The following is a 57,671-nucleotide window of genomic DNA, read 5'->3' as shown; positions in this document are numbered from 1 at the left end:
CATGATCTCGGCGCGGCCGGTCACCGCGGCCAGCGGCAGACCGCCGGCGATGCCCTTCGCGGTGGTGATCAGGTCCGGGACGACGCCCTCGTCCTCGCACGCGAACCACTGACCGGTGCGGCAGAAACCGGTCTGGATCTCGTCCGCGACGAACACGATGCCGTTCGCCTTCGCGTACTCCACGATCGCCGGCAGGAAGCCCTTGGCCGGCTCGATGAAGCCGCCCTCGCCCTGGATCGGCTCGATGATGATCGCGGCGACGTTCTCGGCGCCGATCTGCTTGTTGATCATGTCGATCGCCTGCGCGGCGGCCTCGGCGGCACAGTTGTCCGCACCGGTCAGCCAGCGGTACGGGTAGGCCACCGGCACGCGGTAGATCTCCGGGGCGAACGGGCCGAAGCCCTGCTTGTACGGCATGTTCTTCGCCGTCAGGCCCATGGTGAGGTTGGTGCGGCCGTGGTAGCCGTGGTCGAAGACCACGACGGCGGTGCGCTTGGTGTAGGCGCGGGCGATCTTCACCGCGTTCTCGACCGCCTCGGCGCCCGAGTTGAACAGCGCGGTGCGCTTGTCGTGGTCGCCCGGGGTCAGCTCGTTCAGCTGCTCGGCGACGGCCACGTAGCCCTCGTAGGGGGTCACCATGAAACAGGTGTGCGTGAACGCGGCGAGCTGCTCGCTCGCCTTCGCCACCACGGCCTCGGCGCTGTTGCCGACGTTGGTCACGGCGATGCCGGAACCGAAGTCGATCAGCGAGTTGCCGTCCACGTCCTCCAGCACGCCGCCGTTGGCGCGGGACACGTACACCGGCAGGGTCGTGCCGACACCCGCCGCCACCGCGCCCAGCTTGCGGGCCTGCAGCTCCTGCGACTTCGGACCGGGGATCGCGGTGACCAGGCGGCGCTCCTGCGGGAGCGGCGTTGCGGCGCTCATGGGGTTCTCCAGACTTCTAGGCTCGGTGCTTCGCAGGCTACGGCCGCCCCCGGGGACCGGGCATGCGCCACTCGGTAGCACTGCGCCGTCCGACTTGTCCGGCACGGCCAGCGCGGGTGGCACGACTACCCGCAGGCCCCGCTCCACTACATTGAGCGCGGGCGTGTCGCCGGTACGGCGGCATGGGTATGGCGGCACCGACGGCGGTCGGGCCGGGCGGGCGAGGGAGCGGGGCCGTACACATGGCACAGGACGGGGCACACCACCACGGCGACCGCACCACCGCACCCCCACCCCCCATGCCCCACCAGCGCCCCGGCAGCCGCTCCACCACCACCCCCGCCTTCGACCTCCCTACCTGGGCCTCCGCCCCGCGCCCGTCCGCCGAACCGGGCATCTACCGGCTCGGCTACCGCCAGATCGACCCGGAACGGGCGGAGGCGGCGAGGGTGGCGGCCTGGCCGCTGCTGCTGCGGGCGGGGCTCAACGCGGTGGTGGGGTGGCTTGCTTTTCTCTACGGCACCCAACTGGTGCTTCGCCTGATCGTCATGACCGTGTGGGTGGAGCACCCCACCGAAACGGCTGTGACCGTGGTCGGTGTGTCCGTCAACGTTGTGGTGGCAGCAGCCGTCATCAAGGTCTTCGGCCGGATGGGCCGCTGGCCCGAGGTGTGGCGCCGGTACGCGGCCCCGTTGCTGTCGCGGGCGGTGACGCAGGAGGAGCGGGCCGAGGAGAGCCAGGTCGCCGTCGAGGGGGCGCGGCGGCTGGATCCGTGGGCGGGGCTGCGGGAAGGAGGGGCGGCTGCGGCCGCGGGGCGCCTGGAGGGCGAGGCGGTCGGCGACGTCGACTACGTGCGCATCCAGCAGGCCTGGGAGTCGGCGCAGGCCGATCCGGTGTTCGTCCCCGCGTTCGTGGAGCAGGTGGGTGCCCGTGGTGCCGCGGCGTTCGCCCATCCGTCGGAGGCGCGCGAGCTGCCCGGTCGTGCGGAGCGGCACGACCTGCTGCTCCGTCAGGTGTGCCTGGGAGTCACGCAGGACGTCCCGAAGAACCCGCCCTCCCACCGCGCGGCGGGGTTCGCGCTGGATCCGGCGGTGCTCGGCACCTCGTTGCTGGCGGTGGGCCCGGCCGGGACGGGGAAGACCGCGCGGCTGGCCCGGCCGGTGGCGGAGGCGTTGTGCCTGCAGGCGCTCGCCGGGACGGCGTGTGCGGTGGTCATCGGCGCGGCGGACGCGGACCTGGGCCCGGACGGCTGGTACGACGTGGTGATCGCGCCCGGTGACCCGTCGTCCGTCTACGGCCTCGACCTGTACGGCGCCGCGCAGGGTCCGGACGGGGCGGCGGCCCGGCTGGCCGAGGCGCTGCTGCCGGACGAGCTGACGGCGCGAGCCGAGAGCGCCCGGACGGCGCTCCAGCAGGTGGTGGGCCCGTTCCACGCCGCGTACCGCCGGTACCCGGGTGTTCGCGAGCTGCGGGCGCTGCTGGGCGGAGAGGCGGATGCCCTGGCCGCCCTGGTGAAGGCGCTCGGGGTGGCGGGTCGGCTGGCCGCGTACGAGCGGGACCTGGAGCACCGGGAGCGTCAGCGCGGCCGGGCTGACGATCCCGGTGCGCTGCTGGCGGACCGGTTGGCGCTGCTGGACCGCCCGGCCTTCGAGGGGGCCTTCGCGACGGACGGCACCGGGCGCCCGCCGTTCGCGATGCGGGTGCTCGACCATCCGCTCCGGGTGCGGGTGAAGCTGCCCGAGCGCAGCCACCCGGAGGCGGCGCGGATGCTGTCCCGGCTGGTGGTGGGCCAGTTCGTGCAGGCGGCGGGGGCGCGGGAGGACCGTTCGCTGTTCGCCGGTCTCGTCGTGGACGACGCCTCGGCTGCGCTGGACGCGGCGACCGTGCGCGGGGTGCAGCGGATGCGGGGTGCGAACGCGGGGGCGGTGTTGCTGCTGCGGACGCTCGTGGACCTGCCGGAGGCACTGCGCGCGCCGCTGTTCGGCGCGGTCGGCTGCCGGATGGCGTTCCCGGGGATCGCGCCTTGGGACGGCCGGCTGTTCTCGGAGGCCTGGGGGACGCACCTGGTGCAGGAGACGGCGGTGACCCACACCCCCGACACCTCCGGCGGGATGGTGCGGCGGGTCGGGCGGTTGGGGCGGAAGGCGTTGTCGGGGACGACGGCGCAGACGGAGTCGGTGACGACGCGGGATGTGGAGCGGTTGCGGTGGTCTCCGTCGGATCTGGCGCACGCGCTGCCGGCGGGGCACGCGGTGGTGTCGTTGACGGCGGTGTCGGGGGAGCAGGTTCCGCCGCTCCTGGTCGATCTCCGGGGCTGAGGCGGACGAGGGGTCGGAAGTCGCCTCCGAGGTGGATTCGGCAGTGCCGGTTGTCCGGAGCGTCCATAATGAAGGGGAGAGCCCCTCACCAGATCCGCTGCCCTCTCCTCGCCCGGCCGCAACGGCGCGGTCGGGTCGTTCCCCCGAAGGTGCCATGCCTCCCACACTCGCTTCCGTCGTCCGCAACAGTTCGCTCCACCTGACGGTCCTCGCCGGTGCGGACCACCTGGAGCGGCCGGTCCGCTGGGTGCACACCAGTGAGCTGGATGACCCGACGCCGTTCCTGGAGGGTGGCGAGCTGCTGCTCACCACCGGGATCAAGCTGGGCCGCACGGCCGCGCGGTTGCAGGCGTACGTGCACCGGCTGGCCGATGCCGGGGTGGTGGGGCTCGGGCTGGGGGTGGGGTTGTCGCACACGGAGGTGCCGCAGCCGCTGGTGGAGGCGGCGGCGCAGCGCGGGCTGCCGTTGTTGCGGGTGCCGGAGCCGACGCCGTTCATCGCGATCAGCAAGGTGGTGTCGGCGGCGCTGGCCGCGGAGCAGTACGAGGCGGTGACGACGAGCTTCGAGGCGCAGGAGGAGCTGACCCGGGCCGCGCTCGGCAAGGACGGGACGACGGCCGTGGTGCGCCGGCTGGCGGCGCGGCTGGGGGGCTGGGCGGCGCTGTACGACGGGTCGGGCGCGCTGTCGGTGGTGGCGCCGGACTGGGCGGCGCGCCGGGCGGGGCGGCTGGCGGCGGAGGTGGACCGACTGCGGCGGCGTCCGGCGCCGTCGAGTGCGGCGTTGCAGGGGCGGTCGCCGGGGATAGACACGGCGGACGAGGACTACGTGGTGGTCCAGTCGCTGGGCGCGGACCGGCGGGCCCGGGGTTTCCTGGCGGTGGGGACCGAGGACCGGATCACGCCGACCGAGCGGTACGTGCTGAACGCGGCGGTGGCGCTGCTGACCCTCACCCTGGAGCGCTCGCGCGAGCTGCGGCAGGCGGAGGAGCGGATGGGTGCGGCGCTGCTGCGGATGGTGCTGGCGGGCGAGGTGGCGACGGCCCGGCAGGTGGCGGTGGGGCTGTTCGGGGGGCTGCCGGAGGGGACGATACGGGTCCTGGTGGCCGGGGCCGGGCCGAACGCGGACGCCGGGGACGCGCTGGTCGAGCTGGGGGACCGGGCGGAGCAGGCGGGTTCCCGGGTGGGCGAGAAGCTGCTGGTGGCGCGGGAGGACGGGACGCACGGGCCGCGGCTGATGGTGCTGGCGCTGGACAACGGCGCGGTGCACCGGGCCTGCCTGGCGGTCGTCGAGGAGCACGAGGGGCTGTCGCTGGGCGTCTCGGCGCCGGCCGTGCTGGAGGAGGCGGGGACGGCGCACGCGCAGGCCGAGCGGGCGCTGGCGGTGGCGCTGCGCGGTGGCCGGCGGTCGGTGGACCACGAGGAGGTCGGTGCGGGGTCGCTGCTGCCGCTGCTGGGCGAGGACGCGGTGACGGCGTTCGCGGAGGGGCTGCTGCGGCCGCTGCGCGAGCACGACCGGACGGCCCGCGGTGACCTGGTGGCCTCGCTGCGGGCGTGGCTGTCCCGGCACGGGCAGTGGGACGCGGCGGCGGCCGACCTGGGCGTGCACCGGCACACCCTGCGGTACCGGATGCGCCGGGTCGAGGAACTGCTCGGGCGTTCGCTGGACGACACCGACGTCCGCATGGAGCTGTGGTTGGCGCTGCGCTCCGGCGAGGAGTAGTCGAGGAGCAATCGAGGACTGGGCGGGGAGCGGGCGCCGAGCCCGGGAGCGGCGGCCCGGCCCGCGTCGAACGTCTGGACGGTATGGAGTGGCCCCCGGGCCGAACGCTCCTCGGCGGCCAATCCGGTCGGCGCGTCCGCGCACCTACCCTCGGGTTCGGGCTCATGTTCGTGGGTCCGACGACGACGAGGAGAGGGCCGGTACCACGGTGACCACCACGTACGATTTCTGGCTCGCCGGCCGCCGGGCGAGCGGTGACGCCGACTTCGAGGTGCGCAACAGCTGGGACGGCCGCCTGGTCGGCCGGGTGAGCGTCCCAACCGAGGCCCAGGTCGACGAGGCGCTGGACGCCGCCGTCGCGGCCCTGCCGGTGTTCGCGGCCACCCCGGCGCACGTGCGCGCCGCCGCGCTGGACCACGTGGCCAAGCGGCTGGCCGAGCGCACCGAGGAGATCGCCCGGCTGATCACCGCCGAGAACGGCAAGCCGATCAAGTGGGCCCGCGGTGAGGTCGGCCGCGCCGTCTCCGTCTTCCGCTGGGCCGCGGAGGAGGCCCGCCGCACGAACGGCGAGACGATGCGGCTGGACACCGACCCGGGCGGCGTGGGCCGCTTCGCGGTGGTGCGCCGCTTCCCGCGGGGCGTGGTGCTCGGCATCGCCCCGTTCAACTTCCCGCTGAACCTGGTCGCCCACAAGGTGGCCCCGGCGATCGCGGTCGGCGCCCCGATCGTCCTGAAGCCGGCCCCGGCGACGCCGCTGTCGGCGATGGTGCTGGGCGAGATCCTGGCCGAGACCGACCTGCCGGCGGGTTCGTGGAGCATCCTGACGGTGCCCAACGACCGCATGCCCGCGCTGGTGCGGGACGACCGCCTGCCGGTGATCTCCTTCACGGGGTCGGACAAGGTCGGCTACCAGATCATGGACTCGGTGCCGCGCAAGCACTGCACCCTGGAGCTGGGCGGCAACGCCGCGGCCGTGGTGCTCGCCGACTGGTCCTCGGAGGCCGACCTGGACTGGGCGGCGACCCGGATCGCGATGTTCGCCAACTACCAGGGCGGCCAGTCCTGCATCTCGGTGCAGCGGGTGATCGCCGACGCTTCGGTGTACGACGCGCTGGTGGAGAAGGTCGTCGCCAAGGTGAACGCCCAGGTCACCGGCGACCCGAACGAGGACGCGACGGACGTCGGCCCGCTGGTGGACGAGAACGCCGCGAAGCGCGTGGAGTCCTGGGTGGACGACGCGGTCGCCAAGGGTGCCAAGGTGCTGGCCGGCGGGACGCGCGAGGGTGCGACCTACGCCCCGACCGTGCTGGCGGACCTGCCGGGCGACGCGATCCTGGCCAAGGCCGAGGTGTTCGGCCCGGTCATGTCGCTGCACCGGGTGGACGGCACCGACGAGGCGTTCGCCGCCGTCAACGACTCGCCGTTCGGCCTGCAGGCGGGCGTGTTCACGCACGACCTGCAGACCGCCTTCCGCGCCCACCGGGAGCTGGAGGTCGGCGGTGTGATCATCGGCGACGCGCCGTCCTACCGCGCCGACCAGATGCCGTACGGCGGCGTCAAGGACTCGGGCGTCGGCCGCGAGGGCGTCAAGTACGCGATGGACGACTACACCGTCGAGAAGGTCATGGTCCTGACGGGCCTCGACCTGTAGGCGGGGACGAAGCACGCAGGGCCCGGTTCACACCGAACCGGGCCCTCCGCGCGTCCGGGGCCGGTCAGCCGTCGTGTCCGGCCGCGACGGCGACGGCCTCGTCGATCGTGGCGTTCCCGGCGATCAGTTCGAGGGTCTGCCCGGCGGTGCCGGGTTCGCGCAGCAGGGCGGCGAGGACGGCGGCCACGTCGGCCCGGTCCACCGAGCCGCGCCCGGTGTCGGGGGCGAGCCGGACCAGGCCGGTGCCGGGGCCGTCGGTGAGCCGGCCGGGGCGCAGCACCGTCCAGTCGAGCGTGGTGCGGGCCCGGACGGCGTCGTCGGCGGCGCCCTTGGCGCGCAGGTAGGTCTCGAAGACGGCGTCGGCGGGGTGGTGGGCGTGGGCGTCGGCGCCCATGGAGGAGACCATGAGGTAGCGGCGGACGCCGGCGAGTTCGGCCGCGTCGGCGAGCAGGACGGCGGCGTCGCGGTCGACGGTGTTCTTGCGGTCGGCGCCGCTGCCCGGTCCGGCGCCGGCGGCGAAGACCACGGCGTCGGCGCCGTCGAGCAGGGCGGCGAGCTGCGGGGCGGTGGCGGCCTCCAGGTCGAGGACGAGCGGCTCGGCGCCGGCGGCCACGAGGTCCTGGGCCTGTTCGGGGCGGCGGATGATCCCGGCGGGGCGGTCGCCGCGGGCGGCGAGCAGCCGTTCGAGGGCGAGCGCGATCTGTCCGTGGCCCCCGGCGATGACGGTACGCATGGCTCCGACGGTAGTCGCGGCGCGCGCCCCCGTCGTGCGGAGCGCGCCGCGGGGCGGACGCCCCGGGGCGGGCACGGGGAGGGCGCCGGGCAGGACACAATGGGCGCATGACTTCGCTCGCCCACCCGCAGCTGCGCTTCACGCCCACCGTGCAGGACCCGTCCGGCCCCCGGGAGCTGGTGATCCTCGGTTCCACCGGGTCGATCGGCACCCAGGCCATCGACGTGGTGCTCCGCAACCCGGACCGGTTCCGGGTGGTCGCCCTGTCGGCGGCCGGCGGCAGGGTGGGGCTGCTCGCCGAGCAGGCGCTGGAGCTGGGCGTGCACACCGTGGCCGTCGCCGATCCGGCGGCCGAGCCGGCGCTGCGCGAGGCGCTGGCGGCGAAGGCGGCGGGCCGCGCGCTGCCGACCGTGCTGGTGGGGTCGGACGCGGCGACCGAGCTGGCCGCGATGGAGTGCCACTCGGTGCTGAACGGCATCACCGGGTCGATCGGGCTGCGCCCGACGCTGGCCGCGCTGAAGGCGGGCCGGGTGCTGGTGCTGGCGAACAAGGAGTCGCTGATCGTCGGCGGTCCGCTGGTGAAGGCGCTGGCGAAGCCGGGTCAGATCGTGCCGGTGGACTCCGAGCACGCGGCGCTGTTCCAGGCGCTGGCCGGCGGCACCCGGGCGGAGGTCCGCAAGCTGATGGTGACGGCGAGCGGCGGGCCGTTCCGCACCCGGACCCGGGAGCAGTTGGCCGGGGTGACCCCGCAGGACGCGCTGGCGCACCCGACCTGGGCGATGGGCCCGGTCGTGACGATCAACTCGGCCACCCTGGTCAACAAGGGCCTGGAGGTGATCGAGGCGCACCTGCTGTACGACGTGCCGTTCGAGCGGATCGAGGTCGTGGTCCATCCGCAGTCGGTGGTGCACTCGATGGTGGAGTTCACCGACGGTTCGACGCTGGCGCAGGCGAGCCCGCCGGACATGCGGATGCCGATCGCGCTGGGCCTGGGCTGGCCGGAGCGGGTGCCGGACGCCGCGCCGGGCTGCGACTGGACCAAGGCCGCGACCTGGGAGTTCTTCCCGCTGGACAACGACGCGTTCCCGGCGGTCGAGCTGGCCCGCGAGGTGGGTTCGCTGGGCGGCACGGTGCCGGCGGTGTTCAACGCGGCGAACGAGGAGTGCGTGGAGGCCTTCCTGAAGGGCCGGCTCGCCTTCACGGGAATCGTGGACACTGTTGCCAAGGTCGTGGCCGAGCACGGACAGCACGACGGCGGCTCGGCGGCGGCGGGAACTTCCCTGACCGTCGAGGACGTCCTGCACGCGGAGGACTGGGCCCGCGCCCGGGCCCGCGAGCTCGCGGCGGGCTGAGCGACCCGACCGAGCCGGGGCGATCGACGCAGCCCCGGCCGGTCGCGGCGGTTGAACCGTGGCTCTGGTCGCGGTAGGACGAGACGATGAGCGGAGCGGCATGACGGAGGAGTTGCGGTGGCAGCGGTTTTGACGGTGGTCGGCATCCTGGTCTTCGTGCTCGGGCTGCTGGTGTCGATCGCCTGGCACGAACTCGGCCACCTCTCCACGGCCAAGCTGTTCGGCATCCGGGTGCCGCAGTACATGGTCGGCTTCGGCCCGACCCTGTGGTCGCGCCGCAGGGGCGAGACCGAGTACGGCATCAAGGCGATCCCGTTCGGTGGGTACATCCGGATGATCGGGATGTTCCCGCCGGGCGACGACGGGCGGATCGCCAAGCGCAGCAGTTCGCCCTGGCGGAGCATGATCGAGGATGCCCGCGAGGCCTCCTACGAGGAGCTCCAGGAGGGTGACGAGAACCGGCTGTTCTACACCCGCAAGCCGTGGAAGCGCATCATCGTCATGTTCGCCGGGCCGTTCATGAACCTGATCCTGGCGTTCGGGCTCTTCCTGACGGTCATGATGGGCTTCGGCGTCTCCATGAACGTGCCGACGGTCAGCACCGTCGCGCAGTGCATCGTCAAGGCGGGCCAGCCCACCGACGCCTGCCCGGCGGGCGCCCCGCAGACCCCCGCCGCGACGGCCGGGCTGAAGGCCGGGGACCGGATCCTCTCCTTCGACGGGGACCGCATCCGCACCTACGACCAGCTCCAGGCGGACATCCGCAAGTCGGCCGGGCGGACCGTGCCGGTCGTGGTCGACCGGGGCGGGCAGCAGCTGACCCTCACCCCGACGATCGCGGTCAACGACGTCCAGAAGTACGACGCGAACGACATCCCGATCAAGGGGCAGACCGTCCAGGCCGGGTTCCTCGGGTTCACCCCGGCGAGTGGCGTCGTCCAGCTCGGTTTCGGGCAGTCGCTCGAACGGATGACGGACATGGCCGAGAACGGCGTGAAGTCCCTGGTCGCCCTGCCCGGCAAGATCCCCGGGCTGTGGAACGCCGTCGTCGGCGACGCCCCCCGCGACCCGGACTCCCCGATCGGCATGGTCGGCGCGGCCCGGGTGAGCGGCGAGGTGTTCTCGCTCGACATCCCCGGCACCCAGCGGATCGCGTTCTTCGTGAACCTGCTGGCCGGCATCAACCTGTCGCTGTTCCTGTTCAACATGCTGCCGCTGCTGCCGCTCGACGGCGGCCACGTCGCGGGGGCCGTCTGGGAGTCGGTGCGGCGCCGCTTCGCACAGCTGTTCAAGCGGCCCGACCCGGGCCCGTTCGACGTCGCCAAGCTGATGCCCCTGGCGTACGTGGTGGCCAGCGTCTTCATCGGATTCACGCTGCTGGTCCTGGTGGCCGACCTGGTGAACCCGGTCAAGATCAGCTAGTGCGTCCGGGGACGGCTGGTGTGCCCGGCTCCACCCCCGTGCCGTACCGTGGAGGCCGGGTGCGCGATCGTGGCGCGCCCGGCCCCGGCCGTTTCCTTCGGCCGGGCGGTCGACCACACCTCCACCCTGGGGAACCCTGCGCACATGACCGCGATCTCGCTCGGTATTCCGTCCCTGCCGCTCAAGCCGCTCGCCAAGCGCCGAGTATCCCGGCAGATCATGGTCGGCAACGTTCCGGTCGGCGGTGACGCCCCCGTCTCGGTGCAGTCGATGACCACCACCGTCACCTCGGACATCAACGCCACGCTGCAGCAGATCGCGCAGCTCACCGCCTCCGGCTGCCAGATCGTCCGGGTCGCCGTCCCCTCCCAGGACGACGCCGACGCGCTGCCGATCATCGCGAAGAAGTCGCAGATCCCGGTCATCGCCGACATCCACTTCCAGCCGAAGTACGTGTTCGCCGCGATCGACGCCGGCTGCGCCGCGGTGCGCGTCAACCCGGGCAACATCAAGGCCTTCGACGACAAGGTCGGCGAGATCGCCAAGGCCGCCAAGGACGCGGGCGTGCCGATCCGGATCGGTGTCAACGCCGGTTCGCTCGACAAGCGCCTGCTGGAGAAGTACGGCCGGGCCACCCCCGAGGCGCTGGTGGAGTCCGCGCTGTGGGAGTGCTCGCTGTTCGAGGAGCACGACTTCCGCGACATCAAGATCTCGGTCAAGCACAACGACCCGGTCGTGATGATCCAGGCCTACCGCCAGCTCGCGGCCGCCTGCGACTACCCGCTGCATCTGGGCGTCACCGAGGCCGGGCCGGCCTTCCAGGGCACCATCAAGTCCGCGGTCGCCTTCGGCGCGCTGCTCTCCGAGGGCATCGGCGACACCATCCGGGTCTCGCTGTCGGCCCCGCCGGCCGAGGAGATCAAGGTCGGCAACCAGATCCTGGAGTCGCTCGGCCTGCGCCAGCGCGGTCTGGAGATCGTCTCCTGCCCGTCCTGCGGCCGCGCCCAGGTGGACGTCTACAAGCTCGCCGAGGAGGTCACCGCCGGCCTGGAGGGCATGGAGGTGCCGCTGCGCGTCGCGGTCATGGGCTGCGTCGTGAACGGCCCGGGCGAGGCCCGCGAGGCCGACCTCGGGGTCGCCTCCGGCAACGGCAAGGGCCAGATCTTCGTCAAGGGCGAGGTCATCAAGACCGTCCCGGAGTCGAAGATCGTCGAGACCCTCATCGAGGAGGCGCTCAAGCTCGCCGAGCAGATGCAGGCCGAGGGCGTCGAGGCCGGGGCACCGACGGTCGTCGCCGGCGAGTGACCGGCGGGTGGTTCCCCCGCGGCCCGCGCGGTTCGTCCGCCCCGGGCCCGTGCGCAACGGTGTTCCGTCCTTCCGGAAGCGGGGCCGTCCGTTCGCGGACGGCCCCGCGGCCGTAGCCGGGTGGGGCCACGGAGTAGGGTGCGGCCAGAGTCGTCTCAGTGAGGTGCTGTCTCGATGCTCGATCGAGGTGTGATGCTCCCCAGCGCGTTCCAGGGCGCCCGCGCCCTGGCCACCACCCGCGTGCTGGAGCCGCCCGACCTCGCCGACGCCCTGGAGATCCTCCACCGGGACCCGGTCGCCAACGCCTTCGTCGCCACCCGCGTCGAGTCGGTCGGCCTCGATCCCTGGCGGCTCGGTGGCGAGATGTGGGGCTGGTACGACGAGGACGGCGTCCTCGACGCGCTCTGCTACGCCGGGGCCAACCTGGTGCTGGTCAACGCCGGTCCTTCGGCGGTCCAGGCCTTCGCGGAGCGGGCACGGCGCCAGGGGCGCCGGTGCTCCTCGATCGTCGGCCCGGCCGAACCGACGGCGGCCTTCTGGGCGCTCCTGGAACGGAGTTGGGGGCCGGCCCGGGACGTGCGCGCCCACCAGCCGCTGATGGCCACGACCGCGTCCTCGCTGGAGATCGCCCCCGATCCGCTGGTCCGGCGGGTGCGGCGCAACGAGGTCGAGGCGCTGATGCCGGCCTGCGTGGCGATGTTCACCGAGGAGGTCGGGGTGTCGCCGCTGGCCGGCGACGGGGGGTTGCTGTACCAGGCCCGGGTCGCCGAACTCGTGTCCACCGGGCGGTCGTTCGCGCGCTTCGGGGATGACGGCGAGGTGGTCTTCAAGGCCGAGATCGGCGCGGTGACCGAAGGGGCGTGCCAGGTCCAGGGGGTGTGGGTCGCGCCGGAGCACCGGGGGCGGGGGCTCTCGGAGACCGGGATGGCGGCGGTGCTGGACATCGCGCTGCGGGAGGTCGCGCCGGTGGTCTCGCTGTACGTCAACGACTTCAACGTGCGGGCCCGGGCCGCCTATCGGCGCGTGGGCTTCCGCGAGGTCGGGGCGTTCATGAGCGTGCTCTTCTGACGGGGGCGTCGTTGTCGGGGGGACTTCTCCGGGTGCTCGGCCGGGTCGGTGGGGCTGATCTGCGGCTCCGCCCGCGTCGGCGCGGCGCGGGTAGTAACGTCCGGGGCATGGATCAGCTGACCGGGGTGAGGATCGAGGCCATCGACCTCGCGGCCTGGGCGCCGCAGGCGCTCGATGTCCAGGCGGTGGCGTTCGGGCTGACGCCCGAGGAGGTCGCCGTCCGGTTGCACATCGTCGGTCGGCACGCCCAGCAGCCCGGTGTGATCGCCCTCGGTGCGATGAGCGGGGAGCGGCTCGTCGGCTTCGGGTACGGGATGCCCAACCGGCGCGAGCACTGGTGGAGCACCGTCATCGAGCCCTACCTGGTCTCCCGTGGTCACGGGGACTGGCTGGACGGGGTGTTCGCCATCACCGAGCTGCACGTGCTGCCCGAGTGGCAGGGCCGGGGCGTCGGTTCGCGGCTGATCCGGGGGCTGTGCGAGGGCTCGGGCCTCGACCGGAGCATCCTGTCCGCGATCGACGCCGAGACGCCGGCCCGGCGGCTGTACCGCTCCCTCGGCTACCAGGACCTCGCGCGGGCGGTGCGCTTCCCGGCCACGGACCGGCTGTACGCGGTGATGGGGGCCCCGCTGCCGCTGCGGCGGCCCGGTGCGGGCGCGGTTCAGAGCGCGCCGGCGAACTCCAGGTAGAGCTCGGCGTCCTCCCGGCGCTGCGCGGCGAGGGCGCGCAGGCCGAGGTCGACGGCGCGGTGGAGGGTCCAGCCGCGCAGGCGTTCCTGGTCCACCTCCAGGGCCTCGGAGAGCTGGTGGAGCCGCCTGCGGATGGCGCCGGGTGCACCGGCCGAGGCGATCACGGTGTCGGCGCGGTCCAGGACGAGGCGGGCCAGGTCGTAGGCGCGCTCCCCGGCGAGGGGGCGGGGGTCGATCGCCAGCCAGGGGGCGCGGTCGGCGGCGAGGACGTTGCCGTGGTGGAAGTCGCCGTGCAGCAGGAACGTCTCGGTGGCGGAGGCCGCGAGGGCGGTTCCGGTCTCCAGGGCCTCGGCGACGAGGGCGGCCGCCTCGGGCGGAGACGCGACGGCGGGCGCCCCGGCGGCGACGCGGTCGGCGAGGGTGGGGAAGGCGTGCTCCTCGGGCAGCGGCACCCACAGGCGGTGGAGGAGGCTGGTCGCCTCCAGCATGGCCTTGGGTTCGGCGAGCGACCGCAGGGGGATGTCGCCGTGCAGGCGCTCCAGGAGCAGGACCCCTTCGGCGGGGACGGAGTCCAGGAGGAGGACGGCCCCGCGCCCGGCCCATGCGGTCAGCGCGACGTGCTCGGCGGCCGTCTCAGGGGTGACCAGGCCGACCTTGAGCACGGCGGGGGAGAGGTCGTCACGGTGGACGTAGGCGACGAGGCTCAGGCTGCCGCCCGGATCGAGGACGCGCTCCAGGGTGAGGTCCCACCGGGCCAGGTGGGCCGCCACCCGCTCCGGGAGGCCCGCCAGCCAGGCCCCGGCCGCGTCGCCGCCGGGGCTCGCGGTGATGCTGCGCGTCAGCCATGCCGGCACGGTGATCTGTGCTGCTGCTCCCGACATGCCGGCCTTCCGGTTGGTGTTCCCCCGTGGTGCTACCCGTCCATTGTCGGGGATGGGGGCGAAAGCGCAGGTCAGTGTCGCGTGGCGGGTGCCGGGTTCAGGGGGTCGCGGACGGGGTCGGGGACGCGGTGGCCTGGTCGTCGATGCCCGGGAACGCGCGCTGGGGCGCGCCCCAGCGGCGGGCGTGCAGGGCGGCCTCGCGCAGCGCCTCGGCCGCGGCGGTGCGCTGCTGGGCGGGGACGGCGGCGACCAGGTCGGCGTAGACCGTGGTGAGCCGGGTCTCGATGTGGGCGGCGAGGCGGGTGGCCGCGGCGGCGTCGGTGACGGCGAACGGGAGCTGGTAGCCGGCGGCCGCCGCGCCGGGGGTCGCTCCCACGCCGGTCAGGAGGCGCTGCCACGCGTCCCGGCGGGCCTGGTGGTCGGCGTAGGCCGTTCGCGCGTCGGCGCGCTGCTGGTCGTCGGGGAGCTTGGCGCCGACCACGCCGTAGCCGTAGACGGCGGCGTGCTCGGCGTTCAGGGCTCCCTGGAGCGCGGTGATGGCCTCGGGGGTGAGCGCCGTGCTCGGGGTTATGGAGGGGCTCGGGGTCGTGGAGGGGCTCGGGGATGCGGAGGGGGCGGAGGCCGGGGCGGTGGTGTCGCCGAGCGCGGTGGCGTGCACGGCCGCGGACGCGGCGACGGAGGCCAGGAGCCGGGCGAGCTGCGGGGACGCGGCGCCCAGGTCGGCCAGGTGGGCCTGGGCGGTCCGGCGTTCGAGGGCGGCCAGCTCGGCGGTGGTGGTGACCGGGGACGGGGCGGCCGTCGGGGCCGGGGTGCCCCCCGGTGCGGTGGTGGAGGGTGCGGACGGTGTCGACGGTGCGAGGGTCTGTGCCAGTGCCGCCCGGTGCTCGGCCACCTCGGCGCGCAGGGGCTGGAGCTGGGCCGTCGGCAGGCCGTCGTAGGCCGCGAGCAGGGCGTCGGTGGCGGTCACGGCGCGCAGACGGAGGGGCTCGTCCGGGTCGGGCCGGCGGGCCTCGGCGGGCGCGCCCTGGTCGGGGCCGGTGGTGCAGGCGGCGGCGGTGAGGAGCAGCCCGAGGGCCAGGAAGGTCCGTCGGCTGGGCGGCTGCATGTGTCACTCCGGGGCGTGTACGGGAGGACGGCCTCCCCGCCTGCCCTCGTAGGCGTGAATGATTACAGAATCCCCACGATTTCGGCCCGGATCCGGGGCTGGAGGAGGCCCCGGGGCGGGTGTGACCTTGCTCGCAGTGGGTGGCGGACGCCCGGGGCGGTGTGGTCCGGAATCGGTGGTTCGCGGCATCACCGGCTAGGCTTTGGGCCGAGCTGCCGCGACCCGTCGGGACGCGGAGCGACCTTCTGACAACAGCAGACGCGGCCGAGGAGTCCACCCGGATGAGCACCACCACCAACGACCGGCTGCGCGCGTTGCTGGAGCCGCTGGCCGCACAGGCGGGTCTGGACCTGGAGGACGTCAGGGTCACCCAGGCCGGCAGCCGGCGCCAGGTGCAGATCGACGTCGACACCGACGACGGCGTGGACATGGACACCATCGCCGACTTCAGCCGCGTGGTGGGCGAGGCCCTGGACGGGTCGGACGTGATGGGCGACGGCGCGTACCTGCTGGAGGTCGGATCCCCCGGTGCCGAGCGTCCGCTGGTGCTGCCCCGGCACTGGCAGCGGGCCGAGGGCCGGCTGGCGAAGATCCACCTGACCGACGGCGGGGAGGTCGTCGCACGGGTGCTGGAGGCGGACGAGGACGGCGCGCTGGTCGAGGTGCAGCCGGTGAAGGGCCGCGGCCGTCCGAAGGAGCGCCGCCTGGAGTACTCCGAGGTGGCCCGGGCGCGCGTCCAGGTCGAGTTCAACCGCAAGGACGACGAGCTCCTCGACGAGGGGGACGACGGTGCGCAGTGACGGCCGCACGCACCGGACCATGATGAACGTGACGAAAGACGAGGAGGCGTAGCCGTGGACATCGACATGAGTGCCCTGCGCACGCTGGTCAACGAGAAGAACATCCCCTTCGACCTGCTGGTCGAGTCGATCGAGTCGGCCCTCCTCACCGCGTACCACCGCACCGAGGGCTCGCGCCGCCGGGCCCGGGTGCACCTGGACCGCAAGACCGGGCACGTCACCGTGTGGGCGACGGAGGACCCGGCGGAGCTGGACGAGGGCGTCGAGCCCAAGGAGTTCGACGACACCCCGAACGGCTTCGGCCGGATCGCGTCCAGCATCGGCATCCAGGTGATGATGCAGCGCCTGCGCGACGCCGCCGACGACCAGACCTTCGGCGAGTACGCGGGCAAGGAGGGCGACATCGTCACCGGTGTCGTCCAGCAGGGCAACGACCCGAAGAACGTGCTGGTCGACATCGGCAAGCTGGAGGCCATCCTGCCGCCGCAGGAGCAGGTCCCGGGCGAGGACTACCGGCACGGCACCCGGCTGAAGTGCTACGTCGTGGCGGTGCGCCGCGGTGTCCGCGGGGCGTCGGTGACGCTGTCGCGCACGCACCCGAGCCTGGTGAAGAAGCTGTTCGCGCTGGAGGTCCCGGAGATCGCGGACGGCAGCGTGGAGATCGCGGCGATCGCCCGCGAGGCCGGCCACCGCACCAAGATCGCGGTCTGGTCGCGCCGCGCCGGGCTGAACGCCAAGGGCGCCTGCATCGGCCCGATGGGCGCCCGTGTGCGTGCCGTGATGGGCGAGCTGCACGGCGAGAAGATCGACATCGTGGACTGGTCGGAGGACCCCCGCGAGATGGTCGCCGCCGCGCTGTCCCCCGCGCGGGTGACCAGCGTGGAGATCGTCGACGCCGCCCAGCGCTCCGCCCGGGTGATCGTGCCGGACTACCAGCTGTCGCTGGCGATCGGCAAGGAGGGCCAGAACGCCCGCCTCGCCGCCCGTCTGACCGGCTGGCGGATCGACATCCGACCGGACACCGAGGACGCCGGCCGGGAATCCGCGGAGCGGTAGTCAGTGTTGTAAGGTGCGTCCCCGCCGGTCCTCCGGGACTGACGGGGCGGCGCCATGTCCCTTCGGAGGGGTAGACTTGCCTTCGTCTGGCCGGACGCATGTCCGAGCACGCCCGGAACGCACCTGCGTGGGCTGCCGCAAGCGCGCGGCCAAGCACCAGCTGTTGCGTGTCACGGCGGTCGAGGGCGTCTGCGTCCCCGATCCCCGTGGCGCACTGCCGGGCCGGGGCGCACACCTGCACCCCGATCCGGCCTGCCTCGACCTCGCGGTCCGCCGCCGGGCGTTCCCCCGGGCCTTCCGGCTCCAGGGCGTGCTCGACACGGAGCGGCTCCGCGGGTTCATCGAGGAGCGGGCGGGCGGCAACCCGGAGTGATTCTCCCGGGCCCTCCGCCACAGAGAACCACCGCAACAAGCACGACGGGCGGGCAGCCGCGCGCCGTGCCACCAGTCAGGTACCTCGCGATGTGGAAGTAGGTCGAGATTGCGATGAGCACTCGATGAGTACGCGATGAGTACGCGATGGGTACGCCCATGAAGTAGCGACGGTCCGGCGGACGAGACACCCCGGACTCATAGACAGGAGTGAAGTGGCTAAGGTCCGGGTTTATGAACTCGCCAAGGAGCTTGGTTTGGAGAGCAAGGCCGTCATGGCCAAGCTCACCGAGCTCGGTGAGTTCGTCCGTTCGGCGTCCTCGACCATCGAGGCGCCGGTCGTGCGTAAGCTGACTGACGCGCTTGGTGTGGCCCCCACCGGTGGCGGCGCTGCCAAGCCGGGCCCGCGGAAGACCGCGGCGCCCTCCCCCTCCGGGGCCCCCAAGCCGGGTGCCCCGACCCCGGGACCGCGCCCCAGCGCGGCCCCTGGTCCCCGTCCCACCCCGGCCGCCGCGGCTCCCGCCGCCCCGGCCGCCCCCTCTGCCGCCCCGAAGCCGGGCTCGCCGACCCCGGGCCCGCGCCCGGCCGCGCGTCCCGCCGCTCCGGCGGCCCCGGCCGCTCCCGCGGCCGAGTTCTCCTCGCCGGCTCCGGCCGGTGGCGAGGCCGCGCGTCCGGCCGCCCAGGCCCCGCGTCCGGCGGCCCAGGCCTCCGGCGGCGCCCGTCCGGGCCCGCGTCCGGCCGGTCCGCGTCCGGGCAACAACCCGTTCACCTCGGGCAGCGCCACCGGCATGGCCCGCCCCGGTGACCGCCGTCCCGGCGCGCCGGGTGGCCGTGCGGGTGCCCCGGGTGCGCAGGGCGGCGACCGCCCGCGTCCCGGTGGTGACCGTCCGCGTCCGGCCGGTGCCCCCGGCGCCGGTGCTGCGCGTCCGGGTGGTGACCGTCCGCGTCCGGCCGGTGCTCCCGGCGCCGGTGCCCCCCGTCCGGGTGGTGACCGTCCGCGTCCGGCCGGTGCCCCCGGCGCCGGTGCGCCGCGTCCCGGTGGGGACCGTCCGCGTCCCGACGGCATGCCGCGTCCGGCCGCGCCGCGTCCCGGCGGGCCGACCCCGTCCGGCATGCCGCGTCCGAACCCGGGCATGATGCCCCAGCGTCCGGCTCCGGGCCCGCGTCCCGGCCCCGGTGGCCGTGGTCCGGGTGGCCCCGGCGGCGGTCGTCCGGGTGCGCCCGGCGGTGCCCGTCCCGGTTTCCAGGGCCGTCCGGCCGGTCCGGGCTCGCGTCCGGCCGGTGGCGGCGGCTTCGGCGGCCCGCGTCCCGGTGGCGGTGCCCCCGGTGGCGGTGGCGGCGGCTTCGGCGGCGCCCGTCCCGGTGGTTTCGGCGGTCGTCCCGGTGGCCCGGGTGCCCGTGGTGGCACGCAGGGTGCCTTCGGCCGTGGCCCCGGTGGCCGTCCGGCCCGTGGCCGCAAGTCGAAGCGGGCGAAGCGCCAGGAGTACGAGGCCATGCAGGCCCCGTCCGTCGGCGGTGTGATGCTGCCGCGCGGCAACGGCCAGACCGTTCGCCTGTCCAGCGGCGCCTCGCTGATGGACTTCGCGGAGAAGATCAACGCCAACCCGGCCGCGCTCGTCTCCGTCATGTTCAACCTCGGTGAGATGGTCACCGCGACCCAGTCGGTCTCCGACGCGACGCTGCAGGTGCTCGCCGACGAGATGGGCTTCCAGCTGGAGATCGTCAGCCGGGACGACGAGGACCGCGAGCTGCTGGAGTCGTTCGACATCGACTTCGGTGCGAACGAGGGCGACGAGGACCAGCTGGCCCCGCGCCCGCCGGTCGTCACCGTCATGGGTCACGTCGACCACGGTAAGACCCGCCTGCTGGACGCGATCCGCAAGTCCAACGTGGTGGCCGGCGAGGCCGGTGGCATCACCCAGCACATCGGTGCCTACCAGGTCGTCACCGAGGTGAACGGCGAGCAGCGCCCGATCACCTTCCTCGACACCCCGGGTCACGAGGCGTTCTCCGCCATGCGTGCCCGTGGTGCCAAGTCCACCGACATCGCGATCCTGGTGGTCGCGGCCAACGACGGTGTCATGCCGCAGACGGTCGAGGCGCTCAACCACGCCAAGGCCGCCGGTGTGCCGATCGTGGTCGCGGTCAACAAGATCGATGTCGAGGGCGCCGACCCGACCAAGGTCCGCGGTCAGCTGACCGAGTTCGGCCTGGTGGCCGAGGAGTACGGCGGCGACACCATGTTCGTCGACATCTCCGCCCGCCAGGGCCTGCACATCGACCAGCTGCTGGAGGCCGTGGTCCTGACCGCGGACGCCTCGCTGGACCTGCGGGCCAACCCCGAGCAGGACGCGCAGGGTATCGCCATCGAGGCGCACCTGGACAAGGGCCGCGGCGCCATGGCGACCGTGCTCGTCCAGCGCGGTACGCTCCGCGTCGGCGACTCGATCGTCGTGGGCGACGCCTACGGCCGCGTCCGCGCGATGCTGGACGAGAACGGCAACAGCCTCTCCGAGGCCGGCCCGTCCCGTCCGGTGCTGCTGCTCGGTCTGACCTCGGTGCCCCGCGCCGGCGACAGCTTCATCGTCGTCGACGAGGACCGCACCGCCCGTCAGATCGCCGAGAAGCGCTCGGCCCGCGACCGCAACGCCGCCTTCGCGCAGCGTCGGGTCCGGGTGTCCCTGGAGGACCTGGACAAGGCCATCGCCGCCGGCTCCATCGAGCAGCTCAACCTCATCATCAAGGGTGACGTCTCCGGTTCGGTCGAGGCCCTCGAGGACGCCCTCGTCAAGCTGGACGTGGGCGAGGAGGTCGAGCTCCGGGTCCTGCACCGCGGTGTGGGTGCCATCACCGAGTCCGACGTGGACCTGGCGATGGGCTCGGACGCCATCATCATCGGCTTCAACGTGCGCGCCGAAGGCCGTGCGCGCACTGCGGCCGAGAAGGAAGGCGTGGACGTCCGGTACTACTCGGTCATCTACCAGGCGATCGAGGAGATCGAGAACGCCCTCAAGGGCATGCTCAAGCCGGAGTACGAGGAGGTGCGCCTCGGCGCCGCGGAGATCCGCGAGGTCTTCCGCTCCTCCAAGTTCGGCAACATCGCCGGTGTCCTGGTGCGCGACGGCATCATCCGCCGCAACGCCAAGGCCCGCCTGCTGCGCGACGGCAAGGTCGTGGCGGAGAACCTCTCGATCGAGGGCCTGCGCCGCTTCAAGGACGACGCGACCGAGGTCCGCGAGGGCTTCGAGGCCGGTGTGACCCTGGGGTCGTTCAACGACATCAAGGTCGAGGACATCATCGAGACCTACGAGATGCGCGAGAAGCCGCGCGCGTAGTCGCTGGTCACCGGGGCCGGTCGACGGGTGGTATTTCCGTCGACCGGCCCCGGTCTCGCTGTGTAGGGTCCGGGTAGTCAACAGACACGGCGTCGGTCCGAGTCCGGTCCGTCCCCCCGAGGCCTTCCAGGTCGGCGAGACCTGTCATACATGTTCGTGGGAACACTCACCTTCGACCTGCTGCTGGGCGACGTCCACTCGCTCAAGGAGAAGCGTTCGATCGTGCGGCCCATCGTGGCCGAACTGCAGCGCAAGTACAGCGTGTGCGCTGCCGAGACCGGGAACCAGGATCTGCACCGCCGGGCCGAGATCGGTCTGGCGGTGGTGTCCGGCGATGCCGGGTACGTCACCGAGATCCTGGACAGCTGTGAGCGGTTGGTCGCCGGCCGCCCCGAGGTGCAGCTCCTCGCCGCGAGGAGGCGCTACCACAACGACGACGACGAATGACCCCTGTGGAGCGCGCCGGCGGAAGTCGCCGTTCTCACACAGATCAGGACCCGCAGCGCCCGCAAGGCCGGGCGCGGGCCGGTACTTTGGGGCGTGGGCCCCGACGGGCAGGCAGCTCGCCCGGGTACCGGGCCCATTGCACGAGGAGGCAACGTGACCGACACCGCAAGGGCGCGCAAGCTCGCCGACCGCATCCAGGTGGTCGTCGCCCAGACCCTGGAGCGGCGGATCAAGGACCCGAGGCTCGGGTTCGTGACCATCACCGACACCCGGGTGACCGGCGACCTGCGCGAGGCCACCGTCTTCTACACCGTCTTCGGTGACGAGACCGAGCGCGAGGCCACCGCGGCCGCGCTGGAGAGCGCCAAGGGCGTGCTCCGCTCGGAGGTCGGCAAGCAGACCGGGGTGCGCTTCACCCCGTCGCTGACCTTCGTCGCGGACGCGCTGCCGGAGAACGCCCGGAACATCGACGACCTGCTCGACCGGGCCCGCTCCTCCGACGCGGCCGTGCGCACGCAGGCCGCGGGCGCGGTCTACGCCGGCGACGCGGACCCCTACAAGGTCCCGGCGTCCGAGCGTGACGACGAGGACGAGTAGTCATGACGGGTGAGCCGGCGCAGGCCGGTTCGGCGGCCGGTTCGACCACGGGGGCGTCCTCCACCAGTGCGGTGGAGGGTGCCCTCGCGGTGCTTGCGGGGTCGGCGCTCCCGGGCTCCGCGCCCCAGGGCCCGGTGCTCCCCGGGCCGCGGGCCGAGGAGAGCGGCTTCGAGCTGGTCTGGCAGGCCGTGGTGGCCGAGATCGGGCGGGCCGGCACGATCGACGTGATCTGCCACATCTGCCCGGACGGCGACGCCCTGGGCTCCGCCCTGGCGGCGGGGTTGGCGCTGCGCGGGCTCGGTCACGAGGTGCGGGTCTCCTTCGGCGACGACCCCCAGGTGGTGCCCGAGTCGCTCGCCTTCCTGCCCGGCCAGGAGCTGATCGTGCCGGCCGCCGAGGTGCCGGACACCCCCGAGCTGGTGCTCTGTTTCGACGTGGCCGCCGAGAGCCGGCTCGGCCTGCTGCACGACAAGGCCTTCGCCGCGCCCGTGCTGGTGGTCCTGGACCACCACGCCTCCAACCCGGGCTTCGGCACGCACCAGTTGATCGACCCGACCGCGCCGGCCACCGCCGTGCTGGTCGACGAGCTGCTGCGGCGGCTCGGCGTCGAGCTGGACCAGGACCTGGCCACCTGCCTCTACACCGGGGTCGCCACCGACACCGGCTCGTTCAAGTACCGGGCCACCACGCCCGCCACCCACGAGCTCGCCGGGCGGCTGCTGGCCACCGGCATCCGGCACGACCTGATCTCCCGGCAGCTGTGGGACACCTCCTCCTTCGGCTACCTCAAGGTGCTCGCGGGCGCCCTCGACCGGGCGGTCTACGAGCCGGACGCCGCGGGCGGACTGGGACTGGTGTGGACCTGGGTGCCCTACCAGGACCTGGTGCTGTTCAGCGTCACGATCGAGGAGATCGAGGGGCTCATCGACATCCTGCGCCGCCCGGCCGAGGCCGAGGTGGCGCTGGTGCTCAAGCAGGACCCGGACGGGACGCTGCGCGGCTCCTCGCGCTCGAAAGGCGCCGTGGACGTCGCCGCGGCCTGCGCCGAACTCGGCGGCGGCGGGCACGTCTACGCGGCCGGGTTCAGCGCCCGGGCGGACGTGGCCGACGTGGTCGGGCGGTTCCGGGACGCACTGCGGCCGATGCGCTGACCGTCCTGCGTGTGATCATGCTGTGACCGTTGTTTTAGAGAAAGATCACGATGAAGCGCAAAGGCACCGGCCCGGACGGCCTGGTGATCGTCGACAAGCCGGAGGGCATCACCTCGCACGGGGTGGTCGCCAAGTTGCGGTGGCTGACCGGGACGCGGAAGGTCGGCCACGCCGGCACGCTCGACCCGATGGCCACCGGCGTGCTGGTGATCGGGGTCGAGCGGGCCACCCGGCTGCTCGGCCACCTGATGCTCACCGCCAAGACGTACGAGGCGACGATCCGCCTCGGTCAGACCACCGTCACCGACGACCGGGAGGGCGAGGTCACCTCCTCCACCCCGGCGGACGGGGTCGAGCGGGCGGCGATCGACACCGGGATCGCGGCGCTGACCGGCGAGATCATGCAGGTGCCGTCCAAGGTCAGCGCGATCAAGATCGACGGCAAGCGGTCGTACGCGCGCGTGCGCGAGGGCGAGGAGTTCGAGCTCGCGGCCCGGCCGACGACGATCCACTCCTTCACCGTGCACGCCCAGCGCGCGGCGGTCGCCGAGGACGGCACGCCGGTGATCGACCTGGACGTGACCGTCGAGTGCTCCTCCGGCACCTACATCCGGGCGCTGGCCCGGGACCTCGGCGCCGGGCTCGGCGTCGGCGGGCACCTGACCGCGCTGCGGCGCACCAAGGTGGGGCCGTACTCGGTGGAGTCGGCGCGGACCCTGGAGCAGTTGGAGGAGAAGCTGGAGGTGCTGCCGATCTCGGAGGCGGCGGCCGCCGCCTTCCCGCGCTGGGACCTCGACGCCCCGCAGGCCGAGAAGCTCTCGCACGGCGCCCGGCTCAAGGCGCCCGGGATGGGCGTGGACGGGCCGATCGCCGTGTTCGGGCCGGACGGCCGCTTCCTCGCGCTGGTCGAGGAGCAGGGCGGGCAGGCGAAGCCCGTGGCGGTGTTCGTCGGCTGACGTCCACCTCCCGAATTGAACCCCCGCTTTCCGGCGGGGGTTCATTCGTTCCTGGGGGCGCGCGAGGTGAACGCCGGTGGTGAGCGGCGCGCGGGCGGTCGGGCCGTCCCCGTGAGGGGCAGGTCTCCGGCGTCGGACGAGGGACGGTTTCACGGGGGAGGACAGGCGCATGCCGGGATTCCTGGACGGCGACACGGCGGGCGATCCGGGGCGGCACCTGCTGCGGATCCGCGACCTCAACGGGCGGCTGCACGGCTTAGGGTTCGTCGCCGACCCGCAGGGCACCGTGCTGACCTCCCACGAGTGCGTCGCGGGCCTGGACCGGGTGGTGCTGCACACCCCCGGCGGGCAGACCCGGGTGCTCGGCCCGGACAGCGTGCTGCCCCTGCCGGAGCACGGGCTGGCGCTGCTGCGCACCGACGCGGTCGGCGGGCTGCCGGTGCCGCCGCTGTCGGTCGCCGCCGCGGGGGCCGGGTGCGAGGTGCTGCTGCCCGCGCTGGCGGGCGAGGACGGACGCGTGGTGGGGCTGCGCTGCGGCGTGCTCGGGGTGACGGGCGCCGGGTACGCGGCGCCGGACCGCGTCCACCTGCTGCGCGGGGTGCTGCTGCTCGACGTCCCCGTCATCGGGGGCGTCGCCGTACCGGCCGGGGCGCCGGTGCTGGACGCCCGCAGCGGCGCGGTGATCGGGCTCGCCGCGCCCGCGCTGGGCGGGCCGTGGCACGGCGGCGCACTGCCGGCCGTGCCGGCCGCCGGCGGGGTGGCGCCCGCGCCGGAGCTGGCCGGGCTGACGGCGCGCAACGCGGCGGCGGTGCCCGCGTACGGGCCCGCGCTCAACCTCGCCGGGGTGCTGCGGCTGGCCGGCGTCCAGCTGGGTTCGGCCGGCGCCGGTCCCGGCCGGGTGGCCGGGCTCGCCGCCGACCGGGTGGACCGGCCGGACGGCCTCGCCGGGGACGCGCCGGCGGCCACCGTCACCGTCCTCGTCGGCGCGCCGGGCAGCGGCCGCAGCACCGAGCTCGCCGCCCTCGCGGTGCGCCGCTCCGACGGGTCCCGCCCGTTGCCCACCCTCTGGCTGCGCGGCGCGGACCTGCGGGCCGAGGACCGTTCGCTCGCCGAGCCGCTGGAGCGGGCCCTGGCCGCGGCGGCGGCCGACCTGGGCGTCGCCGCGCCCGCGCCGGAGCCCGTCGCGGCCCTGTGCGCGGCGGCGGGGCGGCCGCTGCTGGTCGTCCTGGACGGTCCGGAGGAGGCCCCCGTGGCGCCGGGCGCGGCCTGGCTGCGGGCGGCGGGGGAGTGGCTGACGGGCTGCGGGGCCCGGCTGCTGACGGCGTGCGGGGAGGAGAGCTGGGCGCCCCCGGCCGCGGGGGAGTGGAGCGAGCCGGGCGACGGCGAGGACCCCGGCGGCCACCGGCACCCCGACGAGCGGCAGGAGGAGGCCGCGAGCGGCGACCTGGCCAGCGCCCCGACCGTACGGGTGCGCCGCCCGGCGCCGCCCAGCCTCGCCGTGCAGCACCTCGGGCCGCTGCCGGCCGAGGCGGCCGAGCGCGTCCGGCGCCGGTACGGGCTGCCGCCGGCCCGGCCGGGCGCCGTCGACGCGCGGCACCCGCTGGCGGTGCGGCTGGCCGGCGAGCTGTGGGCACTGGAGCTGCTGGGGGAGCCCGCGGACCGGGGCGAGCTGTTCGGCGCGTACCTCGACCTGCGCTGCCTGCGGGTGGCGCAGCAACTGGCGCTGTGGCCGGCCGACGAGGCCCGCGCGCGTCGCCCGGGGGCGCACCGCAAGGGCGCGGTGCGCCCGTCCGGGCCGTCCGCCGGGCGGGTGCGACGGCTGGCGTCGGCGGTGGCCGGGCGGGTGCACGAGGCGGCCCGGCGGATGCTCGGCGCGGACCAGGGCGGGCTGGGCCGGGCCGGATTCGAGGAACTGTTCCCGGTCGCGGGCGGCTGGGCGGGGGCGGTGCTCGCGGAGGGCCTGTTCGTGCAGGCCGGGCCCGGGGTCCGGTTCGCGCACGGGGAGTTCGCGGACTGGCTGCAGGGACTGCACCTCGACCTGGACGCGGCGCTGCGGCTGCTGCTCGGGGAGGACGAGGGCGTCCGCCCGGCGGTCGGGGCGCGCGTGGTGGCCCGGCACCGGATCGGCCCGGTGGCGGCGGCGCTGCGCCGGGTGGGCGAGACGTGGGGCGCGCCGGCCCTCGACCCGTGGCTGCACCGGCTGTGGCGGGCGCTGGACCTGCGCCCGCCGGGTGGCGAACCCGCCTGGTGGGCGGGCCGGTTGCTCGCGGCGGGGCTGGTGGCCAGCCCGGACGTCGCCGAACACCGCGCGCTGCTGGAGCAGTTGGCCGGGCGGATCGCCGAACGCGCCGAGCAGGACGGCGGGTTCGACGCGCTCCCGGCGGACGGCCTGGGCCGGTTCGGTCCGGAGTTCTGGACCGGGCTCGGGCTGCCCCTCGAGGACGAACTCGCCCTGCTGCGGCGCCTGGTGGTCGCGGACGGCCGCGGGCAGCCGTTCCTCGCGGCGGTCGCCGGGCGGCTGCGCGCCAACCCGGCCGCCGTGATCCCGCTGCTCTGCGCGTGGTTCGACGACCGGCGCGGACTGCCGGGCGCCCCCGGGAGCACGGGCCGTCGCAGCGTGGCCGATCTCACCCACGACCTGCTCCACGCCCACCGCAGGCTCGCCCTGGACGACCTGGCCGACGCGCTGGCCGACGCCGCCCACCCCGGGGCGGACGCGCTGCTGACCGTGCTCGCCGCCGAGGAGCCGTCGGCGCTGTGCCGCGCGGTGGACCGCTGGAGCCACGACCGGCGGCCCGAGCGGCACGTCGCCGCCGCCGTGCACGCGCTGCGCGTCGCCCCGCACGCGTCCGGGGCCGGGCCCGAACTGCTGCGGTACACCGCGCTGAGCCTGCTCGCCCGCGAGGACGAACCCGCGCTGCACGGCGCCGCGCTGGCCCTGCTGGTCGGCGATCCGCGGTGCCGGGCCGAGCACCTCCCGGCCGCGCTGGAGCTCCACCGGGCGGGCACCGACGCGTTCCTGACCCCGCGGGCGCTGGCCCCGGCCCTGGAGAGCGACCCGGAGCCCGTCCTGGCCGCGCTCGCCGACCGGCTGGCCGGGCCGCACGCGCCGGTCGCCGCGACCCTGCGGGTGCTCGCCGACGCCGGTGCCCCGGTGGCCACCCGGCGGGGTGCCGAGCTGGTCGCCCGGCTGCTGCGGGAGCGGCCCGAGCTGGCCGGGCCGGTCGCCGCCGACTACCTGGGCCGCCGGCTGGAGCGCGCCGCCGTCGCCGGGCCGGCCGCCCGGCTGGAGCTGCGGCTGCTGCTGGGCGGGGCGCTGGCCGCGCGGGCGGCGGCCGTCCGGCGGCCGTTCGCCGAGGTGCTGTCGGCGCCGGTGGCCGATCCGGCCGCCGACGCGCTGCGCTGCGAGCTGCTCGACACCCTGCTCGCCGCCGAGAACGACCCGGCGGTGCTGACCGCCGCCGTCGAGCGGCTGGCGGACCACTGCGCGGCCGAGAAGCCGGCCCGCGCCCGTGCGGTGCTGGCCCGGACGGTCCCGGGGCTGCCGGCCGCGGACGACCTGCTGGTGCGCTGCGCCGGCCGGTCGGCGGCGTTCGCCCAGCTGCTGGCGCAGTGGCCGCGGGACGCCGCCCCGACCCCGCCGGACGGCCCCCGGCTGGCCCGGATGCGGGCCCTGGTGACGGCCGGGCGGGACCCTCAGTACGCCGCCGCGGAGGCCGAGCGCTCGCCGTTCGAACGTGTGGTGCGCTCAACCCGCATTCCGGTGCCTGAGCAGGGGCAGGCGCATGGCACGCTATAGGGGTTCGGGTTTGAGCGTTTGAGCGTACAGAAGGTACGCGCCGTACGGAACAAGGAGCGGTCAGGGTGCAGCGCTGGCGTGGCCTGGAGGAGATCCCCGGTGACTGGGGACGCAGCGTCGTCACCATCGGCTCGTTCGACGGGGTGCACCGCGGGCATCAGCTGATCATCGGACGGGCGGTCGAGCGGGCCCGCGAGCTCGGGGTCCCGTCCGTCGTCGTCACGTTCGACCCGCACCCGCGCGAGGTCATCCGCCCGGGCAGCCACCCCGCGCTGCTCGCCCCGCAGGCCCGGCGCGCCGAGCTGATCGAGGGCCTCGGCGTGGACGCCGTGCTGGTGCTGCCGTTCACCCCGGAGCTGTCGCAGGAGTCGCCGGAGACGTTCGTCCGGCAGGTGCTGGTGGACGCGCTGCACGCGCGCGTCGTCATCGAGGGCCCCAACTTCCGCTTCGGGCACCGGGCCGCCGGTGACGTGGCGCTGCTCACCGAGCTGGGCCGGGCGGCCGGGTTCGACGTCGAGGTGGTCGACCTCCAGGTGAGCGGCACGGCCGGCGCGGGCGAGCCGTTCTCGTCCACGCTGACCCGCCGTCTGGTCGAGACGGGCGACATGGCCGGGGCCGGCGAGGTGCTCGGCCGGCCGCACCGGGTCGAGGGCGTCGTGGTGCGCGGGGCGCAGCGCGGCCGCGAGCTCGGCTACCCGACCGCCAACGTGGAGACGGTGGCGCACAGCGCGATCCCGGCCGACGGCGTGTACGCGGGCTGGCTGACCGCCGATGGCGAGCGGATGCCGGCCGCGATCTCGGTGGGCACCAATCCGACCTTCGACGGCACCGCGCGCACCGTCGAGGCGTACGCCATCGACCGGGTCGGCCTGGACCTGTACGGGCTGCACGTGGCCGTCGACTTCCTGGCCTACCTGCGCGGGATGGAGAAGTTCGACTCGATCGAGGCGCTGCTCGACCGCATGGCCGACGACGTCAAGCAGGCCCGTGAGCTGACCGACGGCGTCTGAGTCGCGCCGCCCGGCCCGCGCGAAGGTCCTCGCCCGGGCGAGGGGCCGGCCTGCCGCGAAGCATCCGGCCTGTGCGAAGGGCCCGCCGACCTGTCGGCGGGCCCTTCGGCGTCACTGCGGGGGCTGCGGCGGGTAGCCGTAGCCGGGGGGCGGCTGGTACCCGTCCGGCTCGGCGGGCGGGGCCGGGTGCGGGGCGGCCGGCTGGGGCCACTGCGGCGCGGGCGGCTGGGCGCCGCCGGGGTGGGGCTGGGGGTAGCCGTACCCGGCGGGGGGCGGGGTCTGGCCCGGCTGCGGGTAGCCGTAGCTCCCCGGCGGCGGGCTCTGGCCGGGCTGCGGCGCCCACGGCGCGCCCGGCGCCGGCTGGGCGGCCGGGAACGGCTGGCCGGTGGCCTGGTAGGGCTGCGGCTGACCGGGCTGCTGCTGCGCGTACGGCTGCTGAGGCGCCTGCTGCTGGGTCTGTTGCTGCCAGCCGCCCTGCTGCTGGGCGGCCTGCTGGGCGCGGATGATGTCCTCGCCGACCAGGGTCGCGAGTTCGAAGTACGCCTCGCGGACCTTGGGACGCATCATGTCGAGGTCGACCTCGGCGCCGGCCGCCAGGCTCTCGTCGAACGGCACCACGATGACGCCGCGGCAGCGCGTGCGGAAGTGCGCCACGATGTCCTCGACCTTGATCAGCTTGGCGGTCTCGCGCACCCCGGAGACCACCGTGATGCTGCGCTGGACGAGGTCCGCGTAGCCGTGCGCGGAGAGCCAGTCGAGCGTGGTGGAGGCGCTGGAGGCGCCGTCCACGCTGGGGGTGGAGACGATGATCAGCTGGTCGGCCAGGTCGAGCACCCCGCGCATCGCGCTGTACAGCAGACCGGTGCCGGAGTCGGTCAGGATGATCGGGTACTGGCGGCCCAGCACGTCGATGACCTGGCGGTAGTCCGAGTCGTTGAAGGTGGTCGAGACGGCCGGGTCGACGTCGTTCGCCAGGATCTCCAGGCCCGAGTGCAGGTCCTGCGAGGTGAACTGACGGATGTCCATGTAGCTGCGCAGGTGCGGGATGGCCGTCACCAGGTCGCGGATGGTCGCGCCGGTCTGGCGCTTGACCCGGCGGCCGAGGGTGCCGGCGTCCGGGTTGGCGTCGATCGCGATCACCTTGTCCTGGCGCTCGCTGGCCAGCGTCGCGCCGAGCGCGGTGGTGGTCGTGGTCTTGCCGACGCCGCCCTTGAGGCTGATCACGGCGATCTTGTAGCAGCTCATCACCGGCGTGCGGATGATCTCCAGCTTGCGGCTCTTCTCGGCCGCCGCGGCCTTGCCGCCGAACTGGAACCGCGGCTGCTGGCGCTGCTGCTTGGGCTGGCTGCGCAGAAGGCGGTCCGAGGACAGCTCGACGGCGGCCGTGTAGCCGAGCGGGGCGCCGTGCGCGGCCTGCTGCGGGGCGCCGGCCTGCTGCGGCCAGGGCTGCCCGGGGCCGGGCTGGGCCGCCGGGGCGGGCTGCTGGTAGGCGGCGGGCTGCGGCCAGCCGCCCTGGCGCGGGTCGACCGGCGCGGTCGGCGGGGCGGGCTGCGGCTGCGCCGGCGCGGGCTGGGGCTGGGCGGGCTGCTGCGGCTGCGCTTGGGCCGCGGCCTGCTGGGCGGCCCACGCGGCGGCCTGCGGGTCCTGCGGGGCGGCGGGCGGCTGCGCGAACGACGGCGGCGGGGCCGGCGGGCCGGGCTGCACCGGCGGCACGGCGGCCTGCGGGTCCGCGTACGGCTGCTGCGCGGCCGGGCCCGGCTGCTGGTGCGGGACCGGGGCCGCCGGGGGCCAGCCCGGGTCGACGGCCGGCGGCTGCTGGTGCGGGACCGGGGCCGGCGGCGGGAACGCGGCGTGCGGGGCCTCGGCCGCGGCGGGCGCCGGCTCGGGCGCGGCCACCGGGACCGGGGCGGGTGCGGGCGGCTGCTCGGCGACGGGCGCGGGCGCGTGGGCAGGTGCGGGCGCGTTCGCCGGGGCGGAGCTCGCCGGGGCGGAGTTGGCCGGGGCGGAGAAGGAGAGCGGGGCCGGAGCCGGTGCCGGCGGCGGCACGACGGCCGGGGCCGGGGCGGAGGGCTGGGCCGGGCCAGGGGCCTCCGGAGCCGGGGCGCCCTGGGCCGCCGTCTCGGCCGGGGCCGCCGCGCCGTCCGTCCGCACGTACCAGGACGGGGGAGTGTAGTCGGGGGCGTCGGACCAGTCGTCGTCGTCCTCCGCCGCGTTGTGGCCGACGTAGACGCCGTCCCGATCGCTGCTCACTAGGGCTCCCTCGTGTTCGCCGCCGCTTGTTCAGCGGTGCCGTTGCCGCCTCAAGACTAGGCCGTACGGCCGACGTCGTTGTAGGCGGACTCCGATCCCGGCCGGTCGGCCGCACCGCTCAGGCGGCCGGATCCACCCGGCGCGGCACGCCCAGGAGCTGCAGCTCCGCCTGCCCGGGCACGGCCCGAACGTACTGACGGTGCATCCGGGTGGTCCAGAGCGTCAGGTCGTCGCCGAGGGCGGGCAGCGCGGCGACGTCCTCCGGCGGCAGCGCCAGCGTGCGCCGCAGGATCCCCGCCTCCTCCGGCTGGACCCGCTGCACTCCGACGAGGTCGGCGGCGCCGACCAGCCGGGTGGCCTCCGGGAGGAGCCAGGGCAGCACCGTCAGCGTGGTCTGCCAGGGCGCGGCGGACAGCCGGCTGCGCGGCGGGCGAGCGGTGAGGTCGCGCACCACCAGCACCGGCGAGCCGACGGACGCGCCCTGCGGGCCGAGCCGGCCGGCCTGGTGGACGGTCACGCAGGGCTGCCCGCCGCCCGCGGCCTGCGCGAGCGCGCTCCAGGCCCGGGGGCGGGCGGTCTCCACCGCGACGCGCGCGCCGGTCGAGGCGGCCCGCAGCGCGATCAGCTGGGCCGTCCACAGGCCGCCGACGAGCACCAGGTCGTGGGCGCCGGGCCGGAAGAGCCCCAGCACCGCGGGCCGGCCCTGGACGTCCACGCCGATCGGCACGCCGTCGTCGCCGACGGGCAGGGCCAGTGCGCCCAGGTCGGCGGCGGCCAGCACGTGCTTGTCCCGGCGGGGGCCGCGGAGGCCGAAGCCGGGCAGGATCCGCGGCCGGGGGCGGGACTGCGCCGTGGCGGGGCGCGGGCGGGCCGGGTGGGCGGTCATCAGGCGGTTCCTCCGAGCGGCAGGGTGGCCAGGACGCCGGGCGCCTGTTCCAGGTCGAGCCGGCTCAGGCCGAGGCCGGCCTCCCGGGCGCGGGACTCCACCTCGCGGCAGGTGGTGGCGAGCTCGCCCTCGTTGCGTCCGGTCACCCGCAGGTGTCCGGCGAGGGTGACGGAGCCGCCGCCGTGCCCGAGGGCGAGGCTGAGGGTGCCGGCCGGCGCGGGGGCGCCGGTGAGAAGGTCGACCAGCTCGGGCAGGGACGGCCCGCCGGGGTGACCGAAGCGGGGCCAGCGGGAGATCCAGTAGGTGCAGTGCCATCGGTCGTCGATCCGCCAGTGCCGGCGGCCCTCCCGGGTCCGGCGGGTGGCGCCGGTGCCGCCGCTGCCCCGGAGGCCGGCCGCCGCGAGCGGGTTGGCGCACGCGGCGGTGGCGAGGGCGGCGATCAGCTCGCGCTCGTCCAGCACCGTCGCGCGGAACCCGGCGCCTTCGAGCCGTCCGGCGAGCTGGTCGGTCACGCGTTGGAGCGCCCTGCGGGCGCCCTCCTCGCCGCCGCCGCGGGCCCGGACGGCGGCCGCGGCGCGCTCCGGGTCGAGCTTGAGGGCCACCCAGGTGAGCCGCAGCCCGGGGGTGGTGGATCCGCCGGGCAGCTCGCGGTGGGCGCGGGCGGCGAGCGACTCCTCGGGCAGGTGCGGGGCGGGGGCGGGCTGGGTGAACTGCACCACCTGGACGGACTCCAGGGTGATGTCGTCGACCTTCAGCGCCGAGCCGAGGACGTCCAGCGGCAGCGGCCGGTCGCCGCGCGCCGGGCGCAGTGGACGGTCCCTGGACTGGACCAGCAGCACCGAGCCGAGGAAGGTGCCGTCGCCGGCCATGCCGGTCTCGCGGCGCACCGTCCGTCCGCCGAAGTCGGCCTCGGTGGCGTGGGTGTACGTGCGCAGGGCCGGTTCGAGTTCCAGCACGGGGGCGAGCGTCGGGTCGGCGTCCGCCGGGGGCAGGGTCGAACTGGCGACTTTCAGGCGGGACGTGAGGGCCGATCGGGCCAGGAGGAGTTCCGGGAGGGTCCGGCCGCGCAGCGGGACGAGGCCGGCCAGGACCAGGGCGAGGCCGAGCGCGCCGAGCACGGCGGTGGCCGTGCGGCCGAGCGTCCAGCCGATCGCCGCGAGCGCCAGGGCGGCTTCGACCAGCACGAGGTGACGGATCGTCCGGCGGCCGCCGGGCAGTGCGGACGGCGGGTGGACGCGGACCGCGGCCGGCGGCCGCCCGCCCGGTGCCGTGCCGCGTCGTCCCGGAGCGGTCTGGCTTGGCATCCCCCGGCTGACCCCCACTGCTCGATCGTTGCTCGATCACTGCGCGATCGACCGGCCCGCTGGCTCGTTCACGGACCGTGCCCGTACGGTACTCATCGTCCGCTGCCGCATCGTAGAGGGTTCGAGCGCGTTCTCGCCCGCGACGGCGGACACGGGGGCAGGGCCGGTCGGACACGGGGAGACGACGAGGATGGCATCGCGGCGGGACGAGCTGAACGCGTACACCTTCGCCCGCAGGCGGATGGTGGGCGCCTTCCTGCTGCCGGGCGGCGTGGGCGGCGACGAGGACGCGCCGCGTCCGCTGCGGGCGGTCCTGCCGAGTCTGGTCGTCGGGGCGGTCGTGGTGGCCGGGTTCGGGGTGTGGGGCGTCTTCCGGCCGAGCGCCCCGCTGCACTGGGACGACGGGCAGAACGTCGTCCAGGGCAAGCGGTCGACCACCCGGTACGTGGTGCTGACGGACCCGGACGGGCGGACGAAGCGCCTGCACCAGGTGCTCAACATGTCCTCGGCCCGGCTGGTGCTGCCGGTCGGCGCGAAGGTGGTGGTCGTCGACGACGACGTGCTCGACCGCTACCCGAACCACGGTCCGACGATCGGCATCCCGTACGCCCCGGACAAGCTGCCCGGCAAGGAGAACGTGAGCCGGGCGATGAAGTGGTCGGTGTGCGACCGCCCGGGCTCGGACGCGAAGCAGGAGACCGTCGACCAGGCGCTGTTCGTGGCGGCGGGCGCGGACGCGGCGGCGCTGGGCGCCAAGGGCCGGGTGCTCGGACCGGACCAGTTGCTGTTGGTCCAGCAGGCGGCGGACCAGCAGGTCACCGCCGCGGCCGGGGCGGGGCCGGCGGACGCGGGGACCTACCTGGTCGACGCGCAGGGCCGCCGGCACCGGATCGGCTCCCCGCAGGCGGACGACCGCGAGCGGAAGTCGCTGATCACCGCGGTCTTCGGCCCGAACGCGGTGCCGCAGCCGGTCAAGCGCGAGTGGCTGGACACCCTGCTGCCGGGCAGCGCCGTCGTCTTCCCGCAGGTCGACGGGGCCACGGACACCCAGGGCGCCAACTCGACGGTGGCGCTGCAGAACCAGGCCGACCGCCGGATCGGCCGGCTGGTGCACTACCGGGACCGCAACTACGTCGTCGGCCGGGACCGGCTGTTCCTGGTGACGCCGTTCCAGGCCGAGCTGATCCGGCAGAACCCGGCCTACCAGATGCTCTACACGTACGACCCGGACAAGCAGCCCCGCAACGACGAGATGACCCCGTCCGACCACGCGAGCTTCGGCACGGCCACCCCGCTGCCCGACGCCGGGGACGGCGACTGGCCGCTCAAGTCCGGCGCACCGGTGAACGACCGGCAGGAGCGCCAGGACGCGCGCACCGTCGTGTGCAGCACCTTCGACGGCGTCGCCGAGGACGGCCGCACGCCGAAGCGCAGCATGTGGGCGGGCCCGGAGTACCCGGCGCAGTACGACAACGGCGCGGGCGCCGCCTACGTGACGCCCGGCCACGGGCTGTTCTACCGCGCGATGGACAACGGCGCCGGCGGCTCCGGCACCGACTTCCTGATCACCGAGACGGGCCTGCGCTACTCGGTGCCCGCCAACGGTGACGGCGGCCGGGCCCCGTCGGCGCCGGCGGGCGCCCGGCCGGGCCAGGGCGGCGCCGCCAAGACGCCCTCGCCCCCGTCGCGTACGGCCGCGCCGGACCAGACGCAGCAACCGCAGCAGCCCGACGAGCCCGGCGGCAACCAGGCGCGCCTCGGCTACCAGGGCGTCCAGCCGCTGCCGGTCCCCCGCGAGTGGTCGGACCTGGTGCCGGCCGGCCCGCCGCTCAGCGCGAGGAGCGCGGCGCAGCAGCAGAACGCCTGACCGGCCTTGTGCCCAGGGGGAGTTGCGGGCCCGGCGGGCCGCTGTCACGGTCCGGCGACTACTCTGCGTTCGGAGTTGGGTGAGTTGCGTATGCCGACTACAGTGCTCCTGGACATCACAGGGGTGATGACCCGTCGGGTCGGACGCCCCGACGGTCATGGAGTGTCTGTCTGTTGGGGGACGGTGGAGCATGAGCGCTAACCAGTTCACGATGACCGCGCAGGAGATGCAGGCTTTCGCCAAGCACATCGAGGAGGTCATCGGCCAGATCGGCCAGGAGCGCACCAAGCTCAACAACACGGTGGAGCACGTCGGTGTCGGCTGGGGAGGCCAGGCCGCCGAGGCCTACAAGGCGCTCCAGCACCGGTTCAACGAGGACATCGACGCCCTCAACGGGTCGCTGAAGGCGATCAAGGACGCGATCGAGCTGACGACCAAGTACTACGCGGAGACCGAGGCCCAGCAACAGCAGCAGTTCGGCGGCGCCCGGAGCTGATCGCCGTCCCCGGGCCCGCCCGTCGGCCCGGACACCGATCACCGCACCGCACGGCGAACTGCCCGCATCCTCGATTGGGAGACATCGTGACCGACCGGATCCTCGTCAACTTCGACACCATCCACGGCGCCGCCGAGCAGGTCAAGGCCTCTGCCGCCCAGATCAACCACCTGCTGGAGGAGCTCAAGCAGGGCGTCACCAAGATCTCCGCGAGCTGGGAGGGCGCGGCCCAGCAGGGCTACCGGGCCCACCAGGCGAAGTGGGACGCCAAGGCCGCCGACCTCCAGCAGGCCTGCGCGCAGATCGCGGCCTCGCTGGAGTCCGCCGCGCAGAGCTACCGCGCCACCGAGGCCAAGAACACCAACGCCTGGACCTGACCGCTCCTCCCGGCGGGAGGGACGCACGCGTGGGGCGGGTGCCGGATCCCGGGTGCCCGCCCCCGGCGCGCGGGGGCGAACCGGACGAGGTGAGGGGAGGCAGGGTGTCCGGACGGGGGTACCGCAGGACGGCCGCGGCCCTGGCCGCGTTCGCGGTGCTGGCCGGTGCGGCGGCCGCCCCGGCGCGCGCCGACGGCCCCGGCGTGGCCGCCGCCGGCGACTGCCCGTCCCCCGCGCCGGACGTGCAGGTCGTGCCGTGGGCGCTCCAGCGGCTGCTGCTCGACGAGCTGTGGCAGCACGGCCGCACGACCGGCGCGGGCGTCACCGTCGCGGTCGTCGACACCGGTGTGGACGACCGCAACCCGCAGCTGGCCGGCAAGGTCACGGATGGCGGCAGCCTGCTGGTCGACCGGGAGAGCGGCAAGCGGGTCGAGGGCGGGGGCAAGGACGACCCGGTCGGCCACGGCACGAAGGTGGCGGGCATCATCGCCGCCGCCCGCTCCGACCGGACCGGTTTCGTCGGGCTCGCCCCCGGCGCGAAGCTCCTGTCGATCCGCCAGAACGACAGCGCGGGCAACGGCGACGTCGCCACCCTCGCCGCCGCCGTCACCCTGGCGGTCCGTGACGGGGCCCGGGTCGTCAACATCTCGCAGGACGTCCGTGGCGCGGGCACCACCGGCTTCACCGGCTACGCCGAGCTGAAGGCCGCAGTCGAGTACGCCGAGGCGAACCGCGCCGTGGTGGTCGCCTCCACCGGCAACGACGGCCGGGAGGGCGACACCTACCCCGGAGCCTTCCCCACCGTCCTGGCCGTCGGCGCCTCCGACCGCAACAACGAGCGCGCCTCCTTCTCCCAGTACGGCGATTTCGTGAAGGTCGCCGCGCCCGGCGTCGGCGTGCTCTCCACCGTCCCGGGCGGCGGCCAGTGCACCGACAGCGGCACCAGCTTCGCCGCCCCGTACGTCTCAGGGCTGGCCGCGCTGCTGATCGGCGCCCACCCGGACTGGAGCGCCGCCCAGGTGCGGGCCTGGATCGAGCAGACCGCCCAGCGCACCGAGCACGGCCCGAACCGCTTCATCGGCTGGGGCGTGGTGGACCCGGTCCGTGCCGTCACCAGGGCCCCGGCCGATCCGCCCGTGCAGGCCACGCCGGACGCACCCGTGCGCCTGGCCGCCGCCCCGATCGTGCCCCGCCCGGCCGGCCTCGGCGAGACCCGGGCCGACCGCGACCGCCGCACCGCGACCTACCTGCTCGGCGCGGGCGCGCTGCTCGTCGCGCTGCTGATCGGCGGCGGCGTCGTGCTGCGCGACCACCGGCGCCGCACCCCCGCCTGACCGGCCGGCGGCGCCTGCGCCCGAAGTCCGTCCCCGCCCGGCTGTAACATCCCGCGCCGGCCGCCGCATCCAAGAGGTGTCGGCGACCACGAGCCATGGGGGACAGCGCAGATGAGGCGGATCGGTGCGGGCCGGGAGGCCAAGGACGCGGAGTTCCTGGAGCTCGTGTCCAGCCGGACCGGCCACCTGTACCGCTCGGCCTGCCTGCTGACCAGCGGCGACACCCACCACGCCGAGGACCTCGTGCAGGAGGCCCTCGGCCGGATGTACGTCCTGTGGCGGCGCAGCGCCTGGACGGGTGGACGGCACCGGATCGACAACCCGGCGGCCTACGTCCACACCGTCATGGTGCGGATCTTCCTGGCCCAGCAGCGCCGCCGCTCCAGCACCGAGCGCCCCACCGGCCACCTGCCCGAGCCCGAGGGCCGGGAGGCCGACAGCACGCTGCGGCTGACCCTCCTCGACGCGCTCGGCCGGATGCCGGCCAAGGACCGGGCGGTGCTGGTCCTGCGTTACTGGGAGGACCGCAGCGTCGAGGAGACCGCCGAGGCGCTGCGCGCCTCCTCCGGCGCGGTCCGCACCCGCACGACCCGGGCGCTGGCCCGGCTGCGCACCCTGCTCGGCGACTCCCTGGCCGAACTGGCCGCCCGCTGAGTCCCGTTCGACGCCCGACCGACGACATCCGAACCGAAGAGACGGTGATCAACCATGTCCGAACCGGACACGTTCGAGGACGATCTGCTCTACGCGATGAGCCGCACCGGCGAGGCCTTCCGCTCCGAACGCGCGGACCTGGCGGCCGGCGGCCTGGACCTCGGCCGCCGCCGCTGGCGCCGGCGGTCCGCCGCCGCCGTGGTGAGCGGCGCGGCCGCGCTGGCGCTGGTCGCCACCGGCGCGTTCTACCTGTCCGGCGCTACCGGCGGCTCCTCGGCTGCCCCGGCCGAGGCCGCGGCCGCCCCGGCGACGGGCACCGCGCCCGCCACCGCGACCCCGGCCGCCACCCCGACGGCGACGAAGGCGGCGGCGCCGGCCGCCCCCGTCACCGACAAGGAGATGCTGGCCGCGTTCCAGTCGCTGCTGCCCAAGGGCGAGGTGACGGACGCCAAGGGCGAGGGCACCGAGAAGAGCACGACCCCGTACGCCCAGCTGGTCTTCGACGACGGCCAGGGCAAGTCTCTGATGAGCGTCTCGGTCCAGAAGTTCTACAAGGGCCAGGAGCAGCAGCGCACCTGCCCGACGGACCTCAAGCTCGCCAACCTGGACTCCTGCAGCGTCACCACGCTGGCGGACGGCTCCACGCTCATGCTCTCCCAGGGCTACGAGTACCCGGACCACCGCGCCACGACCAAGGAGTGGTGGGCGACGGTGAGCCGCCCGGACGGCGGCCAGGTCTCCTTCAACGAGTGGAACGCCGCACAGGAGAAGGGCGCGCCCGACAGCCGCCCCAACCCGCCGATCACCCTGGAGCAGGCGAAGGCGATCGTCACCGACAAGGTCTGGGACAAGGCCGTCGCGGCGGTCCGCTACAACGGCATCGACCCCGAGTCGTCGGAGGTCGGTCTCCCGTTGTCGCAGCGCAAGACGATTCTGGCCGGGCTGCTCCCCGCCGGGGTGACCATGACCCAGGTCAGTGGGACCGACGTCGTCGCCGACATCCGGCTGAGCCAGGGCGGCTCCACCGGTTCGCTGATGCTGCGGGTCCAGAAGCTGGTTCTGCAGGAGGGCGACCCGACGGGGGAGATCTTCAAGGACGCGACCGTTCTTCCCGACGGGACCAAGCTCCTTCTGCGCGGCCCTGGTACCTCCGCGCCGAAGGGCCCCCTGGCGGCGGACATCCTCCGGCCGGACGGTGTCCGGGTGACGGCTTCCCAGGGGCCGACCGGCACGGCGCTGCTCAGCCTCGACCAGCTGAAGGCGATCGCGGCGAGCCCGGAGTGGAAGGTCAAGAAGTAGGGGCCTGACGACACGGCGGTGCCCCGGGCGAGGGGGAAGCCCGGGGCACCACGCGGTGGGGGAGGGGGTGGGGGTCAGGCCTGCTGCTGGTCCTCGGGGAGGCTGATCACCCAGCGGGAGTCCTGCCGGGGGCGCAGGTAGAACAGCCAGTAGAGGGTCGCGGCGGCGGTGATGCCGCCGGTCCAGAGCAGGGGCTCGGTGTCCAGCTGGGTCATGACGTAGACCAGGACGGCGATCAGGACCACCGGGACGGCCGGCCACAGCGGCATCCGCCAGGCGGCGGCGTGCTTGTGGTGGCCGCGGCGGGAGAGCAGCGCGGCGACCGCGACCAGCAGGTACATCGCGGTGACGGCGACGCCGGTGATGTTGCTGAGCAGCTCGCCCTTGACGAAGCAGAGCGCGGCGCCCGGCAGGCCGACGGCCAGGGTGGCGATCCACGGGGAGCCGAACCGGCCCAGGGTGCCGAAGGCCTTGTTGACCGGGCCGGGCCAGGCCTTGTCGCGGGCGGAGGCGAACAGCACCCGGGAGTTCTGGATGACCATGACGATGCCGGCGTTGATGATGGCCAGCGCGATGCAGAGGCTGATGAAGGTGCCGACCGCCGAGTTGCTCCAGGCGGTGACCATGCCGGAGATGTCACCGGCGGCCAGGGTCTGCAGGTCCGGGGCGCCCATGGTGATGGCGGCGACCGGGATCAGGATGACGGCGCTGGAGAGGCCGAGCGTCCAGAGCACGGTGCGCGAGACGGTGCGGCGGGGGTTCTCCAGCTCCTCGGAGAGGTAGACGGCGGTGGAGAAGCCCTGGGTGACGAACAGGGCGATGCCGAGCGCGCCGATGATGGCGCCGATGCCGACGGTGGTGGTGGCGCCGTTGTCCCCGGCGACCACGCCGTGCAGCAGGCTCGGGTGGTTCGGGTTGGTGTGGGCGAAGCCGAGCACCGACACGACGCCGGCCGCGACGACCTCCAGCACCAGGAAGACGCCGGTGATCCAGGCGTTGGCGCGCAGGTCCAGCAGGCCGGCCAGGGTGGCGGCCAGCATCACCGCGGCGCCCGCGATGGGCTTGTCGACGTGCAGGACGGGCGCCAGGTAGTCGGCGGTGCCGAGCGCGATGACCGAGGGGACGATCATCACCACGATCAGCGACTGGATGAAGACCAGCCAGCCGGCCAGCCGCCCGGCCAGCGTGCCGACCATCGCGTACTCGCCGCCGGCGCTGGGGATCAGCGTGCCGAGCTCGGAGTAGCAGAACGCGACCGCGACGCAGAGCACCGAGCCGATCGCGATGGTGAGGGCGGTGGCGCTGCCGATGCTGGAGAACAGCTCCGGCACGATCACGAAGAGCGTGGACGCCGGGGTCACGCAGGAGAGCGTGAGGAGCGTTCCGCCCACGACGCCGATCGAGCGCTTGAGCTGCTGGGGGGCGATCGTCTCGTGCGCAGTGGGGGCTACGTCGAGTGGCGGGCGAAGCGTGTCGGTCATGAGGCTTCCGATCGGCTCTGTGCGGTCCTGGAGTGGGAGCGGTATCGCCTCCGCTGGCTGGCTGCTCGGGTCCTGGTCAGGTCGCTCCCGGGCCGCAATGGAACCTTGGGCGTAATGACTGCGTCAACGCCGGAACCGCTACGGAATCCGTTGCGGGGAACGGTATAAACATGCGATCCGATGATCACGTACGGTCATTGCGAGGATTGTCCGAGTTGTTACCTCTGCCACATCGCGCTTGAATCCAAGGTGAACGGAGAGTTGAAAGCATCCTTTCGAAGGCCTTGCTCCGATTCGATGCCGGTACGTCCAGGCGCCCCGAAGCGGCCCCGCAGGCTCCGGGCGGGGTGCGGGAACCGCAGCCCCGCACCGGAAAGATCTAGGTAACGTTTCAACACCTGGGACGACGGGGCTGCGGCGAGGGGCCGGACCCGCGCGGGCCCCACCCCTTTGGTCACCGTCCGTCACTGCTCGGCGGGCAACCATCCCGTCTGGACCAGCTGTCCGCCGGTCGCCCGCCGCGACACGTACAGTCCGCGGCCCGGCGGCAGCGCCTGCGGCTTGACCGTCCCCAGCAGCGCCCCCTCGTCCCGGTTGCCGGAGAGGACCACGCCCTGCCCGCCGAGCTCGCGCATCCGCTGCAGCACCGGCTCGTACAGCGACCGCCCGGCGCCGCCGGCGCTGCGCGCCACGATCACCCGCAGACCGATGTCCCGGGCGAACGGCAGGAACTCGGCCAGCGGCGCCAGCGGGTTGCCCGAGCCCGTCGCGACGAGGTCGTAGTCGTCGACGATCACGAACATGTCCTTGCCGCTGTACCAGCTGCGGTCGCGCAGCTGTTCGGCGGTGACGTCCGGCCCGGGCAGGCGGCGCGAGCAGGCGCCGCGCAGCATCTCGACGACCTTCGTCAGCGCGGGCTGCGTCGCCGCGTACTCCACCTGGTACTCGCGGGGGACGGCCCCCAGCAGCGCGCGCCGGTAGTCGGCGACGACGATGCCCGCCCGGTCGGCGGTGTACCGCTCGGTGATCTGCTTGACCAGCATCCGCAGCAGCGCGGACTTCCCGGACTGGGTGTCGCCGAACACGATGAACAGCGGATCCGTCTCGAAGTTCACGAACACCGGCGCCAGTTCGGCCTCGTCCACGCCGAAGGCCACCCCGCACTCGGGGTGCTCGAAGCCCTTCGGCAGCCCGTACCCGTCGAGGACGGCCGGCAGCATCCGCACCCGCGGCGCGCGCGGGCCGCTCCAGGCACCGGCGACGGCGGCGACGAGTCCGGCCACGCCGTCCTGGAGGTCGTCCACCGCGGACGAGCCGTCGATCCGGGGCAGGCCGGCCAGGAAGTGCAGCCGCTCCGGGGTGATGCCGCGCCCGGCGAGCGAGGGGACGTTCTGCGCCGTCCGGCGGTCCACCTCCGACTCCATCGCGTCGCCGAGCTTGAGCTCGGTGCGGTTCTGCAGCAGGTCCTTGAGCGCGGGGCGCACCTCCGCGTAGCGGGCCGCGGTGATGACGAGGTGCACGCCGAAGCCGAGGCCGCGCTGGGCGAGGTCGGCGATCACCGGTTCCAGCGCCTCGAACTCCTGCTTGAAGGTGTTCCAGCCGTCGATCACCAGGAACACGTCGCCGAAGGCCTCGCCCGGCAGCCGCCCGGCCGCCCGGCGGGCCCGGTAGGCCGCGATGGTGTCGATCCCGGCGGTCCGGAACAGTTCCTCGCGCCGGTTGAGCACGCCGTGCACCTCGGCGACCGTCCGGCGCACCGCGTCGACGTCGAGGCGCCCGGCGACCCCGCCGACGTGCGGCAGGCCGGCCAGGGCGCGGAAGCCGCCCGCGCCGAGGTCCAGCAGGTAGAACTGCACCTCCAGCGGGGTGTGGGTGAGGGCGAACGCGGCCACCGCGGTGCGCACGACCGTCGACTTGCCCGAGAGCGGGCCGCCGACGACCAGGCCGTGCCCGGCCGCGCCGGAGAAGTCGAGCTCCAGGACGTCCGTGCGCTGCTCGCGCGGCCGGTCGACCACGCCGATCGGCACCCGCAGCCGGCCCGCCGGGTACCCGGGCGCGCCCAGCCCGCGCTCCGGCTCGGCCTTCAGCGGCGGCAGCAGCCGGTCCAGGCCCGGCGCCGCGCCCAGCGGCGGCAGCCACACCTGGTGCGCGGCCGGGCCCTGGCCGGCCATCCGCCGCACGAAGACGTCGAGCACGGTGTCGGCCAGGGCGTCGTCCTGCTCCGGCGCCCGCGCCTCCTCCCGCGCGGGGGGCTCCGGCAGCTCCACCTCGGCCGCGGTGAACAGCACCGGCCGCGTGCCGGCCCGCTGCTCACCGGACACGTGCTGGCGCCCCGGCGCCCGGTAGGGGCCCGAGACGTACGCGGCCTTGAACCGTTCCATCGCGTCCTCGCCGAACTTGAGGTAGCCGACGCCCGGCACCGGCGGCAGGTGGTAGGCGTCCGGCGCGCCGATCGCCGCCCGCGACTCGGCCGCGGAGAAGGTGCGCAGGCCGATTCGGTAGGAGAGGTAGGTGTCCAGGCCGCGCAGCTTGCCCTCCTCCAGCCGCTGGGAGGCCAGCAGCAGGTGCACCCCCAGCGAGCGGCCGATCCGACCGATCTGGATGAACATCTCGATGAAGTCGGGCTTGGCGGTGAGCAGTTCGGAGAACTCGTCGATGATCAGCACCAGCGAGGGCAGCGGGTCCAGGGCCGCGCCGGCCGCCCGCGCCCGCTCGTACTCGTGGATGTTGACGTAGTTGCCGGCCCGGTGCAGCAGCTCCTGGCGGCGGTGCAGCTCGCCCTCGATCGCGTCGCGCATGCGGTCGACCAGGGTGAGCTCGCCCTCCAGGTTGGTGATGACGGCCGACGTGTGCGGCAGGTCGGCCATGCCGGCGAACGTCGCGCCGCCCTTGAAGTCGGCGAGGACGAAGTTCAGTTCCTCCGAGGAGTGCGTCATCGCGAGCGCCAGCACCAGCGTGCGCAGCAGCTCCGACTTGCCGGAACCGGTCGCGCCGACGCACAGGCCGTGCGGGCCCATGCCCTCCAGCGCGGCCTCCTTGATGTCCAGGAACACGTACTCACCGCCCGCGCTGACGCCGATCGGCACCCGCAGCCGCTCGTGCCGGGCGCGCGGGCGCCAGCCGCGGGCGACGTCGAAGGAGCCCGGGTCGCCGGAGTTCATCAGGTCGGTGAAGTCGAGGTCGGACAGCAGCGGCTCCTCGTCGCCGCCGGCCGACATCCGGTAGGGCGCCAACTGCCGCGCCAGCGCCTCGGACTGCCTCGCCGAGAGCAGGTCGGGCGTGCCGGTGTAGGTGGCCCCGGAGGCCGAGCGCAACTCGATCGCGGCGGGGCGCACGGTCACCATCAGGTGCCCGCTCGGCTCGTCGAGCTCGCCCGGGACGACCTCGATGACGGTCACCCCCTGCACGCCCTCCGGGCTCGCGAGCAGCGAGTCGTGCGGCACCCCGGCGCCGTCCGTCACGACGACGACGTGCGGCTGGTCCGGCGGGGCGGCGGCGTCCCGGACGAACCGCTGGCGACCGGCGAGTTCGTCCTGGAGGAGCACCTCCAGCTCCCCGAGCCCGGTGGCGGTCAGCCGGCGCGACCCGGCGCCGTCGGTCTCCTTGCGGTGCTGGTTGTGCGGGAGCCACTTCGTCCACTCCCACTCCCCGGCCGCGCCCGGCGCCGCGGCGACCGCCACCAGCAGGTCGTCCGGCGAGTGCAGGGTGGTCAGCTGGGCGATCATCGCCCGCACGCTGCCGTACACCGAGTCCGGGTCGCCGCACACCGTGACGTGGTAGAAGGCGCGGAGCGACACCGCGAGCGGGAGGTCCTGGAGCGTGCCGTGCGCGCTCAGGAAGGACTTCATGGCCGCCGCCGACAGCGGCTCCAGCTCGTCCGCCGGCGCGGTTCGCGGCGCCACCAGGGGAGTGGACAGCTGCACCGGCCCGAGGCCGATCCGGATCTGCGCGAAGTCCGCGTCCCCCGAACGGCGTTCCCACAGCCGGCGCCCGTCCGCGACCACCGACCACAGCTGGTCCGGCGCCGGGTTGAGGAACAGCAGCGCGCCGCGCTGGCGCTCAGCGGTGCGGCGCACCGCGCGCCGCGTCTGCTGGAGGTACTTGAGGTAGTCGCGCCGCGCGTCCGAGGTCGCGGTGGAACCGCCCCGGCGGGCCCGGACGATCTGCGCGAGCACCATGCCGAGCGTCGAGGCGATCATCAGCCCGCCCATGATCCGCATCGGCCCCTGGGAGCCCGGCGCGAAGAAGAACACCGCCGAGCCGCCCATGCCCAGCATCGGCAGGACGCCGGGCAGCCAGTCCTCGCCGCCCTGGCGCGGCAGTTCGGGCGGGGCGGCCAACTCCACCGGCTCGTCCGGCACCGGCGGCGGATAGGCCCTGGCCGCGCGCCTCACCATGATCACACCCATGTGCCCCCCACCACCCCTAGGCGCCGGTACGCCGCCGCGGCCGCCCGGCTCCTGCGACCCCCGCCGAACACGGCGTCAGGGCGCCCGATGGTACTGGTCGCACCCGCACTCTCCGTACGGGTAGGGTAGCGCCGCGTCAACTCGCGGGTACGCCGGGTGGGTTCGCCCCGGCGCTGGGGACAGGGGGAACGGCCGGTGCGTGCAACGACCGAGGTGGGCGCATGAGTGAGCGGTGCGAGCTCGTCATCGGAAGGTGCGTGTGGGCGAATGCCCCTGCCGGGCGAAGCGAGGTGGGCGCATGAGTGAGCGGTGCGAGCTCGTCATCGGAAGGTGCGTGTGGGCGAATGCCCCTGCCGAGCGAAGCGAGGTGGGCGCATGAGTGGCGTCGCGACGGGCTTCGCCCGGGTCACCGTCGTCACCCCGGACCGCCGGATCGACGTCGCCCTGCCCGAGGACCTCCCCCTCGCCGACCTCTACCCCGACGTCCTGCGCCTGGCCCGCGCCACCCAGCCCGACGGCGTCCCCACCGGCTTCCACCTGGTCCGCCGGGACGGCACCGTCCTCGACGGCGGCCTGTCGCTGGCCGCCCAGCAGGTCCGCGACGGCGACCTGCTCGCGCTGCGCCCGTTCGCCGAGTCCCTCCCGCCCGCCGTCTACGACGACGTCGCCGACGCCATCGCGGGCGCCGTGTCGGCCGACCACCGCTTCTGGAGCCCGGAACTCACCCGGGCCTTCGGCCTCACCGGTGCCACGGTCCTGCTCGCGCTGCTCGGCCTCGCCCTGTGGTCCGCCGGCCCGCACCACGACGCGCACGGCCTGCCCGGCGTCCTCGCCGGCGTCACGGCCGTCGTCCTCACCGCCCTGGCCGGCGTCCGCGCCCGGGTCTACGGGGACGCCCCGGCGGCGGTCGCGCTCGGCCTCGGGGCGCTGCCGCACGCCCTGATCGCCGGCACCGGCCTCCTCGCCGCCGCCCGGCCCGGGGAGGGTCCCGGCCGGCTGCAGTTCCTGGCCGGCTGCGTCGCCGTCCTCGTCACCGCCGTCCTGCTGGCCGGCCTGCTCCCCGAACGCGACGCGGTGTTCGTCGCCGCCGCCCTCGCCGCCGCCGCCGGCGCCCTCGCCGCCTTCGCCGCCGTCCTGCTGCCCGGCACCCCGGCGTACCGCATCGCCGCCGTCACCGGCGTGGCCGCCGTCGCCGCGATCGGCTTCCTGCCCGGACTCGCCGCCCGCGGCGCCCGGCTGCCCGTCGGCTACGCCGCCCCCGGCCAGACCCGCGGCGAGGCCGACGGCGAGCACCGCGCCGAGACCGTCCCGTACGAACGCATCGCCCGGCAGGCCCGCCGCGGCCACGAGGTCCTCGTCGGCCTGGTCGGCGGCTGCGCCGCGGTCGTCGCCGGCGCCTGCGCGCTGCTCGGCTTCACCGACGCGGTCTTCCCCGAACTGCTCGCGCTCGCGCTCGGCCTCGCCGTCATGCTCCGCGCCCGGCTGTTCCGCTACACCGCGCAGGTCCTCGCGCTCACCTCGGCCGGACTGCTCGGCCTCGCCCTGCTGATCGCGGGCCTGTCGCTGCACGCCCGGCAGTTCGCCCAGGACGCCGCCCCCGCCGACGCGGACCTGCGCACCCTCTGGCTGACCGCCGCCGTCGCCCTCGGCGCCGCCGCGCTCACCGCGGTCGCGCTCGTCGTGCCCCGCCTCGGCGTCTCCCCCTTCTGGGGGCGCGTCCTCGACCTCGTCGACGGCCTCGCCCTGCTCTCCCTCGTCCCGCTCGCCCTCGCCGTCCTCGACGTCTACCGCCTGGTGCGCGGGGCCACCGGCTGAGCCGCCCCGGCCCCGCCGACTGCCCGGGTGAGCCGCGCTGGTACGCTTGGCCTTCGAGCGCAGCCGTGTGTCCGCCCCCAGGGTGCGGAGGAAGCGGCCGGCGCCCGCGTTACGACACCGAGTTCTCGATGAGTCCTGTGCCGTAGACCAGGACCGCTCGGTTCACCTCGTGTAAGGAGTTGCAGTGGCTCTCGCCTCTGACATCAAGAAGCAGATCATCGCCGAGTTCGGCCAGAAGGAGGGCGACACCGGCTCCCCCGAGGTTCAGGTGGCCATGCTCTCCCGCCGCATCTCGGACCTGACCGAGCACCTCAAGGCCCACAAGCACGACCACCACTCGCGCCGTGGCCTGCTGATCCTGGTCGGCCAGCGCCGCCGCCTGCTGCAGTACCTGGCCAAGAAGGACATCGAGCGCTTCCGTACGCTCGTCGACCGCCTGGGCATCCGCCGCGGTGCCGCCGGTGGCGCCCGCTAAGACCGCCGCTCGGGGCGGCTCCCCACACCGGGGAGCCGCCCCTCGCGCGTATGCCGCGGCCGTTTCGCCGCGGCGCCCGGACATAACAACTCGCGCGCACCTCCCCAGGTGGCCGAGGATTGCACCGTAGGGTTGTGGGCATGCCGGGAGATGGCGCACGACGGCGCCACCCAGGCAGAAGGACCCCAACCCCCGCGGGCCGAAGGCTTCAAACGGAAGCCGCCCGCATCCGAGAGAGCGTCCAGACGCGGACCGCCCACCCGGCCCGGCAGCCGTGAGGCGCCGGTCCTCGGTAGTGGCCCCCGGAAGCCCCGCAGTCGAGCGGGACCCGCCGGAGGCTTCGATCGAAGACCGGCCCGACTGCCGCCCCTCCTGACAGGAGGGCACAGGGCCCACCGGCAGGCAGGACGCGGGGGCGCTCTCCCGGAGACGTACGAAAGAGGAGATCTTCCAGGTGGAAGAGAACGTGTTCTACGCCGAGGCCGTCATCGACAACGGCTCCTTCGGCACCCGTACCATCCGCTTCGAGACGGGCCGCCTGGCCCGTCAGGCCGGCGGCTCCGCCGTGGCCTACCTGGACGACGACACCATGGTGCTGTCGGCCACCAGCGCCTCCAAGCAGCCGAAGGAGCACTTCGACTTCTTCCCGCTGACCGTGGACGTCGAGGAGCGGATGTACGCCGCGGGCCGCATCCCCGGCTCGTTCTTCCGTCGCGAGGGCCGGCCCTCCGAGGACGCGATCCTCACCTGCCGCCTGATCGACCGCCCGCTGCGCCCGTCCTTCGTCAAGGGCCTGCGCAACGAGGTCCAGGTCGTCGTCACCGTGATGGCGCTCAACCCCGACCACCTGTACGACGTGGTCGCGATCAACGCCGCCTCCGCCTCCACCCAGCTGGCGGGCCTGCCGTTCTCCGGCCCGATCGGCGGCGTGCGCGTCGCCCTGATCAACGGCCAGTGGGTGGCCTTCCCGACCCACAGCGAGCTGGAGTCGGCCGTCTTCGACATGGTCGTCGCCGGTCGCGTCCTGCCGGACGGCGACGTCGCGATCATGATGGTCGAGGCCGAGGCCACCGACAAGACCATCAAGCTGGTCGAGGGCGGCGCCGAGGCGCCGACCGAGGAGGTCGTCGCCTCCGGTCTGGACGCCGCCAAGCCGTTCATCAAGGTCCTGTGCGCCGCCCAGGCCCAGCTGGCCGCCCAGGCCGCCAAGCCCACCGGCGAGTTCCCGGTCTTCCTGGACTACCAGGACGACGTCCTCGCCGCGCTGACCGCCGCCGTCAAGGACGAGCTGGCCCAGGCCCTCACCATCGCGGGCAAGCAGGAGCGCAACAACGAGCTCGACCGCGTCAAGGCGCTCGCCGCCGAGAAGCTGCTCCCCGAGTTCGAGGGCCGCGAGAAGGAGATCAGCGCCGCCTACAACGCGCTGACCAAGAAGATCGTCCGCGAGCGCGTCATCAAGGACAAGGTCCGCATCGACGGCCGCGGCGTCACCGACATCCGCACCCTGGCCGCCGAGGTCGAGGCCATCCCGCGCGTCCACGGCTCCGCCCTGTTCGAGCGCGGCGAGACCCAGATCCTGGGCGTCACCACGCTGAACATGCTCCGCATGGAGCAGCAGCTCGACACGCTCTCCCCGGAGACGCGTCGCCGCTACATGCACAACTACAACTTCCCGCCGTACTCGGTCGGCGAGACCGGCCGCGTGGGCTCGCCCAAGCGCCGCGAGATCGGCCACGGCGCCCTGGCCGAGCGCGCCATCCTGCCGGTGCTCCCCACCCGCGAGGAGTTCCCGTACGCCATCCGCCAGGTCTCCGAGGCGCTCGGCTCCAACGGCTCCACCTCGATGGGCTCGGTCTGCGCCTCGACCATGTCGCTGCTGAACGCCGGCGTGCCGCTGAAGGCCGCCGTCGCCGGCATCGCCATGGGCCTCATCTCCCAGGAGATCGACGGTGAGACCCACTACGTCGCGCTGACCGACATCCTCGGTGCCGAGGACGCGTACGGCGACATGGACTTCAAGGTCGCCGGTACCCGCAACTTCATCACCGCCCTCCAGCTCGACACCAAGCTGAACGGCATCCCGGCGTCGGTCCTGGCCGCCGCCCTGAAGCAGGCCCGCGACGCCCGCCTGCACATCCTCGACGTGATGAACGAGGCCATCGACTCCCCGGACGAGATGTCCCCGAACGCGCCGCGCATCATCACCATCAAGATCCCGGTGGACAAGATCGGCGAGGTCATCGGCCCCAAGGGCAAGATGATCAACCAGATCCAGGAGGACACCGGCGCCGAGATCACGATCGAGGACGACGGCACCATCTACATCGGTGCCGCCGACGGCCCGGCCGCCGAGGCCGCCCGCACCACGATCAACCAGATCGCCAACCCGACCATGCCGGAGGTCGGCGAGCGCTACCTGGGCACCGTGGTCAAGACCACGACGTTCGGCGCGTTCGTGTCGCTCATGCCGGGCAAGGACGGCCTGCTGCACATCTCGCAGATCCGCAAGCTCGCCGGTGGCAAGCGCGTGGAGAACGTCGAGGACGTGCTCGGCGTCGGCGCCAAGGTGCAGGTCGAGATCGCCGAGATCGACCCGCGCGGCAAGCTCTCCCTCATCCCGGTCGTCGAGGGCGAGGAGGCCGGCGAGGCCGCTTCCGAGTGAAGCGCCGCTAGCTGACCCCTTGCGGCCCGTACGCCTCCCGGCGTGCGGGCCGCACCCTGTTGTCCCCCCGCTTTCGTACGCGCGTCCTCCGGCCGCGCGTTTCCTCTGGAGGTACCCCCCGTGGCCCAGGCCCCGGCCGCGAAGCAGCGCCCCGGCACCACCCGGACCCTGCTCAAGGGCGCCGACGGCGCCGGCACCGTGCGCCGCACCGTGCTCCCCGGCGGCCTGCGGGTCGTCACCGAGACCCTGCCGACGGTGCGCTCCGCCACCTTCGGCATCTGGGTCGGCGTCGGCTCGCGGGACGAGACCCCGCAGCTCAACGGTGCCACCCACTACCTGGAGCACCTGCTCTTCAAGGGCACCGAGCGGCGCAGCGCGCTGGACATCTCGGCCGCCCTGGACGCGGTCGGCGGCGAGATGAACGCCTTCACCGCGAAGGAGAACACCTGCTACTACGCCCGGGTCCTCGACACCGACCTGCCGCTCGCCATCGACGTGGTGTGCGACATGCTCACCGGCTCGCTCATCCGCACCGAGGACGTCGAGGCCGAGCGCGGCGTCATCCTCGAGGAGATGGCGATGGCCGAGGACGACCCGGGCGACGTCGTCCACGACCTGTTCGCCAAGGTGATCTTCGGCAGCGGCCCGCTCGGCCGCCCGATCCTCGGCACCCAGGAGACGATCCGCACCCTCACCCGGGACCAGATCGCCGGCTTCTACCGCCGCCGCTACCGGCCCGAGAACCTCGTCGTCGCCGCGGCCGGAAACCTCGACCACCGCAAGGTGGTCAAGCAGGTCGAGGAGGCCTTCGCGCCGGTGCTCGCGGCCTCCGCCGCCGCTCCCGCCGAGGCCCGGCGCGGCGTCAAGGCGCTGCGCACGGCGGGGCGGGTCGAGGTGCTCAACCGCTCGACCGAGCAGGCCCACCTGGTGCTGGGCGTGCCGGGGGTGCCGCGGCACGACGAGCGCCGCTGGGCGATGGGCGTGCTCAACGCGGCCCTGGGCGGCGGGATGAGCTCCCGGCTGTTCCAGGAGGTCCGGGAGAAGCGCGGGCTCGCGTACTCGGTGTACTCCTACTCCTCGTCCTACGCGGACAGCGGTCTGTTCGGCATCTACGCCGGCTGCCAGCCCAAGCGGGTCGAGGAGGTGCTGCGGATCTGCCGCGCCGAGCTGGCCAAGGTGGTCGCCGAGGGCATCACCGAGGAGGAGCTGCAGCGCGCGATCGGCCAGATCTCCGGCTCCACCGTGCTCGGCATGGAGGACACCGGCTCGCTGATGAACCGGATCGGCAAGGCCGAGCTCAGCTACGGGCACCACCTGTCGGTGGACGACATGCTGGCGCGGATCGCGGCGGTGACCCTGGAGGACGTCCAGGCCGTCGCCCGTGATGTGCTGGGCGCGTACCGGCCGTCGCTGGCGCTGATCGGCCCGGTCAACGACAAGCGGGCCGCCAAGCTCGCCGATCTGCTGGTCTGAGACCGGCTGGTGTGAGAGGAACTTCGCAATGACGCTGCGTGTCGCCGTGATCGGCGCCAAGGGCCGGATCGGCTCCGAGGCCGTCAAGGCCGTCGAGGCCGCGCCGGACCTGGAGCTGGTGGCCGCGCTCGGCCGCGGCTCCGACCTGGCGGAGCTGACCGAGGCGGGGGCCCAGGTGGCGGTCGAACTGACCCACCCCGACTCGGTGATGGGCAACCTCGACCACTGCCTGCACCACGGCATCCACGTGGTCACCGGCACCACCGGCTGGACGGAGGAGCGCCTCGCCACCGTCCGCGGCTGGCTGGCCGAGGCCCCGGAGCTCGGCCTGCTGATCGCGCCGAACTTCTCCATCGGCGCCATCCTCGGCATGAAGTTCGCCCAGACGGCGGCCCGCTACTTCGAGTCCGTCGAGGTCCTCGAGCTGCACCACGACCGCAAGGCCGACGCGCCCAGCGGCACCGCGACCCGCACCGCCCAGCTGATCGCCGCCGCCCGCGCCGAGGCGGGCCGCCCGCCGCAGCAGGACCCGACCACCCACAGCCTGCCCGGCGCGCGCGGGGCCGACGTCGACGGCGTGCCGGTGCACGCCGTCCGGCTGCGCGGCCTGCTCGCCCACCAGCAGGTGATGTTCGGCGACACCGGCGAGACGCTCACCATCCGGCACGACTCGCTGCACCACAGCAGCTTCATGCCGGGCATCCTGCTGGGCGCCCGCAAGGTCGTCGAGACGCCGGGGCTGACCTTCGGCCTCGAGCACTTCCTGGACCTGTGAGCCCGTCATGACCTCTCGTACCGGGTTCTTCGCCCTCGCCGGCGTGCTGCTGCTGGTCGCGCTGATCTGCATCGGCGAGGGCGTCCAGCTGGTCGCCACCGGCAAACCGCTCGGCATCGGCATCGGGTTGTGCGCCTTCGTCATCCCGGTGATCGGCGTCTGGTTCCTGCGCCAGACCGTCCGCTTCGGCCGGGACAGCGAGCGGCTCGCCCGCGAGCTGGAGGCCGAGGGCGGCCTGCCGGTGGACGAGCTGAAGCGCACCAAGGGCGGCCGGATCGACCGTGCCTCGGCCGACGCGGTGTTCGCCCGCCGCCAGGCCGAGGCCGAGGCCGCGCCGGACGACTGGCGGGTCTGGTTCCGGCTGGCCGTGGCGTACGCCGACGCCGGGGACACCCCGCGCGCCCGCAAGACCATGCAGCACGCCATCCGGCTGCACGACCGGCGCGACCGCACCGAACCCGCGAGGAGCACCGCGTGAGCGAGGAAACGACGGCCCCCAGGTTCCGCAGTGACGTCACGGTGGAACTGGTCCGCAGCGCCGCCGCCGACTCGGACGTCATCTGGGCGGCCCGCGTCTCGACCGCGGGGGAGCAGTCCCTGGAGGCGCTCCAGGAGGACCCGGAGAAGTCGAAGGGCCTGATCAACTTCCTGATGCGCGACCGGCACGGCACGCCGTTCGAGCACAATTCGATGACCTTCTTCATCAGTGCGCCGATCTTCGTCTTCCGCGAGTTCCACCGCCACCGCAGCGGCTGGTGTCTCGCGGGCGACACCGAGATCACCCTGCAGGGCGAGGACGGTGCGCTCGAGCGCCGGACCATCGCGGAGCTGTACGGGCTCTGGCACGTCGGCGTCGAGGGCCGGCTGCCGGCCGCCAAGGGTGGTGTGACCTGGCACAAGAAGTCCGGGAAGTGGCGGGCCCAGGTCAAGCACAAGGGCGAGCTGCACCACCTCGGGCTGCACACGGGCCGAGAGGCGGCGGAGACGGCCGTGGCGGAGTTCCGCGCGCTGCACCCGGGCAAGCGCGCGAGGAAGCCGGACACCGTTCGGCGCAACCACGTGCGGTGCTTCGACGAGCGGACGCTGCTGGCAGGGCGGGCGCCGGTCGTCGACGTGATGGAGTCCGGCGTCAAGCGGCTCATCAAGCTGACCACCGCGAGCGGCAAACAGCTTCGGTGCAGCAAGGACCACGCGATCCTCACCCCGGACGGTTGGCGCAAGGCCGGGGAACTGGCCGTCGGCGATTCGGTGATGACGGGCGGTACCGCCGCCCGGCCCTCGGAGGCGTTGGTGCCGCCGAGCCTGCGCCGGGGCATCGGGGTCTGGACGTCGATGCAGCGCAACCGGCTCATCGACGAGCTGGACGTCTGCTACCTGTGCTCCCGCACCTTCCCGCGAGAGGCGCTGGAACTGGACCACGTCGTCCCGGTCGCGCTCGACCTCGGAAAGGCACTCGACGAGAAGAACCTCGCACCTGCGTGCGAGGACTGTCACGCGGCCAAGAGCGCGGCCGAGCAGTCGCTGGCCACGCGGGGCGGAAAGGTCGCGCTGGCCAAGGCGGACCTGGTCACGGCCGTCGTCGAGGACGGCGAGGAGATGACCTACGACCTGGCCGTCGAGGGGCCCTGGCACAACTTCCTGGCCAACGGCATCGTCGTCCACAACTCGTACAACGAGGAGTCCGGCCGCTACCGCGAGCTGGAGCCGGTCTTCTACGTCCCCGCCGAGGAGCGCAAGCTCGTCCAGCAGGGCCGCCCCGGCCGGTACGAGTTCGTCGAGGGCACCGCGGAGCAGCACGAGACCGTCACCGCGTCGATGGAGGCGGCCTACCGCGAGGCGTACGACCGCTACCAGGAGATGCTGGCGGCCGGCGTGGCCCGCGAGGTGGCCCGCGCGGTGCTCCCGGTCGGCCTCTTCTCCTCGATGTACGCGACCTGCAACTCCCGTTCGCTGATGCACTTCCTGTCGCTGCGGACCAAGCGGGAGAACTCGGCGGTGCCGTCCTTCCCGCAGCGCGAGATCGAGATGGTCGCCGAGCAGATGGAGGCGCAGTGGGCGCAGCTCATGCCGCTCACCCATGCGGCCTTCGAGAAGCACGGCCGGGTCGCCCCCTGACCTGCGGCGATGAGCATATGGGCAGAGTGTCTGGCATGTCTGGATTGCGGCTTTTCTAGCCGCTCCCTACATTCGTGAACACGGATTCCGGTGCTGCCTGAACCCCCGAGCACGCAGCACCGGAATCCCATGTCACCGCCGTGTCGCCGCCTGTTCCGGCCGCCCCGGGCACCGGACACCTGTCCGAACCCTGGACCGGTGTGGTTACCGCCCCACCGCCTACGAGTAGTTTTGGACGCATGGCTCCGACCTCCACCCCTCAGACGCCGTTCGGGCGGGTCCTGACCGCGATGGTCACCCCGTTCACCGCCGACGGCGGACTCGACCTCGACGGCGCCCAGCGCCTCGCCACGCACCTCGTCGACTCCGGCAACGACGGCCTCGTCGTCAACGGCACCACCGGTGAGTCCCCGACCACCAGCGACGCCGAGAAGGCCCAGCTCGTCCGCGCCGTGGTGGAGGCGGTGGGGGACCGCGCCCACGTCGTGGCCGGCGTCGGCACCAACGACACCCACCACAGCGCCGAACTGGCCCGCCAGGCCGAGTCGGCCGGAGCGCACGGCCTGCTGGTCGTCACGCCGTACTACAGCAAGCCCCCACAGGAGGGCCTGTACCGGCACACCGTGCACATCGCCGACGCCACCGGGCTGCCGGTCATGCTGTACGACATCCCGGGCCGCAGCGGGGTGGCCCTGGGCCACGAGACGCTGGTGCGTCTCGGCGAGCACCCGCGGATCGTCGCCAACAAGGACGCCAAGGGCGACCTCGGCGCCGCCGCCTGGGCGATCGCCCGCTCGGACCTCGCCTGGTACTCCGGCGACGACATCCTGAACCTGCCGCTGCTGTCGGTCGGAGCCGCCGGCGTGGTGAGTGTCGTCGGGCACGTCGTGGCCGGCGAGCTGCGTGCGATGATCGACGCGTACCTGGCCGGCGATGTGGCCAAGGCCACGGCGATCCACCAGGGTCTGCTCCCGGTCTTCAGCGGTATGTTCCGCACCCAGGGCGTCATCCTCGCCAAGGCCTCGCTGGCCCTCCAGGGCCTGCCCGCGGGCCCGCTGCGGCTGCCCCTGATCGGCGCGACTCCCGAGGAGATCGCGCAATTGAAGGAGGATCTCGCCGCAGGCGGGGTACACCTGTAACGGACAAGACGTGCGCGCCCCGGCTCGCCGGACCCTCTCGGGACCGCCGCTGGACCGGACCGAAGGCGCGAGAGCACAGACCCAGTAGGAACACACGACACTGAGTACGCACGCCATATGTCTCCGGGGGAGGACCCCGGGCATATGGCGTGCGTCGTGAGGAGAGTCTTTTGAGTCACCCGCACCCCGAACTCGGCGCGCCCCCCGCCCTGAAGGAGGGCGCCCTCCGTATCACTCCGCTCGGCGGCCTCGGTGAGATCGGCCGCAACATGACGGTCCTGGAATTCGGGGACCGCATCCTGATCGTCGACTGTGGCGTCCTCTTCCCCGAGGACGAGCAGCCCGGCGTGGACCTGATCCTCCCGGACTTCACCTACATCCGGGACCGGCTCGACAAGGTCGACGGCATCGTCCTCACCCACGGGCACGAGGACCACATCGGCGCCGTCCCCTTCCTGCTCCGGGAGAACCCGGACATCCCGCTGATCGGCTCGAAGCTCACCCTCGCCCTGATCGAGGCCAAGCTCGCCGAGCACCGCATCCGGCCGTACGTGCTGGAGGTCAAGGAGGGCGAGCGCGAGCGCATCGGCCCCTTCGACTGCGAGTTCATCGCGGTCAACCACTCCATCCCGGACGCCCTCGCGGTGGCCGTGCGCACCCCGGCCGGCATGGTCGTCGCCACCGGCGACTTCAAGATGGACCAGCTGCCGCTGGACGGCCGCCTGACCGACCTGCCGACCTTCGCCAAGCTGGCGGAGGAGGGCATGGACCTGCTCCTGGTGGACTCCACCAACGCCGAGGTCCCCGGCTTCATCCCGCACGAGCGGGACATCTCGGCCGCCCTGCGCAACGTCTTCGCGAACGCCGACAAGCGCATCATCGTCGCCTCCTTCGCGAGCCACGTGCACCGCATCCAGCAGGTGCTGGACGCCGCGCACGAGTACAAGCGCAAGGTCGCCTTCGTGGGCCGCTCGATGGTCCGCAACATGGGCATCGCCCGCGACCTCGGGTACCTCAAGGTCCCCGGCAACATGGTGGTCGACGTCAAGCAGCTCGACGACCTGCCGGACAAGGAGGTCGTGCTGATCTGCACCGGCTCGCAGGGCGAGCCGATGGCCGCGCTGTCCCGGATGGCCAACCGCGACCACCAGATCCGCATCGTCGAGGGCGACACCGTCGTCCTGGCCTCGTCGCTCATCCCGGGCAACGAGAACGCCGTCTACCGCGTGATCAACGGCCTGACCCGCTGGGGCGCCAAGGTCGTGCACAAGGGCAACGCCAAGGTGCACGTCTCCGGCCACGCCTCGGCCGGCGAGCTGCTGTACTTCTTCAACATCTGCAAGCCGCGCAACCTGATGCCGGTTCACGGCGAGTGGCGCCACCTGCGGGCGGCCGCCGACCTGGGCATCGCCACCGGCGTCCCGCGCAACCGCGTGGTCATCGCGGAGGACGGCGTCTGCGTCGACCTGGAGAACGGCGTCGCCCGGATCGTCGGCAAGGTGCAGGCCGGGTACGTCTACGTCGACGGCGCCTCGGTCGGCGACATCACCGAGGCCTCGCTGAAGGACCGCAAGATCCTCGGCGAGGAGGGCTTCATCTCGGTCTTCGTCGCGGTCGACTCGACCAACGGCAAGATCGTGGGCGGCCCGACCATCCAGGCCCGCGGCTCCGGCATCGAGGACAACGCGTTCGGGCCGGTCGTCGCCAAGCTCCAGGAGGGCCTGGACCGCTCGGCGAGCGACGGCGTCCTGGAGCCCCGTCAGGTGCAGCAGCTCGTCCGCCGCACCATCGGCAAGTGGGTGGCGGACAACTACCGCCGCCGGCCGATGATCCTGCCGGTCGTCGTCGAGGTCTGACGCCCCTGAGGCTGGTTTGACGTGGGGCAGCCCGGTGCGTAGTGTTCTCCGGGTTGCCCCACGGGACGGCCCCGAAGGAAGCCCTCGAATTCCAATTCGAGAGGACCCGAGGAAAACGGCCCGAGAAACTCTGGTAGAGTTCGGGAGCGCCGAAAGGCGAAAGCCGATTCGATGAATGAAACTCCGGAAAACGGAGCGGAAATCATCTGATAAGCTGGAAACACGAAAGAACGAAGCGCCCGGAGGGCCCGCTGGAAGGCGGCTCGAAGGAAGCGTCCGTTCCTTGAGAACTCAACAGCGTGCCAAAAGT

Annotated in this window: 42 protein-coding genes and 1 pseudogene (1 of these 43 running past the window's edge); 34 read left to right on the top strand and 9 right to left on the bottom strand. The window is 73.9% G+C overall.

Annotation, left to right across the window (positions count from 1 at the left end; all coding sequences use genetic code 11):
• Positions 1-927, bottom strand: partial view of a 4-aminobutyrate--2-oxoglutarate transaminase gene (gabT, locus tag PUR71_RS22045; protein ID WP_329928795.1) — the 5' portion only. The gene continues 414 nt to the left of window position 1, outside the view; only the first 927 of its 1,341 coding nucleotides appear in the window; the start codon lies at positions 925-927; its stop codon lies off the left edge, out of view.
• 242 nt (positions 928-1,169) lie between these two features.
• Here gabT and PUR71_RS22040 point away from each other — a divergent pair, with 242 nt between their 5' ends.
• The 3 genes from PUR71_RS22040 to PUR71_RS22030 all read left to right on the top strand — a co-directional run bounded on the left by PUR71_RS22040 (position 1,170) and on the right by PUR71_RS22030 (position 6,616).
• On the top strand, positions 1,170-3,245 hold the full coding sequence (locus PUR71_RS22040; protein WP_329928794.1) for an ATP-binding protein: 2,076 nt from the start codon (positions 1,170-1,172) through the stop codon (positions 3,243-3,245).
• A 154-nt stretch (positions 3,246-3,399) separates the two neighbouring features.
• The gene (locus PUR71_RS22035; protein WP_329928793.1) at positions 3,400-4,965 is read left to right on the top strand and encodes a PucR family transcriptional regulator; all 1,566 of its coding nucleotides are present in this window, start codon (positions 3,400-3,402) and stop codon (positions 4,963-4,965) included.
• A 208-nt stretch (positions 4,966-5,173) separates the two neighbouring features.
• On the top strand, positions 5,174-6,616 hold the full coding sequence (locus PUR71_RS22030; RefSeq protein ID WP_329928792.1) for an aldehyde dehydrogenase family protein: 1,443 nt from the start codon (positions 5,174-5,176) through the stop codon (positions 6,614-6,616).
• 64 nt (positions 6,617-6,680) lie between these two features.
• Here the strand turns inward: PUR71_RS22030 and PUR71_RS22025 are convergent, their stop codons facing one another.
• Positions 6,681-7,349 (bottom strand): NAD(P)H-binding protein, encoded by a 669-nt coding sequence (locus tag PUR71_RS22025; RefSeq protein WP_329928791.1) that lies wholly within the window; start codon positions 7,347-7,349, stop codon positions 6,681-6,683.
• Between the two features lie 107 nt (positions 7,350-7,456).
• Here PUR71_RS22025 and dxr point away from each other — a divergent pair, with 107 nt between their 5' ends.
• The 5 genes from dxr (at position 7,457) to PUR71_RS22000 (ending at position 13,185) form a co-directional block, all read left to right on the top strand.
• Complete coding sequence (gene dxr / locus PUR71_RS22020; RefSeq protein WP_329928790.1) at positions 7,457-8,701, top strand: 1-deoxy-D-xylulose-5-phosphate reductoisomerase; 1,245 nt, start codon at positions 7,457-7,459, stop codon at positions 8,699-8,701.
• Positions 8,702-8,818: 117 nt separating this feature from the next.
• Positions 8,819-10,123 (top strand): M50 family metallopeptidase, encoded by a 1,305-nt coding sequence (locus PUR71_RS22015; protein ID WP_329928789.1) that lies wholly within the window; start codon positions 8,819-8,821, stop codon positions 10,121-10,123.
• Positions 10,124-10,267: 144 nt separating this feature from the next.
• Positions 10,268-11,428: a flavodoxin-dependent (E)-4-hydroxy-3-methylbut-2-enyl-diphosphate synthase gene (gene ispG, locus PUR71_RS22010; RefSeq protein ID WP_329928788.1), complete on the top strand. Its 1,161-nt coding sequence runs from the start codon at positions 10,268-10,270 to the stop codon at positions 11,426-11,428.
• A gap of 192 nt (positions 11,429-11,620) precedes the next feature.
• Positions 11,621-12,496 carry a GNAT family N-acetyltransferase gene (locus PUR71_RS22005; RefSeq protein WP_329928807.1) on the top strand — a complete coding sequence of 292 codons (876 nt, stop codon included), beginning with the start codon at positions 11,621-11,623 and terminating at the stop codon, positions 12,494-12,496.
• A 107-nt stretch (positions 12,497-12,603) separates the two neighbouring features.
• Entirely contained in the window at positions 12,604-13,185 is a 582-nt protein-coding gene (locus PUR71_RS22000) for a GNAT family N-acetyltransferase (RefSeq protein WP_329928787.1), read from the top strand.
• On the opposite strand, the gene PUR71_RS21995 is transcribed toward PUR71_RS22000, so the two are convergent.
• Positions 13,158-14,066, bottom strand: a complete 909-nt coding sequence (locus tag PUR71_RS21995; protein ID WP_329928786.1) for an aminoglycoside phosphotransferase family protein — start codon at positions 14,064-14,066, stop codon at positions 13,158-13,160. The genes PUR71_RS22000 and PUR71_RS21995 overlap by 28 nt on opposite strands.
• A 97-nt stretch (positions 14,067-14,163) precedes the next feature.
• A complete protein-coding gene (locus PUR71_RS21990; RefSeq protein WP_329928806.1) occupies positions 14,164-14,637 on the bottom strand; it encodes a ferritin-like domain-containing protein in 474 nt (157 codons plus the stop codon).
• Positions 14,638-15,452: 815 nt separating this feature from the next.
• On the opposite strand from PUR71_RS21990, the gene rimP reads away from it, so the two are divergent.
• From rimP to PUR71_RS21940, 10 genes are all read left to right on the top strand, one after another.
• Positions 15,453-15,971, top strand: coding sequence for a ribosome maturation factor RimP (rimP, locus tag PUR71_RS21985; protein ID WP_329928785.1), 519 nt, complete (start codon positions 15,453-15,455; stop codon positions 15,969-15,971).
• 54 nt (positions 15,972-16,025) lie between these two features.
• Entirely contained in the window at positions 16,026-17,027 is a 1,002-nt protein-coding gene (gene nusA / locus PUR71_RS21980; RefSeq protein WP_329928784.1) for a transcription termination factor NusA, read from the top strand.
• A gap of 127 nt (positions 17,028-17,154) precedes the next feature.
• Entirely contained in the window at positions 17,155-17,400 is a 246-nt protein-coding gene (locus PUR71_RS21975; protein ID WP_329928783.1) for a YlxR family protein, read from the top strand.
• A 214-nt stretch (positions 17,401-17,614) separates the two neighbouring features.
• Positions 17,615-20,734 (top strand): translation initiation factor IF-2, encoded by a 3,120-nt coding sequence (gene infB, locus PUR71_RS21970; protein ID WP_329928782.1) that lies wholly within the window; start codon positions 17,615-17,617, stop codon positions 20,732-20,734.
• Between the two features lie 150 nt (positions 20,735-20,884).
• Complete coding sequence (locus PUR71_RS21965; protein WP_153460710.1) at positions 20,885-21,181, top strand: DUF503 domain-containing protein; 297 nt, start codon at positions 20,885-20,887, stop codon at positions 21,179-21,181.
• A gap of 153 nt (positions 21,182-21,334) precedes the next feature.
• Positions 21,335-21,778: a 30S ribosome-binding factor RbfA gene (gene rbfA, locus PUR71_RS21960; RefSeq protein ID WP_329928781.1), complete on the top strand. Its 444-nt coding sequence runs from the start codon at positions 21,335-21,337 to the stop codon at positions 21,776-21,778.
• A gap of 2 nt (positions 21,779-21,780) precedes the next feature.
• Positions 21,781-22,929 carry a DHH family phosphoesterase gene (locus tag PUR71_RS21955; RefSeq protein ID WP_329928780.1) on the top strand — a complete coding sequence of 383 codons (1,149 nt, stop codon included), beginning with the start codon at positions 21,781-21,783 and terminating at the stop codon, positions 22,927-22,929.
• Positions 22,930-22,979: 50 nt separating this feature from the next.
• Entirely contained in the window at positions 22,980-23,885 is a 906-nt protein-coding gene (gene truB / locus PUR71_RS21950) for a tRNA pseudouridine(55) synthase TruB (protein WP_329928779.1), read from the top strand.
• Positions 23,886-24,054: 169 nt separating this feature from the next.
• Complete coding sequence (locus PUR71_RS21945) at positions 24,055-27,684, top strand: serine protease (RefSeq protein WP_329928778.1); 3,630 nt, start codon at positions 24,055-24,057, stop codon at positions 27,682-27,684.
• A gap of 65 nt (positions 27,685-27,749) precedes the next feature.
• Complete coding sequence (locus PUR71_RS21940) at positions 27,750-28,694, top strand: bifunctional riboflavin kinase/FAD synthetase (RefSeq protein ID WP_329928777.1); 945 nt, start codon at positions 27,750-27,752, stop codon at positions 28,692-28,694.
• A gap of 111 nt (positions 28,695-28,805) precedes the next feature.
• On the opposite strand, the gene PUR71_RS21935 is transcribed toward PUR71_RS21940, so the two are convergent.
• The 3 genes from PUR71_RS21935 to eccE form a co-directional block, all read right to left on the bottom strand.
• Positions 28,806-30,944: a MinD/ParA family ATP-binding protein gene (locus PUR71_RS21935; RefSeq protein ID WP_443077521.1), complete on the bottom strand. Its 2,139-nt coding sequence runs from the start codon at positions 30,942-30,944 to the stop codon at positions 28,806-28,808.
• Between the two features lie 118 nt (positions 30,945-31,062).
• Positions 31,063-31,830 carry a hypothetical protein gene (locus tag PUR71_RS21930; RefSeq protein ID WP_329928776.1) on the bottom strand — a complete coding sequence of 256 codons (768 nt, stop codon included), beginning with the start codon at positions 31,828-31,830 and terminating at the stop codon, positions 31,063-31,065.
• Positions 31,830-33,134, bottom strand: a complete 1,305-nt coding sequence (gene eccE / locus PUR71_RS21925; RefSeq protein ID WP_329928775.1) for a type VII secretion protein EccE — start codon at positions 33,132-33,134, stop codon at positions 31,830-31,832. The genes PUR71_RS21930 and eccE overlap by 1 nt, the downstream gene beginning before the upstream one ends.
• A gap of 190 nt (positions 33,135-33,324) precedes the next feature.
• Between eccE and eccB the strand changes: the two genes are divergently transcribed.
• The 6 genes from eccB to PUR71_RS21895 all read left to right on the top strand — a co-directional run bounded on the left by eccB (position 33,325) and on the right by PUR71_RS21895 (position 39,161).
• Positions 33,325-35,001: a type VII secretion protein EccB gene (eccB, locus tag PUR71_RS21920; protein ID WP_329928774.1), complete on the top strand. Its 1,677-nt coding sequence runs from the start codon at positions 33,325-33,327 to the stop codon at positions 34,999-35,001.
• Between the two features lie 190 nt (positions 35,002-35,191).
• On the top strand, positions 35,192-35,497 hold the full coding sequence (locus tag PUR71_RS21915; RefSeq protein WP_329928773.1) for a WXG100 family type VII secretion target: 306 nt from the start codon (positions 35,192-35,194) through the stop codon (positions 35,495-35,497).
• A gap of 86 nt (positions 35,498-35,583) precedes the next feature.
• Entirely contained in the window at positions 35,584-35,874 is a 291-nt protein-coding gene (locus PUR71_RS21910) for a WXG100 family type VII secretion target (RefSeq protein ID WP_329928772.1), read from the top strand.
• A 104-nt stretch (positions 35,875-35,978) separates the two neighbouring features.
• Positions 35,979-37,208 carry a type VII secretion-associated serine protease mycosin gene (mycP, locus tag PUR71_RS21905; RefSeq protein WP_329928771.1) on the top strand — a complete coding sequence of 410 codons (1,230 nt, stop codon included), beginning with the start codon at positions 35,979-35,981 and terminating at the stop codon, positions 37,206-37,208.
• Between the two features lie 111 nt (positions 37,209-37,319).
• Complete coding sequence (locus PUR71_RS21900) at positions 37,320-37,862, top strand: SigE family RNA polymerase sigma factor (protein ID WP_329928770.1); 543 nt, start codon at positions 37,320-37,322, stop codon at positions 37,860-37,862.
• 54 nt (positions 37,863-37,916) lie between these two features.
• Positions 37,917-39,161, top strand: coding sequence for a hypothetical protein (locus PUR71_RS21895; RefSeq protein ID WP_329928769.1), 1,245 nt, complete (start codon positions 37,917-37,919; stop codon positions 39,159-39,161).
• 74 nt (positions 39,162-39,235) lie between these two features.
• Here the strand turns inward: PUR71_RS21895 and PUR71_RS21890 are convergent, their stop codons facing one another.
• Together PUR71_RS21890 and eccCa are read right to left on the bottom strand one after the other, a co-directional pair.
• A complete protein-coding gene (locus PUR71_RS21890) occupies positions 39,236-40,642 on the bottom strand; it encodes an APC family permease (protein WP_329928768.1) in 1,407 nt (468 codons plus the stop codon).
• 464 nt (positions 40,643-41,106) lie between these two features.
• Positions 41,107-45,051, bottom strand: a complete 3,945-nt coding sequence (gene eccCa / locus PUR71_RS21885; RefSeq protein ID WP_329928767.1) for a type VII secretion protein EccCa — start codon at positions 45,049-45,051, stop codon at positions 41,107-41,109.
• Positions 45,052-45,426: 375 nt separating this feature from the next.
• Here eccCa and eccD point away from each other — a divergent pair, with 375 nt between their 5' ends.
• From eccD to PUR71_RS21830, 10 genes and pseudogenes are all read left to right on the top strand, one after another.
• Positions 45,427-46,866: a type VII secretion integral membrane protein EccD gene (gene eccD / locus PUR71_RS21880; RefSeq protein ID WP_329928766.1), complete on the top strand. Its 1,440-nt coding sequence runs from the start codon at positions 45,427-45,429 to the stop codon at positions 46,864-46,866.
• Positions 46,867-47,050: 184 nt separating this feature from the next.
• Complete coding sequence (gene rpsO / locus PUR71_RS21875; protein ID WP_093860318.1) at positions 47,051-47,341, top strand: 30S ribosomal protein S15; 291 nt, start codon at positions 47,051-47,053, stop codon at positions 47,339-47,341.
• Between the two features lie 454 nt (positions 47,342-47,795).
• On the top strand, positions 47,796-50,003 hold the full coding sequence (locus tag PUR71_RS21870; RefSeq protein ID WP_329928765.1) for a polyribonucleotide nucleotidyltransferase: 2,208 nt from the start codon (positions 47,796-47,798) through the stop codon (positions 50,001-50,003).
• Positions 50,004-50,123: 120 nt separating this feature from the next.
• Entirely contained in the window at positions 50,124-51,476 is a 1,353-nt protein-coding gene (locus tag PUR71_RS21865; RefSeq protein WP_329928764.1) for a M16 family metallopeptidase, read from the top strand.
• Positions 51,477-51,504: 28 nt separating this feature from the next.
• Positions 51,505-52,251 (top strand): 4-hydroxy-tetrahydrodipicolinate reductase, encoded by a 747-nt coding sequence (gene dapB, locus PUR71_RS21860; protein ID WP_329928763.1) that lies wholly within the window; start codon positions 51,505-51,507, stop codon positions 52,249-52,251.
• 7 nt (positions 52,252-52,258) lie between these two features.
• On the top strand, positions 52,259-52,729 hold the full coding sequence (locus tag PUR71_RS21855) for a tetratricopeptide repeat protein (protein WP_329928762.1): 471 nt from the start codon (positions 52,259-52,261) through the stop codon (positions 52,727-52,729).
• Positions 52,726-53,007: pseudogene (locus PUR71_RS21850) on the top strand (FAD-dependent thymidylate synthase); the annotation flags it as partial. The gene PUR71_RS21855 and the pseudogene PUR71_RS21850, both read left to right, overlap by 4 nt.
• Before the next feature lie 360 nt (positions 53,008-53,367).
• On the top strand, positions 53,368-54,366 hold the full coding sequence (gene thyX / locus PUR71_RS41330; protein WP_443077523.1) for an FAD-dependent thymidylate synthase: 999 nt from the start codon (positions 53,368-53,370) through the stop codon (positions 54,364-54,366).
• A gap of 239 nt (positions 54,367-54,605) precedes the next feature.
• Positions 54,606-55,505 (top strand): 4-hydroxy-tetrahydrodipicolinate synthase, encoded by a 900-nt coding sequence (gene dapA, locus PUR71_RS21835; RefSeq protein ID WP_329928761.1) that lies wholly within the window; start codon positions 54,606-54,608, stop codon positions 55,503-55,505.
• Between the two features lie 170 nt (positions 55,506-55,675).
• Positions 55,676-57,361, top strand: coding sequence for a ribonuclease J (locus PUR71_RS21830; RefSeq protein ID WP_329928760.1), 1,686 nt, complete (start codon positions 55,676-55,678; stop codon positions 57,359-57,361).
• Positions 57,362-57,671 lie beyond the last annotated feature (310 nt).

Origin of the sequence: Streptomyces sp. SP17BM10 (assembly GCF_036322405.1) — a bacterium.
Classification (GTDB): domain Bacteria; phylum Actinomycetota; class Actinomycetes; order Streptomycetales; family Streptomycetaceae; genus Kitasatospora.
This window is presented reverse-complemented; position numbering and strand designations above follow the sequence as displayed.

What these genes read in the sequence shown, in the direction of transcription:
- PUR71_RS22040 (WP_329928794.1), top strand. Translation starts at nt 1,170, where the DNA reads ATGGCACAGGACGGGGCACACCACCACGGCGACCGCACCACCGCACCC.
- PUR71_RS22035 (WP_329928793.1), top strand. Translation starts at nt 3,400, where the DNA reads ATGCCTCCCACACTCGCTTCCGTCGTCCGCAACAGTTCGCTCCACCTG.
- PUR71_RS22025 (WP_329928791.1), bottom strand. Translation starts at nt 7,349, where the DNA reads ATGCGTACCGTCATCGCCGGGGGCCACGGACAGATCGCGCTCGCCCTC.
- dxr (WP_329928790.1), top strand. Translation starts at nt 7,457, where the DNA reads ATGACTTCGCTCGCCCACCCGCAGCTGCGCTTCACGCCCACCGTGCAG.
- ispG (WP_329928788.1), top strand. Translation starts at nt 10,268, where the DNA reads ATGACCGCGATCTCGCTCGGTATTCCGTCCCTGCCGCTCAAGCCGCTC.
- PUR71_RS22005 (WP_329928807.1), top strand. Translation starts at nt 11,621, where the DNA reads ATGCTCCCCAGCGCGTTCCAGGGCGCCCGCGCCCTGGCCACCACCCGC.
- PUR71_RS22000 (WP_329928787.1), top strand. Translation starts at nt 12,604, where the DNA reads ATGGATCAGCTGACCGGGGTGAGGATCGAGGCCATCGACCTCGCGGCC.
- PUR71_RS21995 (WP_329928786.1), bottom strand. Translation starts at nt 14,066, where the DNA reads ATGTCGGGAGCAGCAGCACAGATCACCGTGCCGGCATGGCTGACGCGC.
- rimP (WP_329928785.1), top strand. Translation starts at nt 15,453, where the DNA reads ATGAGCACCACCACCAACGACCGGCTGCGCGCGTTGCTGGAGCCGCTG.
- PUR71_RS21965 (WP_153460710.1), top strand. Translation starts at nt 20,885, where the DNA reads ATGTTCGTGGGAACACTCACCTTCGACCTGCTGCTGGGCGACGTCCAC.
- PUR71_RS21955 (WP_329928780.1), top strand. Translation starts at nt 21,781, where the DNA reads ATGACGGGTGAGCCGGCGCAGGCCGGTTCGGCGGCCGGTTCGACCACG.
- truB (WP_329928779.1), top strand. Translation starts at nt 22,980, where the DNA reads ATGAAGCGCAAAGGCACCGGCCCGGACGGCCTGGTGATCGTCGACAAG.
- PUR71_RS21945 (WP_329928778.1), top strand. Translation starts at nt 24,055, where the DNA reads ATGCCGGGATTCCTGGACGGCGACACGGCGGGCGATCCGGGGCGGCAC.
- PUR71_RS21930 (WP_329928776.1), bottom strand. Translation starts at nt 31,830, where the DNA reads ATGACCGCCCACCCGGCCCGCCCGCGCCCCGCCACGGCGCAGTCCCGC.
- eccE (WP_329928775.1), bottom strand. Translation starts at nt 33,134, where the DNA reads ATGCCAAGCCAGACCGCTCCGGGACGACGCGGCACGGCACCGGGCGGG.
- eccB (WP_329928774.1), top strand. Translation starts at nt 33,325, where the DNA reads ATGGCATCGCGGCGGGACGAGCTGAACGCGTACACCTTCGCCCGCAGG.
- PUR71_RS21915 (WP_329928773.1), top strand. Translation starts at nt 35,192, where the DNA reads ATGAGCGCTAACCAGTTCACGATGACCGCGCAGGAGATGCAGGCTTTC.
- PUR71_RS21900 (WP_329928770.1), top strand. Translation starts at nt 37,320, where the DNA reads ATGAGGCGGATCGGTGCGGGCCGGGAGGCCAAGGACGCGGAGTTCCTG.
- PUR71_RS21895 (WP_329928769.1), top strand. Translation starts at nt 37,917, where the DNA reads ATGTCCGAACCGGACACGTTCGAGGACGATCTGCTCTACGCGATGAGC.
- PUR71_RS21890 (WP_329928768.1), bottom strand. Translation starts at nt 40,642, where the DNA reads ATGACCGACACGCTTCGCCCGCCACTCGACGTAGCCCCCACTGCGCAC.
- eccCa (WP_329928767.1), bottom strand. Translation starts at nt 45,051, where the DNA reads ATGGGTGTGATCATGGTGAGGCGCGCGGCCAGGGCCTATCCGCCGCCG.
- eccD (WP_329928766.1), top strand. Translation starts at nt 45,427, where the DNA reads ATGAGTGGCGTCGCGACGGGCTTCGCCCGGGTCACCGTCGTCACCCCG.
- dapB (WP_329928763.1), top strand. Translation starts at nt 51,505, where the DNA reads ATGACGCTGCGTGTCGCCGTGATCGGCGCCAAGGGCCGGATCGGCTCC.
- PUR71_RS21855 (WP_329928762.1), top strand. Translation starts at nt 52,259, where the DNA reads ATGACCTCTCGTACCGGGTTCTTCGCCCTCGCCGGCGTGCTGCTGCTG.
- thyX (WP_443077523.1), top strand. Translation starts at nt 53,368, where the DNA reads ATGGAGTCCGGCGTCAAGCGGCTCATCAAGCTGACCACCGCGAGCGGC.
- dapA (WP_329928761.1), top strand. Translation starts at nt 54,606, where the DNA reads ATGGCTCCGACCTCCACCCCTCAGACGCCGTTCGGGCGGGTCCTGACC.